Origin of the sequence: Lampropedia hyalina DSM 16112, assembly GCF_900129055.1 — a bacterium.
Taxonomy (GTDB): Bacteria; Pseudomonadota; Gammaproteobacteria; order Burkholderiales; family Burkholderiaceae_C; genus Lampropedia; species Lampropedia hyalina.
In genome coordinates, this window is the sequence record NZ_FQUZ01000003.1 from 1 (window position 1) to 57,357 (window position 57,357).

At 61.8% G+C, this 57,357-nt stretch carries 49 protein-coding genes (1 of these 49 only partly in view); 26 read left to right on the plus strand and 23 right to left on the minus strand.

Annotation, left to right across the window (positions count from 1 at the left end; genetic code table 11):
* The coding region (locus BUE21_RS01590) for an integrase core domain-containing protein (RefSeq protein WP_234971017.1) at window positions 1-344 on the plus strand (344 nt) is incomplete at its 5' end.
* Between the two features lie 12 nt (window positions 345-356).
* Here the strand turns inward: BUE21_RS01590 and BUE21_RS14315 are convergent.
* Window positions 357-638, minus strand: coding sequence for a hypothetical protein (locus BUE21_RS14315; RefSeq protein WP_143164367.1), 282 nt, complete (start codon window positions 636-638; stop codon window positions 357-359).
* Between the two features lie 63 nt (window positions 639-701).
* Window positions 702-1,517 carry a hypothetical protein gene (locus BUE21_RS01595; RefSeq protein WP_143164368.1) on the minus strand — a complete coding sequence of 272 codons (816 nt, stop codon included), beginning with the start codon at window positions 1,515-1,517 and terminating at the stop codon, window positions 702-704.
* Window positions 1,518-1,622: 105 nt separating this feature from the next.
* Between BUE21_RS01595 and BUE21_RS01600 the strand changes: the two genes are divergently transcribed.
* Window positions 1,623-1,949 carry a helix-turn-helix domain-containing protein gene (locus BUE21_RS01600; protein WP_073353922.1) on the plus strand — a complete coding sequence of 109 codons (327 nt, stop codon included), beginning with the start codon at window positions 1,623-1,625 and terminating at the stop codon, window positions 1,947-1,949.
* Between the two features lie 53 nt (window positions 1,950-2,002).
* Here BUE21_RS01600 and BUE21_RS01605 read toward each other — a convergent pair whose 3' ends face one another.
* The 6 genes from BUE21_RS01605 to BUE21_RS01630 all read right to left on the minus strand — a co-directional run bounded on the left by BUE21_RS01605 (window position 2,003) and on the right by BUE21_RS01630 (window position 9,006).
* Window positions 2,003-3,445, minus strand: a complete 1,443-nt coding sequence (locus BUE21_RS01605) for an NADPH cytochrome P450 oxidoreductase family protein (protein WP_073353926.1) — start codon at window positions 3,443-3,445, stop codon at window positions 2,003-2,005.
* Window positions 3,442-4,497 (minus strand): FAD:protein FMN transferase, encoded by a 1,056-nt coding sequence (locus BUE21_RS01610; protein ID WP_084522663.1) that lies wholly within the window; start codon window positions 4,495-4,497, stop codon window positions 3,442-3,444. Before BUE21_RS01610 ends, BUE21_RS01605 begins: the two co-directional genes overlap by 4 nt.
* Before the next feature lie 10 nt (window positions 4,498-4,507).
* Window positions 4,508-5,119: a PepSY-associated TM helix domain-containing protein gene (locus tag BUE21_RS01615; protein ID WP_234971018.1), complete on the minus strand. Its 612-nt coding sequence runs from the start codon at window positions 5,117-5,119 to the stop codon at window positions 4,508-4,510.
* Between the two features lie 11 nt (window positions 5,120-5,130).
* Window positions 5,131-5,739 (minus strand): DUF2271 domain-containing protein, encoded by a 609-nt coding sequence (locus tag BUE21_RS01620; protein ID WP_084522665.1) that lies wholly within the window; start codon window positions 5,737-5,739, stop codon window positions 5,131-5,133.
* A 295-nt stretch (window positions 5,740-6,034) separates the two neighbouring features.
* Window positions 6,035-6,610, minus strand: a complete 576-nt coding sequence (locus BUE21_RS01625) for an EF-hand domain-containing protein (protein WP_073353929.1) — start codon at window positions 6,608-6,610, stop codon at window positions 6,035-6,037.
* A 44-nt stretch (window positions 6,611-6,654) separates the two neighbouring features.
* On the minus strand, window positions 6,655-9,006 hold the full coding sequence (locus BUE21_RS01630) for a TonB-dependent hemoglobin/transferrin/lactoferrin family receptor (protein ID WP_073353931.1): 2,352 nt from the start codon (window positions 9,004-9,006) through the stop codon (window positions 6,655-6,657).
* Window positions 9,007-9,523: 517 nt separating this feature from the next.
* Between BUE21_RS01630 and BUE21_RS01635 the strand changes: the two genes are divergently transcribed.
* The 9 genes from BUE21_RS01635 to BUE21_RS01675 all read left to right on the plus strand — a co-directional run bounded on the left by BUE21_RS01635 (window position 9,524) and on the right by BUE21_RS01675 (window position 17,568).
* Window positions 9,524-10,552, plus strand: coding sequence for an amidohydrolase family protein (locus tag BUE21_RS01635; RefSeq protein WP_073353933.1), 1,029 nt, complete (start codon window positions 9,524-9,526; stop codon window positions 10,550-10,552).
* 41 nt (window positions 10,553-10,593) lie between these two features.
* Window positions 10,594-11,277, plus strand: a complete 684-nt coding sequence (ligK, locus tag BUE21_RS01640; RefSeq protein WP_073353936.1) for a 4-carboxy-4-hydroxy-2-oxoadipate aldolase/oxaloacetate decarboxylase — start codon at window positions 10,594-10,596, stop codon at window positions 11,275-11,277.
* A gap of 56 nt (window positions 11,278-11,333) precedes the next feature.
* Window positions 11,334-12,263 (plus strand): NAD(P)-dependent oxidoreductase, encoded by a 930-nt coding sequence (locus BUE21_RS01645; protein ID WP_073353938.1) that lies wholly within the window; start codon window positions 11,334-11,336, stop codon window positions 12,261-12,263.
* A gap of 15 nt (window positions 12,264-12,278) precedes the next feature.
* Window positions 12,279-13,211, plus strand: coding sequence for an amidohydrolase family protein (locus BUE21_RS01650; protein WP_073353941.1), 933 nt, complete (start codon window positions 12,279-12,281; stop codon window positions 13,209-13,211).
* Between the two features lie 27 nt (window positions 13,212-13,238).
* Window positions 13,239-13,688 carry a protocatechuate 4,5-dioxygenase subunit alpha gene (gene ligA, locus BUE21_RS01655; protein WP_073353943.1) on the plus strand — a complete coding sequence of 150 codons (450 nt, stop codon included), beginning with the start codon at window positions 13,239-13,241 and terminating at the stop codon, window positions 13,686-13,688.
* Window positions 13,689-13,692: 4 nt separating this feature from the next.
* Window positions 13,693-14,562: a class III extradiol dioxygenase subunit beta gene (locus BUE21_RS01660; RefSeq protein ID WP_073353945.1), complete on the plus strand. Its 870-nt coding sequence runs from the start codon at window positions 13,693-13,695 to the stop codon at window positions 14,560-14,562.
* Window positions 14,559-15,533: a Gfo/Idh/MocA family oxidoreductase gene (locus BUE21_RS01665; protein ID WP_073353948.1), complete on the plus strand. Its 975-nt coding sequence runs from the start codon at window positions 14,559-14,561 to the stop codon at window positions 15,531-15,533. The genes BUE21_RS01660 and BUE21_RS01665 overlap by 4 nt, the downstream gene beginning before the upstream one ends.
* A 77-nt stretch (window positions 15,534-15,610) precedes the next feature.
* The gene (locus BUE21_RS01670) at window positions 15,611-16,600 is read left to right on the plus strand and encodes an aldo/keto reductase (protein ID WP_073353951.1); all 990 of its coding nucleotides are present in this window, start codon (window positions 15,611-15,613) and stop codon (window positions 16,598-16,600) included.
* A 74-nt stretch (window positions 16,601-16,674) separates the two neighbouring features.
* Window positions 16,675-17,568: a dihydrodipicolinate synthase family protein gene (locus BUE21_RS01675; RefSeq protein ID WP_073353953.1), complete on the plus strand. Its 894-nt coding sequence runs from the start codon at window positions 16,675-16,677 to the stop codon at window positions 17,566-17,568.
* Between the two features lie 6 nt (window positions 17,569-17,574).
* On the opposite strand, the gene BUE21_RS01680 is transcribed toward BUE21_RS01675, so the two are convergent.
* Window positions 17,575-18,366: an IclR family transcriptional regulator domain-containing protein gene (locus BUE21_RS01680; protein WP_073353955.1), complete on the minus strand. Its 792-nt coding sequence runs from the start codon at window positions 18,364-18,366 to the stop codon at window positions 17,575-17,577.
* Window positions 18,367-18,505: 139 nt separating this feature from the next.
* On the opposite strand from BUE21_RS01680, the gene pobA reads away from it, so the two are divergent.
* Window positions 18,506-19,684, plus strand: a complete 1,179-nt coding sequence (gene pobA, locus BUE21_RS01685; protein ID WP_073353957.1) for a 4-hydroxybenzoate 3-monooxygenase — start codon at window positions 18,506-18,508, stop codon at window positions 19,682-19,684.
* Between the two features lie 36 nt (window positions 19,685-19,720).
* Here the strand turns inward: pobA and BUE21_RS01690 are convergent, their stop codons facing one another.
* Complete coding sequence (locus tag BUE21_RS01690) at window positions 19,721-20,653, minus strand: LysR family transcriptional regulator (protein WP_073353960.1); 933 nt, start codon at window positions 20,651-20,653, stop codon at window positions 19,721-19,723.
* A 161-nt stretch (window positions 20,654-20,814) separates the two neighbouring features.
* Between BUE21_RS01690 and BUE21_RS01695 the strand changes: the two genes are divergently transcribed.
* Window positions 20,815-21,936 carry a 4-oxalomesaconate tautomerase gene (locus BUE21_RS01695; protein ID WP_268767815.1) on the plus strand — a complete coding sequence of 374 codons (1,122 nt, stop codon included), beginning with the start codon at window positions 20,815-20,817 and terminating at the stop codon, window positions 21,934-21,936.
* A gap of 72 nt (window positions 21,937-22,008) precedes the next feature.
* The gene (locus tag BUE21_RS01700; protein ID WP_073353966.1) at window positions 22,009-23,349 is read left to right on the plus strand and encodes an MFS transporter; all 1,341 of its coding nucleotides are present in this window, start codon (window positions 22,009-22,011) and stop codon (window positions 23,347-23,349) included.
* Between the two features lie 47 nt (window positions 23,350-23,396).
* On the opposite strand, the gene BUE21_RS01705 is transcribed toward BUE21_RS01700, so the two are convergent.
* On the minus strand, window positions 23,397-23,861 hold the full coding sequence (locus tag BUE21_RS01705; RefSeq protein WP_073353968.1) for a MarR family winged helix-turn-helix transcriptional regulator: 465 nt from the start codon (window positions 23,859-23,861) through the stop codon (window positions 23,397-23,399).
* Window positions 23,862-24,078: 217 nt separating this feature from the next.
* Between BUE21_RS01705 and BUE21_RS01710 the strand changes: the two genes are divergently transcribed.
* The 5 genes from BUE21_RS01710 to BUE21_RS01730 all read left to right on the plus strand — a co-directional run bounded on the left by BUE21_RS01710 (window position 24,079) and on the right by BUE21_RS01730 (window position 31,069).
* Entirely contained in the window at window positions 24,079-24,909 is an 831-nt protein-coding gene (locus tag BUE21_RS01710; RefSeq protein WP_073353970.1) for a p-hydroxycinnamoyl CoA hydratase/lyase, read from the plus strand.
* A gap of 87 nt (window positions 24,910-24,996) precedes the next feature.
* Window positions 24,997-26,454, plus strand: coding sequence for an aldehyde dehydrogenase (locus tag BUE21_RS01715; RefSeq protein ID WP_073353972.1), 1,458 nt, complete (start codon window positions 24,997-24,999; stop codon window positions 26,452-26,454).
* A 34-nt stretch (window positions 26,455-26,488) separates the two neighbouring features.
* Window positions 26,489-28,279 (plus strand): acyl-CoA dehydrogenase, encoded by a 1,791-nt coding sequence (locus BUE21_RS01720; protein WP_073353975.1) that lies wholly within the window; start codon window positions 26,489-26,491, stop codon window positions 28,277-28,279.
* A 52-nt stretch (window positions 28,280-28,331) separates the two neighbouring features.
* Window positions 28,332-30,191, plus strand: a complete 1,860-nt coding sequence (locus BUE21_RS01725) for a feruloyl-CoA synthase (protein ID WP_073353978.1) — start codon at window positions 28,332-28,334, stop codon at window positions 30,189-30,191.
* Window positions 30,192-30,208: 17 nt separating this feature from the next.
* On the plus strand, window positions 30,209-31,069 hold the full coding sequence (locus tag BUE21_RS01730) for an amidohydrolase family protein (protein ID WP_073353981.1): 861 nt from the start codon (window positions 30,209-30,211) through the stop codon (window positions 31,067-31,069).
* Window positions 31,070-31,106: 37 nt separating this feature from the next.
* On the opposite strand, the gene BUE21_RS01735 is transcribed toward BUE21_RS01730, so the two are convergent.
* The 5 genes from BUE21_RS01735 to BUE21_RS01755 are packed head-to-tail and all read right to left on the minus strand — an operon-like array spanning window position 31,107 to window position 36,253.
* Entirely contained in the window at window positions 31,107-32,057 is a 951-nt protein-coding gene (locus BUE21_RS01735) for a TauD/TfdA dioxygenase family protein (RefSeq protein ID WP_073353984.1), read from the minus strand.
* Between the two features lie 27 nt (window positions 32,058-32,084).
* On the minus strand, window positions 32,085-33,443 hold the full coding sequence (locus BUE21_RS01740) for an LLM class flavin-dependent oxidoreductase (protein ID WP_073353986.1): 1,359 nt from the start codon (window positions 33,441-33,443) through the stop codon (window positions 32,085-32,087).
* Window positions 33,444-33,471: 28 nt separating this feature from the next.
* Complete coding sequence (locus BUE21_RS01745; RefSeq protein ID WP_084522669.1) at window positions 33,472-34,305, minus strand: ABC transporter permease; 834 nt, start codon at window positions 34,303-34,305, stop codon at window positions 33,472-33,474.
* A 48-nt stretch (window positions 34,306-34,353) separates the two neighbouring features.
* The gene (locus tag BUE21_RS01750) at window positions 34,354-35,205 is read right to left on the minus strand and encodes an ABC transporter ATP-binding protein (RefSeq protein ID WP_073353989.1); all 852 of its coding nucleotides are present in this window, start codon (window positions 35,203-35,205) and stop codon (window positions 34,354-34,356) included.
* Between the two features lie 25 nt (window positions 35,206-35,230).
* Window positions 35,231-36,253 (minus strand): ABC transporter substrate-binding protein, encoded by a 1,023-nt coding sequence (locus BUE21_RS01755; protein WP_073353992.1) that lies wholly within the window; start codon window positions 36,251-36,253, stop codon window positions 35,231-35,233.
* A 248-nt stretch (window positions 36,254-36,501) separates the two neighbouring features.
* Here BUE21_RS01755 and BUE21_RS01760 point away from each other — a divergent pair, with 248 nt between their 5' ends.
* Together BUE21_RS01760 and BUE21_RS01765 are read left to right on the plus strand one after the other, a co-directional pair.
* Complete coding sequence (locus BUE21_RS01760) at window positions 36,502-38,160, plus strand: FAD-dependent oxidoreductase (protein ID WP_084522671.1); 1,659 nt, start codon at window positions 36,502-36,504, stop codon at window positions 38,158-38,160.
* Window positions 38,157-38,492, plus strand: coding sequence for a 4Fe-4S dicluster domain-containing protein (locus BUE21_RS01765; protein ID WP_073353998.1), 336 nt, complete (start codon window positions 38,157-38,159; stop codon window positions 38,490-38,492). Before BUE21_RS01760 ends, BUE21_RS01765 begins: the two co-directional genes overlap by 4 nt.
* A gap of 15 nt (window positions 38,493-38,507) precedes the next feature.
* Here BUE21_RS01765 and BUE21_RS01770 read toward each other — a convergent pair whose 3' ends face one another.
* From BUE21_RS01770 to purN, 6 genes are all read right to left on the minus strand, one after another.
* On the minus strand, window positions 38,508-39,914 hold the full coding sequence (locus tag BUE21_RS01770; protein ID WP_073354001.1) for an aspartate ammonia-lyase: 1,407 nt from the start codon (window positions 39,912-39,914) through the stop codon (window positions 38,508-38,510).
* A 433-nt stretch (window positions 39,915-40,347) separates the two neighbouring features.
* The gene (locus BUE21_RS01775) at window positions 40,348-42,003 is read right to left on the minus strand and encodes a rhodanese-related sulfurtransferase (RefSeq protein WP_073354004.1); all 1,656 of its coding nucleotides are present in this window, start codon (window positions 42,001-42,003) and stop codon (window positions 40,348-40,350) included.
* Between the two features lie 200 nt (window positions 42,004-42,203).
* On the minus strand, window positions 42,204-42,833 hold the full coding sequence (locus BUE21_RS01780) for a cysteine dioxygenase family protein (protein ID WP_073354006.1): 630 nt from the start codon (window positions 42,831-42,833) through the stop codon (window positions 42,204-42,206).
* Between the two features lie 284 nt (window positions 42,834-43,117).
* Window positions 43,118-43,861 carry a 16S rRNA pseudouridine(516) synthase gene (locus BUE21_RS01785; protein ID WP_073354009.1) on the minus strand — a complete coding sequence of 248 codons (744 nt, stop codon included), beginning with the start codon at window positions 43,859-43,861 and terminating at the stop codon, window positions 43,118-43,120.
* Between the two features lie 22 nt (window positions 43,862-43,883).
* Window positions 43,884-45,248, minus strand: a complete 1,365-nt coding sequence (locus BUE21_RS01790) for an RsmB/NOP family class I SAM-dependent RNA methyltransferase (RefSeq protein WP_073354012.1) — start codon at window positions 45,246-45,248, stop codon at window positions 43,884-43,886.
* Window positions 45,245-45,868: a phosphoribosylglycinamide formyltransferase gene (gene purN, locus BUE21_RS01795; RefSeq protein ID WP_073354015.1), complete on the minus strand. Its 624-nt coding sequence runs from the start codon at window positions 45,866-45,868 to the stop codon at window positions 45,245-45,247. The genes BUE21_RS01790 and purN overlap by 4 nt, the downstream gene beginning before the upstream one ends.
* A gap of 175 nt (window positions 45,869-46,043) precedes the next feature.
* Between purN and BUE21_RS01800 the strand changes: the two genes are divergently transcribed.
* Window positions 46,044-47,246 (plus strand): sugar transporter, encoded by a 1,203-nt coding sequence (locus tag BUE21_RS01800; RefSeq protein WP_073354018.1) that lies wholly within the window; start codon window positions 46,044-46,046, stop codon window positions 47,244-47,246.
* A gap of 249 nt (window positions 47,247-47,495) precedes the next feature.
* Window positions 47,496-48,605, plus strand: a complete 1,110-nt coding sequence (locus BUE21_RS01805; RefSeq protein ID WP_143164369.1) for an endonuclease/exonuclease/phosphatase family protein — start codon at window positions 47,496-47,498, stop codon at window positions 48,603-48,605.
* Window positions 48,606-48,632: 27 nt separating this feature from the next.
* Here BUE21_RS01805 and BUE21_RS01810 read toward each other — a convergent pair whose 3' ends face one another.
* Window positions 48,633-49,808 (minus strand): acetyl-CoA C-acyltransferase, encoded by a 1,176-nt coding sequence (locus BUE21_RS01810; RefSeq protein WP_073354024.1) that lies wholly within the window; start codon window positions 49,806-49,808, stop codon window positions 48,633-48,635.
* A gap of 199 nt (window positions 49,809-50,007) precedes the next feature.
* On the opposite strand from BUE21_RS01810, the gene BUE21_RS01815 reads away from it, so the two are divergent.
* The 3 genes from BUE21_RS01815 to BUE21_RS01825 form a co-directional block, all read left to right on the plus strand.
* Window positions 50,008-51,945 carry a sensor histidine kinase gene (locus BUE21_RS01815; RefSeq protein WP_073354027.1) on the plus strand — a complete coding sequence of 646 codons (1,938 nt, stop codon included), beginning with the start codon at window positions 50,008-50,010 and terminating at the stop codon, window positions 51,943-51,945.
* Window positions 51,942-52,646 carry a response regulator transcription factor gene (locus tag BUE21_RS01820; RefSeq protein ID WP_073354028.1) on the plus strand — a complete coding sequence of 235 codons (705 nt, stop codon included), beginning with the start codon at window positions 51,942-51,944 and terminating at the stop codon, window positions 52,644-52,646. The genes BUE21_RS01815 and BUE21_RS01820 overlap by 4 nt, the downstream gene beginning before the upstream one ends.
* A 254-nt stretch (window positions 52,647-52,900) precedes the next feature.
* Window positions 52,901-57,357 carry the 5' portion of a DUF4214 domain-containing protein gene (locus BUE21_RS01825; RefSeq protein WP_073354030.1) on the plus strand. The gene runs 1,123 nt beyond the window's last position, so 4,457 of the gene's 5,580 nt are visible here — the first part of the coding sequence; its start codon is at window positions 52,901-52,903; its stop codon lies beyond the right edge, outside the window.

Below are 57,357 nucleotides of genomic sequence, written 5' to 3' on the forward strand. Positions count from 1 at the left end.
AGGGCAGCCAATACACCAGCTTGGCGTTTGGCCAGCGTTGCAAAGAAATGAAGGTAACGCCCTCCATGGGGACGGTGGGTGATGCCTACGACAACGCCATGGCTGAGAGCTTTTTTGCGAGTCTGGAATGTGAGTTGATTGACAGGAGAAGTTGGCCAACAAAGGCAGGAGCCAAGCGCGACATCTTTAGCTGGATCGAGGGCTGGTACAACCCGCACCGGCTGCATTCAGGCATCGGTTACCTGTCGCCTGTAGAGTTTGAAAAAAGGAGGAAAGGCAGCAAGAAATCTGTTTCCAAACCAACGCCAGAAATGGCCGATCCAGTGTTCTATACCCTCCGGTAATGTGGGGGAACTTCATATTGCCTTGAAAAGGTATTTGTCTATTTCCTGCTGTAAGGCAGCGGGTGGGATTTTGGGTGGATTATTGATGCAGATTAATCTGTTTTCACCCATGATGGGGCCATTCAGTCTGACCCGTTTTCCACCATCGCCCGTGGCAGCATCCAGAATATCCAGCAGCTCTTCACCTCCGCATCCGGCTATCGAGAGTGATAGCGGTATGGACAATGAAACGATGGTCAATCTTTGGGCCATGCGTATTTTTCGTTGCTGGCTTCTTTGTGTGTGGATATTCATTGCAGCTCCTTGTCTCTGAAAAATGTCAGTATTGAAACTTTTGAGTGAGCGGGTGGGTATCTTTCATGAATCCCAGCATTTGTCCAGCAAACTTGCAATGGTTCTGCTGTTCAGGCTACCCCAGCGATTGATGATGTAGACGCACACTGCCCCGTGGTGTATGCCCTCACATGAAAAATCCAGATTCAATGTATTGCTGTTCACTTTATCGATGCTGACCGAATTGCCGTAGCCATCGGTTTGATTGGCTGTGGTAGCGGCTTCTGCGGCGGCTTGATTGTGGGATTGCGCCTGGCCAAGCAACGCTTCAAAGGCCTGCTGTTTGTTGGAGGTATGCTGTTTGACCGTTGAGATGGATTCAGCGACCGAGGAAGACAGTATGAGTGAGCGGATAAGGTGTACTTCCGCAGCCGTGTAGGCAGGCAAATGTGGTGCTAAAAATGCCAGATCACCTTTGCAACTTGCCCCATGCAGCAGTTGGCTATTCAACGCAATTTCGGTGTCGGACGCAGCAATGTTGCTCTTGCTACTGTTGCCATGGCTGGTGGCACTGGAATGGGGTGAGACAGGGTCTGGCTTCGTCAGCAGACGCTGCATGTTTTGCATCTGGTATGTGTTGATAGAGCCGGGCTGTCCTTGCTGGCTGGCCACAGTCAGTACGTCCGACCACATTTGTGCCGATTCATCAACCTCCATGGTTCCGCCCAGGGTAACTATATCCGTGACGGCCCCAAGAAACACCCCCATCGTGCCAGTCCATACCCCAGAGAGGACATTGCCTTGGGAGAATTCCTCTCCTGCACTCTCCAGTGCCGACATGGTCGTGCAGCCACTGATGCAGACAGATAGCGTTGCTATTGATAAAACGAGTCTTCGCATGGTGCTTCTCATAGAGTGAATTCAATCGGATAAAAGCTAAGTAATCCTTAGCATATCGTAAATTCAAATCTAAGAGTATCTTGGCCTTTGCATGGAAGGCTGGATATGGACTTGCTGGCGAAGCGGCTCAAGGAAGCCCGTAAAGGGGCTGGTTTGTCGCAGGAAAAGCTGGGGGTGTTGGCGGGTATCGATGAAATGTCGGCCAGTGCGCGGATGAATCAGTACGAGCGTGGCAAGCATTCGCCCGATTTCGGCACGGTGCGCCGGATTGCTGCCGTATTGAATGTGCCCACCGCCTATTTCTATGCCGAAACAGACGATCTGGCAGATTTGCTGCTGAAGTTCCATCGACTCTCCAGCGGGGAGCGTGAGCAGCTCATGTCCTGCCTGGATGGGCTGGCGGGTGTTGTGTGCAAGGCAGAAGGCGGCTGAGAGTTTCTGATTGTTCCCACGCAGGAGCGTAGAAACGATCCAATACGCAATGCTCAATACACGTCGCGCAGGTAACGACCGGTGTCGGTGAGGGTTTGCAGTGTGCCGGGGCCGAGCAGGTTCTCCAGTGTGGTGTGTACGCCTTGGGCCATGGGCTGGCGTGAGCCGCAGAGGTACAGGGTGGCCTGCTGGTGCAGCAACAGTTCCTGCAATGGCTGGGCCAGGGGTGGGAGCAGTTCTTGCACATGACGCGCGCTGTGTGGCAGGGCATCGGGATCGCAGGAGTAGGCGCGTTCCAGCCGGTGCAGCACGCCCTGTTGCCGCCAGTGGTGCAGGCAGGCATCGAAGTGGGCATCGTGGCGGGGGCTGCGTTCGCCGTAGAGCAGCCACAGCGGGCCGATGGTCTGCCCTTGTGCGTGGCATGCGGCGCGGTGGCGTATCTGCGCCAGCAGTCCGGCCAGACCGGTGCCGCTGCCGATGAGGATGAGTGGCTTATCGATGGCAGGCGGGTGGAACAGTGGGTTGTGGCGCAGGTTCAGGTGCAGGGTTTGGCCGGGCTGGAGCTGGTGCAGCAGCCAGTGTGAGCCGATGCCGGGGCTGCCGTCGCTGCGCAGTTGCTGGCGCACCAGCAGTTCCAGATGGCCGCTGGCGGGCAGGGAGGCAATCGTGTAGTCGCGCCAGAGGCTGTGAGCGGCCCGATCGGCCGATGGAATTTCCAGCGTGGCCACATCTCCGGCCTGCCAGTGGGGCAGGGAATGCAGTGGCTCCAGCACGAGGCGGGCCAGGGGTGCACCGGGGCTGCCGGGGTTGAGAATCTGCCGCTGGGCCAGTCGCCAGGGCTGGGGCGTGGCTGCCTGCACCGGGGTGGCCGTGGCGGTGGATGCGGTATGGCCGGGGGCCATGAGCTGGTCGATGCAGGCTTGCCACTGGGCGAGTGCGTCGGGGTGGGCGTTGTCCAGTTCCATGCGCGGGGCATCGGGGTGTGCGCCGCTGCGTTGCAGCCAGTCATCGACGGCGCGGCCAAAGCCGCAGTAGCGGGCATAGCGGCTGTCGCCCAGGGCCAGCAGGCGATAGTGCAGGTGCGGCAGGCCGATGGCGGCATCGGGTGCGGCCATGCAGCGGCGGATGAAGGCGGCGGCGTTGTCGGGTGCGTCGCCTTCGCCGGTGGTGCTGATGAGGAACAGGGCATGGCGCACGCCTTGCAGGGTGCCGGCCTGTACCTGCCCGAGGGGCAGGCACTGGGGCTGCCAGCCCTGTGCGCTCAGTTGCCCGGCGTGTTGCTGGGCGAGTTGTGCCGCAAAACCGCTTTGGCTGGCGAAGGCGATCAGCAGCGCAGGGTGTGCATTGGCGGGGGCATCGGTGGCTTGAAGGTGACGGCGGGCATGGCGGCGTTGCCGCCACAGGGTGGCGGCCAGCAGCACCAGCCATGCCAGTAACAGCAGCAGTGCAGCCCACTGGCGCAGCGGGTCGGGGTGCAGGTGCTGCCACGGGTTCATGGTGTGTCGTCCAGCATGGCGGCCAGGCGCGGGCTGAGGTGTTCGTGCAAGGGCTGGTCGGGTGCGCCATTGGCGGGGCGCAGCAGCAGCCGGGCGGCGAGTTGCTGCTGGGTGGCGGTGTGCAGGGCCTGTGCCGGGTTGCGGCCTGCCAGTACGGTGAGAGCGGTGGCCCAGGCATCGGCCAGCATGGCACTGGGGTGCAGCACGCTGACAGCGGCCACGCCCTGCACGGGCTGGCCGTTGTGGCCATCGAGGGTGTGGGCGTAGCGTGTGCCCGCGTGTTCCAGGTAGCGGCGGGTGTCGCCAGAGGTGGCGATGGCCATGTCGCACAGGGCCACGAGCGAACGCGGGCCGGGATCGCCCGCAATGGCTTCCAGTTCCACCCACCAGGGCTGGCGGTCGGGCTTGAGGCCGACGGCCTTGGCTTCGCCACCGAGTTCGATGAGGTGACAGGTCACCCCTTCGCGGCACAGGCGCGACGAGATTTGATCGACGCACCAGCCTTTGGCTATGCCGTTGAGGTCGAGCAGCAGGCTGCCGGGTTGGGTGATGCAATGCCGCTGGGCATCGGTATGGCCTTGCAGCCGTTGCCAGCCGCTGGGGTGCAGGGCGGTGCGGATGTCTGCGGGCGTGGGCGGTGCAGCGGGTGCGCCGCGCGGGCCGAAGCCCCATAGTGCGGTGAGTGCGCCCAGCGTGCAATCGACCGCGCCATCGGTGGTGGCGGCCAGCGACAGGCTGTGTTGCAGCACGGCGAAGCCGTCCGGCGAGAAAGGCACGGCTTCGCCCGCGCGGGCGGTGTTGAAGCGGGTGATTTCGCTGTGTTCCGACCAGAGGCTGAAGCGGGCGACGGCACGCTCGGTTTCCTGCCGGATGCAGGCGCGCAGCCATTCGCTGCCCAGGTGGGCGGGGACGAAGGCGTGCAGGCTCCAGTCCGTGCCCAGGGCACTGCCTTGCAGGTGGTGCGGGTGCAATGGCAAGGGCGCGACCGGTGGTGTGCGCCACTGGCGGGCGAGTTCTTCCAGCGGAGGGATGAATACGCGGTTGGGGGCCATGGGCGGGTTTTCAGTGAATCAGCAGCAGTGCGATCAGCACCGGCATCAGCAGCCCCAGGCCGGTGATGGGCCAGGTGGAAGGACGGCCCTTGCCGTGCAGCCACAGCAGGGCCAGCCCGGTGAGCGAGAAGACGATGCAGGCAATGGCCAGCGCATCGACGAACCAGAACCAGACGCTGCCGGCGTTGCGCCCCTTGTGCAGGTCGTTGAGGTAGGCAATCGCGCCCCGGTGGGTTTGCTGGTAGTGGATGTCGCCGCTGTGGCGGTCGATGCTGAGCGAGGCATCCGCGCCCGGAGTGGCCAGGCGCAGGTAGATTTCGTCGGGGCTGAATTCGGCCAGTCGGTGGGCAATGTCCAGCGCAAGCTGCTGGCGCACCCAGCGCGGCAGCTCGCCGGTCAGCGGGGCTTCTCCATCGGTGGGCAGGTCGGTGAGCTGGGCTTGCAGTGCAGGCGGCAGTTGGCCTTGCCGCTCGCTGGTGGTGGGCGGGCTGGTGAACAGGCCTGCGTGTTGCAGGGTCAGACCGGTGGCGGCAAACAGCAAGATGCCGCTGAGGCTGAGTGCGGCAGATATCCAGTGCCAGGTGTGCAACTGGCGCAGCCAGAAGGCGCGGGTCGCGTTCACGGCGCGAAAGGTCAGGGCTGGATGCGCACGGTGATCTGGGCCAGTTCGCTCTGGCCATCGGCACTGGCGGTGGCGGCGGTGCTGGCCGTGCCTGCCCAGGTGAAGGGCACGCGCAGCAGTTCGCGCCCGCCGTGCTCCCGCGCCACTTCCACGGCAATGTGGTACTGGCCGTGGGCGAGCTGGCGCAGCGTGGCATGGTCTGCGGCCAGGTGCAGGGTGTGGGTGCCGGGTGCGCGGGTCGCGCCGCTGATGCCGTCGGCGGGCAACTCCAGGGTCTGCCCGGCCTTGCGCCACCAGGTGCGCAGGTCGCGCAGCCAGCCTTTGCCCAGGTTGTCGCGCAGGCGGGTGTCGTACCAGACGGCCAGTGTGCTGACCACCTGCTGGCCTTCGGCTTGTTCGATCCAGGCGGCGAGGTAGGGGCGGTAGTAGGTGGCAGTCTGAATCTCCGGCAGGGTGATGTCCACCGCCAGCGAGGCACTCTGCGCCGGAATCGCCCAGGCTGCCAGCGTGGCGGCAATGACGACGCTGGCGCGCTGGGTCACGCTGCTGCCACAAGGGGCATCGGGCTGGTGGCGGAGGGTGCGGGAGGCGGGGTCGGCTGGGGTGGAATCAGGGCACATGGCAGTGGGCCGGGTTGCGGCAGAAAAAGCAGAAGGGAGAAGGGCAGGGCAGAAGCGGGTGACTTGCGGCCCTGCCGGGAATCATGAGCAGGTTTTTAGAACGTGTTTACGATCGCAGGAACCTGCTGTCCAGTCCAGAAAAGTACCTGTCATTCCCGCGAATGCGGGAATCCAGTGGCAAGGTATCCCATTGAGAACCAAGGTGTTATTTGGATACGTCGTCACTGGATTCCGGGTCAAGCCCGGAATGACGGTGCTGTTGGTACGGCATCGCCATGAAATCGTAAACAGGTTCTTAGTTGGTCTTGCCGTCGTCAGCGTCGTTGCGGGCAGGGCGTTCGCGTGGTGGGTCGTCGCGCGAGATCACGCCGTCACCGTTGGTGTCGTGCTGGGCGAAGACACGTTCGCCCACGGCGCGGTCTTCTTCCAGTGTGTACTGGCCGTTGCGGTCACGGTCCACGATGGCGAAGCGCACGCTGGCCTGCTTGACGGCCTGGGTGTAGAAGTCGTCGGGTTCCTTGCCATCGTCGAAGTATTGCTGCTTCAGGCGGGTTTCGTATTCGGCCACATATTCGGCCTCGCTCAGCCAGCCATCGCCGTTGGTGTCGCCGCGCTGAAAGCGTTGCAGCCGCACGGCATCCATTTCTGCGCGGGTGACGGTGCCATCGCGGTTGGCATCGTAGCTGCCGATGGTGGCCGTCAGGCCGTGCCCACCGGCCGGACGTGGGGGCGTGCCGGTGGTGGCTGCGGCGGGTGCCGATGCGGCTGGCGTGGCGGCGGCAGTGGTGGGGTTGCTGGCGCAGGCGGCGCAGAGCAGGGCAGAGGCCGTGGCGGCCAGCAGCAGGGGAAGGCGCAGGGTGCTTGTTGTCATGGAATGAAACCGTGTGGGTTGATGAAAAAATCGTGAACAGGTTCTTAGAAATCCACTGACAGCGACACGGCATAGGTGCGTGGCGACTGGGTGGAGAGTTCGATCTGGCGGCGATCCTGTGCCGAGGATGGTTGCAGGCTGCGGGCACTGCTGTAGCTCCAGTAGCGTTTGTCGCCCAGGTTATAGATGCCGGCATTCAGGCGGGTGTGGCGGTTGATGCGCCAGTAGCCCGACAGGTCGAAACGGGCGAAGCCGGGCACGCGGAACTGCTCGACGCTGGAGTCGGTGATTTCCGCACCGGGGTTGTTGCTGAAGCTGTTGCGGTTGGTGGCCACGGCCTGCTTGCCCTGCACGAATGTGCCCGTCAGGCTCGCACCCCAGCGTTGGCCGGGGGCATCGTAGCCCAGGCCAACGATGGCCTTGCCCGGCTGCACGGTGTCCAGATCGACATCCTTGTCACCCGCGTAGTAGGACTTGGCCTGGCCCTTGCTGTAGCCCAGTGCCCAGGTGCTGTAGAAGCCCTGCGCGGCAGGCAGCCAGGTGCCGTGCTCCAGCCGCACCGCCAGTTCCAGCCCGTACACATGGGCCTTGTCGCGGTTGTCGGCCTGGTAGAGGATGTTCAGATTGTCCTGGATGTAGGTGAACATCTCCGGGTTGTTGGCACGGGTGAAGCGGGTGTAGGAAATGAAGTCCTTGTACTGCGAGTAGAACACCGAGCTGTTGAGCTGTACGCCGCTGGCCACGCGGCCCTTCAGGCCCAGGTCGAAGGTGTGGCTGGTTTCCTTTTTCAGGTCGCGCTTGCCCAGCAGTGCGTAGCTGCCACCGCCGCCGTTCCAGTAGCCGAAGATTTCGCTGTTGGTGGGCGCGCGGCCGCCGCGCTTCCACTGCGCATAGGCGGTCAGTTTGGGCTGGAGGTCGTAGAGCACAGCCAGGCTGGGGCTGACGATGGTGGTGCTGGGCGCGTTGCCGTACAGCTCGACCAGTTCTTCCTCGGTGATGCGGTCGTTGCCGAACTGGCCGGTGTTGCGAATCTGCGCATCCACGCGGTCCACCCGCAGGCCGGGCACGACGGCCAGCCGCTTGCCGCCGACGGCAAAGCCGATGGTGTCTTCCACGAACAGGCCCAGCCGGTCGGTGGTGGTGTCGGGGAAGGGCTGCTTGCCGGCAAACGCATCGTCCGAGGTGAACGGGTGCTCATTGCGGTTGCGCGAGGCATTCACGCCAAAGCGGATATGGTGGTTCTCGATGACCTTGGAGCCGCTGCTGGAGAAGCCAATCTGCCGGGTCTTGTCCTGCGAGTCGTAGTGGCGTGTGACATAGCCGCCGGTGGCCTGTACGGGTGAGTCCGTCACATCGTGCATGTCGCTGTTCTGGTAGTGCACGCGCGTGTCGAGCTGGTCGAGCCAGCCGTTGGCCGGACTCCAGACGTGGCCGAGCTGCACGGTGTTGCGTCGCGTTTGGCTGTCCTGCTGCGACAGCCCCACCATCTCGGTGGCCGCGCTGTTCCAGGTTTCGAACACCGAATCCACGTTGCGCCGGTACAGATCGGCGGTGACGCTGAACACATGCGCGGTGTTCAGCAGGTAGTTGGCCTTGAGCAGCAGGGCATCCGAGCTGCGGTCTTCCGGGTAGCTGGAGAGGTTCTGCGCGCTGTGGTTCTCGCCCTGGTGGCCGTCGCGGCGCGAATAGCTCACCAGTGCCTGCCAGGCCCCTGACTGGCCCGCCGCTGTGATGGCCTTGTGCCAGGAGTCGTCCGCGCCGTCATAGCCCAGCTTGGCCCCGGCATAGAACGGCTTGCTGGCCGAAACATAGTCCTGCGGCGACTTGGTGCCGAAGCTCACCGCCCCGCCGATGCCACCTGCCGAACGCCGTGCATTGGTCGTGCCGGACTGGATTTGCACCGTCGAATACAGCTCCGGGTCCATGAAGTCGCGGCCCATGCCGAACGTGCCGTCCTGTGCGCGGTTGGTCAGTGGGGCGCGGCTGGTGGCACTGGGCATCTCGATGCCGTCGATGTCCAGCCCGATGCGGTTGCCTTCCATGCCCCGGATGTTGTAGCCGGTCGTGCCACTGCGGTCATAGGCACTCGCACCGCGCGTAGCCCCCTGCACCGTGCCGGGGGCTTCCACCAGCGGCTGGTAGCGGATGATGTCGGCAATGTTCTTGCCGCCGGTTTTCTCCATGTCCTGCTGGGTGAGCGTGACGCTGGCTCCAGCCTCGGTTTCGGCTTCGGCCGTCACCTGCACGGCAGGCAAACTCTGGGGTTCGGTGGGAGTCTGCGCCACAGCGGCAGAGGCCAGCAGCCCCAGCACGGCTGCCGGAACGGCACGAATCAGTGAACGCGGTGGCAGGGACGGCGCAACAGGGTGGGGCAGGCCCAAGGCAGGGAAAGACATGACGGCAACCTTGTGAAAAAGAAAACACAAACCTGCTGGCTTTCTCCTTCACTGCGGCAGACGACGCGGCCGGAAGGGGGATGGCTGACTGGCGGTGTGGACAACGGAAAAAGAACCATGCTCCGATTGCTGCGCCTGCGCTGAACGCATCAGCATCACACAGGGGGACAGGGGCTGGAATGGCGTGCAATTATAAAGAATGATTGTTATTTGTCTTCATTGGTGAAATCGGTGTTTCTTCTGGTTGCAATCATGGCAATCCCCGCAAGCCCTCACGGTGGTTCTGTAAACACGTTCGGGGACAAAAAGCAGGGTACGGCTGTCCCGTGCGGGCAGGTTCGGAAATCATGAACAGGTTCCTGGCTAATATGGATATGCAAATTGTGCATATCTGCTAGTTCTGCTATCGCATTGATGATGGTATTGCCTGTCGATACCATGGCCCGCAGCACATGAAACCGGGCGCAGCCTGCCCGGTGTGCCTGTACCGAATGCTCTGCTGGAAAAAGGATTTGTCATGATTATCGATGTGCATGGTCACTACACCACTGCGCCTGCCGCGCTGGGCCAATGGCGCGACCGCCAGATTGCTGGCCTCAAAGACCCGTCACAGGCCCCCAAGGCCAGCGAGCTGCACATCAGCGATGACGACATTCGTGAAACCATCGAAAACAACCAGTTGCGCCTGATGCGCGAGCGCGGCTCCGACCTGACCATCTTCAGCCCGCGCGCCAGCTTCATGGCCCACCACATTGGCGACTTCAACACCTCTGCCACCTGGGCGGCCATCTGCAATGAGCTGTGCTACCGCGTCAGCCAGTTGTTCCCGGATCACTTCATTCCCGCCGCCATGCTGCCGCAATCGCCCGGCGTAGACCCCAAAACCTGCATCCCTGAGCTGGTCAAGTGCGTCGAGGAATACGGCAATGTGGCCATCAACCTGAACCCCGATCCATCCGGCGGCCACTGGACCAGCCCGCCACTGTCTGATCACCACTGGTACCCGCTCTACGAGAAGATGGTGGAGTACGACATCCCGGCCATGATTCACGTCAGCACCAGTTGCAATGCGTGCTTCCACACCACCGGCTCGCATTACCTGAATGCCGATACCACCGCCTTCATGCAATGCCTGACCAGCGACTTGTTCAAGGACTTTCCGACGCTGAAGTTCCTGATCCCGCATGGTGGCGGCGCGGTGCCTTATCACTGGGGGCGATTCCGGGGTCTGGCGCAAGAGCTGAAGAAGCCGCTGCTCGAAGAACACCTGCTGAACAACATCTTCTTCGACACCTGCGTGTACCACCAGCCCGGCATTGACCTGCTGACCAAGGTCATCCCGGTCAAGAACATCCTGTTTGCCAGCGAAATGATTGGCGCAGTACGCGGCATCGACCCACAAACCGGCCACTACTACGACGACACCAAACGCTACATCAGCGCGACCGAAAACCTGAACGACGAAGAACGCTTCCTGGTGTACGAAGGCAATGCCCGCCGCGTCTTCACGCGTCTGGACACGGCACTGAAGGCACGCGGCCTGTAAAGCTGCCGCACACCCCAACAACATCAAATCAGGAGACAGTCATGTACGAACTCGGCGTGGTCTATCGCAACATTCAGCGCACCAACAAGGAAGTAGCCGACCAACTGGCGCAATACGGTTCAGCCACCGTGCACGAGGCCATGGGCCGCGTGGGCCTGCTCAAGCCCTATATGCGCCCGATCTACCCAGGCGCACAGGTCAGCGGCACGGCCGTCACCGTGCTGCTGCAACCCGGCGACAACTGGATGATGCACGTTGCCGCAGAACAGATTCAACCGGGTGATGTCGTCGTGGCGGCCGTCACTGCCGACTGCACCGACGGTTACTTTGGCGACCTGCTCGCCACCAGCTTCCAGGCACGCGGCGCACGCGCACTCATCATCGATGCCGGTGTGCGGGATGTGCGGGTGCTCAAGGAAATGAACTTCCCTGTCTGGAGCAAGGCAATTTCCTCCAAGGGCACGATCAAGGCCACGCTTGGCTCCGTGAACATTCCGGTGGTCTGTGCAGGCATGTGGGTCACGCCCGGTGATGTGATCGTCGCCGACGACGATGGCGTGGTTTGCGTACCGCGCGACAAGGCCGAACAAACCCTGCAAGCAGCCGCCAAGCGCGAGAGCTTTGAAGGCGAAAAACGCGAAAAACTCGCCTCTGGCGTGCTCGGGCTGGACATGTACAAGATGCGCGAGCCACTGGAGAAAGCCGGTCTGCGCTATCTGGACTAAGAGCCACCGCAAACCTGCGCAGCCCCCACCATCACTCCATTCCACGGCAGATTGTCATGAGCAATATCCCAACCCGTGCCAGCGACTGGCACATTGGCCTGATCGGCTACGGCGAAGTCGGCCGCATTCTGGCCGAAGACCTGCGCGCACAAGGCATCACCGTCAGCGCGTATGACCGCAAGCAGGAAGGCCGCGATGCAGCCAGCCTGCAAGCACATGCCCACCAGCACGGCGTGAGCCTGAAAGGCAGCCATGCCGAAGTGGCACAGGTTGCTGATCTGGTCATCAGCGCAGTGACAGCCAGCCAGACCGTGGCCGTCGCACAGGCTGCTGCACCTGGCATTCAGCCAGATGCGTTCTTTCTGGATTTCAACTCAGCCTCGCCGGGAGCCAAACAACAGGCAGCGGCCCTGATCGACGCGGCCGGTGGCCGTTATGTGGAAGGCGCGGTCATGACCAGTGTGCCGCCCTACCGCATCAAGGTTCCGTTGCTGCTGGGCGGCCAGTCTGCGCCGCTGCTGCAACCGCAATTGCAGGCCTTGGGCTTTGATGCCAAGGTTGCCAGCGACAAACTGGGCGTGGCATCGGCCACCAAAATGTGCCGCAGCATCATGATCAAAGGGCTGGAAGCCATGGTCATCGAGAGCTTCACGGCCGCACGTCACTACGGCGTGGAAGATGCCGTGGTGGCCTCGCTGTACGAAACCTTCCCAGGCATCGATTGGGAGAAACAGGGTTCGTACTTCTTCCAGCGCGTGATCGAACATGGCCGCAGACGCAGTGAAGAAGTGCGTGAAGTGGCCCAGACCGTGCGCGAAGCCGGGCTGGAGCCATGGTCGGCCAGCGGCACGGCCGAACGCCAGGCCTGGGTGGCCGATCTGGCCGATGCCGGTTTGTTCGGCGAGAAAGGCAGCAGCAGCTTCGCCCGCAGTGCCGACTGGCGCACGGAAGCCGATCGCATCCTGCAAAACCAGCATACAAAATAATTCAGAGGAGACCCCATGAACAAACCCGTCAGCGGTGATTTCACCAAGACACCCGGCTGGCTGGACTGGTATGCCCAGCCATCACAACCCCGTTTCAAGCTGCCTGCGGGCGCAGTGGATGCACACTGCCACGTATTCGGCCCCGGTGCTGAGTTCCCCTACGCACCCGAGCGCAAATACACGCCCTGCGATGCCAGCAAGGCGCAGCTTTTTGCCCTGCGCGATCATCTGGGTTTCGACAAAAACGTGATTGTGCAGGCCACCTGCCACGGTGCCGACAACCGCGCACTGGTCGATGCACTCAAGGCTTCTGGCGGCAAAGCCAAGGGCGTGGCTACCGTGCGGCGCAGCATCTCGGATGCAGAAATTCAGGAACTGCACGATGCCGGTGTGCGTGGCGTGCGCTTCAACTTCGTCAAGCGGCTGGTGGACTTCACTCCCAAGGACGAACTGCTGGAGATCGCCAACCGCATCAAGGCCTGGGGCTGGCATGTAGTCATCTACTTTGAAGCCGTCGATCTGCCGGAGCTGTGGGACTTCTTCACCGCCCTGCCCACCACCGTGGTGGTCGATCACATGGGCCGACCCGATGTCCGCAAGCCCGTGGATGGCTCCGAGTTCGCGCTGTTTCTCGACTTCATGCGCCAGCACCCCAACGTCTGGAGCAAGGTCAGCTGCCCGGAACGCCTGAGTGTGAATGGCCCTCCTGCGCTCCATGGCGAACAGAATGCCTACCATGATGTGGTGCCGTTTGCCCGCCGCGTGGTGGAGCTGTTCCCCGACCGTGTACTGTGGGGCACCGACTGGCCGCACCCGAACCTGAAAAACCACATGCCGGACGACGGCTTGCTGGTGGACTTCATCCCCCACATTGCCCCGACTGCCGAATTACAACAAAAACTGCTGGTTGATAACCCCACGCGTCTTTACTGGTCCGACGAAAAATAAATCCAGGAACACCAAGGAGATAAACCGATGGGACTTGAAAAACCCTACACCGATGTACCCGGCACGATCATTTTCGATGCCGAGCAGTCACGCAAAGGTTACTGGCTCAACCAGTTCTGCATGTCGCTTCTGAAGGCGGAAAACCGTGCCCGCTTTCTGGCCAATGAACGCGCCTACCTGGACGAATGGGCCATGAGCGAAGAGCAAAAAGATGCCGTGATGGCGCGCGACCTGAATTGGTGCATGCGCACCGGTGGCAACATCTACTTCCTCGCCAAAATCGGTGCGACCGATGGCAGAAGCTTCCAGCAAATGGCTGGCAGCATGACCGGCATGACCGAAGAGGAATACCGCAACATGATGGTTGGTGGGGGGCGTTCAGTCGAAGGCAACCGCTACATCGGAGAAGACGGCGACGCGCAAGAGCATCACCAGCCACAAGGCCAGGCCGGCCGCACCGCAAGAGGAGAGGCATAACACCATGGCAAAAATCACCGCATCCGTTTACACCTCACACGTTCCTGCCATTGGTGCAGCCCTTGATCTGGGCAAGGACAAGGAGCCCTACTGGCAACCCGTGTTTGCGGGTTACGACTTCTCCAAACAATGGATCAAGGAAGAAAAACCCGACGTCATCTTCCTCGTTTACAACGACCATGCCACCGCCTTCAGCCTGGACCTGATCCCGACTTTTGCGATTGGCACAGGTGCGCAATACGCACCGGCAGACGAAGGCTGGGGGCCACGCCCGGTGCCAACCGTGCAAGGTCACCCGGAACTGGCCGCCCACATTGCACAAAGCGTGATTCAGGACGACTTCGACCTCACCATCGTGAACAGGATGGACGTGGATCACGGCCTGACCGTGCCGCTCTCGCTGATGTTCGGCAACCCGCCACAAAGCCACTTCGAGTGGCCGTGCTCGGTGATTCCATTTGCCGTGAACGTGGTGCAATATCCCGTGCCGAGTGGCAAACGCTGCTTCGAGCTGGGCAAGGCCATTCGCAAGGCCATCAACTCTTTCGACCAAGACCTGAACGTGCAAATCTGGGGCACAGGCGGCATGAGCCACCAGTTGCAGGGTGCGCGTGCGGGCCTTATCAACAGCGACTGGGACAATCGCTTCCTCGACCGCCTCATCAGCGACCCGGCCGGGCTGGCCGAAGTGCCACACATTGAGTATGTGCGCGAAGCTGGCTCGGAAGGCATTGAGCTGGTCATGTGGCTGATTGCCCGTGGTGCCATGGAAGACGTGGCAGGTGGAAAGCCTGCCAAGCCTGTGCACCGTTTCTTCCATGTACCGGCATCCAACACGGCTGTGGGCCATCTGATTCTGGAAAACCAATCATGAGCAACAAACCCATCAAAGTTGCGCTGGCCGGGGCCGGTGCATTCGGCATCAAACACCTCGACGGCATCAAGAACATCGATGGCGTGGAAGTGGTCGCGCTGGTAAGCCGCCAGCTTGAAGCCACCAAAGAAATCGCCAGCAAATATGGCATTGCCCACGCCACCACCGAACTGGATGACGTGCTGGCCATGCCGGAAGTGGATGCCGTGATTTTGTGTACACCCACCCAGATGCACGCCTCACAAACACTGGCCTGCCTGGAAGCGGGCAAGCACGTACAAGTGGAAATTCCACTGTGCGACAGCCTGGAAGAAGGCCAGCGCGTGGCCGCCAAGGCCAGGGAAACCGGCCTGGTTGCCATGTGTGGCCATACGCGCCGCTTCAACCCCAGCCATCAGTACGTCCACAACAAAGTGAAGGCTGGTGAATTCAACATCCAGCAAATGGATGTGCAGACTTACTTCTTCCGCCGCAGCAACATGAACGCGCTGGGTCAGCCGCGCTCCTGGACGGATCACCTGCTCTGGCACCATGCGGCCCACACCGTCGATCTGTTCGCTTACCAGGCTGGCAGCCCGATCGTGAAAGCCAATGCCATTCAGGGGCCGATTCACCCGGAACTGGGCATTGCCATGGACATGAGCATCCAGCTCCAGGCCGCCAATGGCGCGATCTGCACGCTCTCGCTGTCGTTCAACAACGATGGCCCGCTGGGCACGTTCTTCCGCTACATCGGTGATACTGCCACCTACATCGCCCGTTATGACGATCTGGTGCAATCGCGCAGCAAGGGCGGCGAAGAAGCCGTGGACGTGAGCCAGGTCGATGTTTCGATGAACGGCATCGAACTGCAAGACCGTGAGTTCTTTGCTGCCATCCGCGAAGGGCGCGAGCCAAACTCCAGCATTGCCCAGGTTCTGCCTTGCTACCAAGTGCTGCACGATCTGGAGCAACAGCTCAAGCAAGGCTAATCCAACACTGCGCCTGCCGCCCCGCTTTGGTTGCACCAGAGGCGGGGCTTTTTTTCACCATCACACCAATTACCACCATGAGCATCCAACGCAACATTGCTTCTCTCCGTGTCAGCCCCATCGGGCTGGGCTGCATGAACCTCAGCCATGCCTACGGCACGCCCCCCGATGCCAGGCAGGCCGAGGCCGTGTTGCTGGGTGCGCTGGATGCAGGGGTGGACTTCTTCGACACCGCTGCGCTGTATGGCTTCGGTGCCAATGAAACCCTGGTTGGCAAAGTGCTGGGGCCGCACCGCCAACGCTTCACACTGGCCAGCAAATGCGGCATGCAGGGCGTGGATGGCGTGCGCGTCATCGACGGCAGGCCCGCCACCCTCAAGGCCACCTGTGAAGCCAGCCTGCAACGGCTGAACACCGACGTAATCGACCTCTACTACCTGCATCGTTGGGACAAGAATGTTCCGATTGAAGACTCTGTGGGCGCGCTGGCGGGTCTGGTGCAAGAAGGCAAAATCCGCCACATCGGCCTGTCAGAAGTCTCGGCAGCCACACTGCGCCGCGCCCATGCCGTGCACCCGATTGCCGCCTTGCAAACGGAATACTCGCTGTGGACTCGCAACCCGGAAATCGCCGTACTGCAAGCCTGCCGCGACCTGGGTACAGCCTTTGTCGCCTTCAGCCCGCTTGGGCGCGGTTTTCTCACCGGCACACTGCGCGATGTCGGCACGCTGGCAGCCAAAGACATTCGCCGTGCCATGCCTCGCTTTGAGCCGGCCAACTATGCGGCCAACCTGCCATTGCTCAAACCCTTGCAGGCGTTGGCTGATAAGGCAGGCTGCACCCCAGCCCAACTCGCGCTGGCATGGCTGCTGGCGCAAGGCGAGCACATCATTGCCATCCCGGGTACGACCCAGCTCCATCATCTGCAGGAAGACCTGCACGCAGCCCACATTCAAATCGATGCGGATATTCTGCGCAGGGCGGGTGAGGCAATCAACCAGCACACCGTCACCGCACCCCGCTATGCCGCCGCCACGCAGACGGAAATCGATACCGAGGAGTTCTGAAACGTCACGTGGTCGGTGGGTGCGACAATCCGCCCTTTGGGCGACATGCCCTGTATGTGGTGGAGTGACAAACCATGTTTTCCGGATTGAGTGCGTTCGCGCTGACCCCTCTGAACGAAACCGGCATTGATGAGGCCGCATTCGTGCGCCTGATCGAACGCCTGGCTGCGGCAGGCGTGGATTCGATTGGCGTGCTGGGATCGACCGGCAACTACGCCTACCTCACGCAGGCCGAGCGTTTGCGCGTGGCGCAACTGGCCGTGCGCCATGCCGCAGGGGTTCCGGTGATCGTCGGCATCGGTGCGTTGCGCACCCGCGATGTGCTGGCACTGGCGCAGGATGCACAGACTGTTGGTGCCAGTGGCGTGCTGTTGGCCCCCATGTCCTACCAGAAGCTCTCGGCAGAAGAAGTGTTTGGCCTGTACGGGGCCGTCACCCAGTCCCTGACGGTGCCATTGTGCGTGTATGACAACCCCGGCACCACGCATTTTGAATTCAGCGACGAACTCCATGGCCGGATTGCCCAGCTTCCGAATGTCGCATCCATCAAGATTCCGGGTGTGCCCGGTGATCTGGAGACCGTGCGCCAGCGCGTCGAGCGATTGCGCGCGCTCATTCCTGCACAGGTGACGATTGGCATCAGCGGCGATGCCTTCGCAGCGACCGGCCTCCATGCCGGATGCGAGGCCTGGTACTCGGTCATGGGCGGGCTGTTCCCGGAACTGGCTGTGGCCATCACCCGTGCGGCCCGGCAGGGCCAGGTGGATGAAGTCGCACGGCTCTGTGCTCCGCTGGCCCCGTTGTGGACGCTGTTTCTGCAATACGGCAGTCTGCGCGTCATGGCCACTGCGGCAGAACTGGCCGGGCTGGTGCCTCATCCCTGCCTGCCTTTGCCGCTCAGGTCGTTGCAGGGTGAGGCACGCCAGCAACTCGGTGCCATTCTCGGCTCCACCGGGTTGCCCGTCTGATTGGGATTACAGCAACTGCCGCAACTCCAGTGCCTGTGCCTGCATCAGTGGCAGTACCTCTGCCTGCAATTGTGCGGGGGTGATGCGCCGGGCATCCACCACCACGTTCAACGCGGCCAGCGTCTGGCCGGGCATGTTGCGCAAGGGGATGGCCAGCGCGGCAATGCCCAGCTCGTGCTCCTGGTTGCTGATGCAGTAATCGTCCCGCTGCACCTGGGCGATTGTCTTTTTGAACAGGCTCGCCTCGGTGATGGTGTGGGTCGTCAGCCGGGTCAGTGGATGGGACTGTAGCCATTGCTTCAGGGCTTTCTTGCCCAGTGCGGCCAACAGCACCTTGCCGGTGGACGTGGCATGTGCGGGCAGACGGCTGCCCAGGCGCAGTCCATACGCAATCGGTTGCCGTCGCCCTTCCAGACGGATGGCACTGTGCGCCACGATCACCCCTTCACGGCCTTCCAGCACCACACAGGAAAACGACAGCCCGGTCTGGGCGGCAAGCGCATTGACCACCGGCTGCACACTGCGCGGCAGGCGGGCAGAGGCGAGGTAGCTGCCGGAAAAACGCAGCACCTTGGGCGTGAGCCAGTAGAACTGCCCATCCGTCTCCAGATAGCCCAGATGCGCCAGCGTCAGCAGGTGGCGGCGTGCCGCAGCCCGCGACAGGCCGGTCATTTCGGCGGCCAGCGTGGCATTGAGCCGCTGTCGTTGCGTGTCGAAAGTCTCCAGCACGGCCATGCCCTTGGCCATTCCGGCAATCAGGTCTGGGGCGGCAATGTCGATGTTCTGTCCTGTGGCCATGCTCTATGGGCGCATCATTGCGCGATGATTGGATAGATTGTGCGATTATCGCGCAATTTGGCGTGAAAGCCGTATCTCCGAAAAACCGGCCTGCGTACATTCAGGTTCGGAAAAACAACCATCATTCAAGGAGATACGAATGCGCACACAAGTGGCCATTATCGGAGCCGGCCCGGCCGGACTGCTGCTGGGACAATTGCTGCACACCTACGGCATCGACAACATCATTCTGGAGCAGCGCAGTGCCGACTATGTGCTCGGGCGCATCCGCGCCGGGGTGCTGGAGCAGGTATCGGTGGATTTGTTGCGGGAGTCGGGCGTGTCACAGCGTCTGGATGCGGAAGGGCTGGTGCACGAAGGCATTGAGCTGATGTTTTCAGGCCAGCGACACCGCCTGAATCTGGCGGAACTCACGGGCGGTCGTAAGGTGGTGGTCTATGGCCAGACCGAGGTCACGCGCGATCTGATGCAGGCGCGTGCCGATGCCGGACTGACCACGATTTACGATGCCAGCAACGTGACACTGCACGACTTTGACGGCACTGCCCCCCGTGTCCGCTGGAGCCAGAACGGCCAGCAGCACGAACTGGCATGCGATTTCATTGCCGGGTGCGATGGCTTCCATGGCGTCAGCCGCGCCAGTGTGCCTGCCAGTGCCATCCAGACTTTTGAAAAAATCTACCCGTTTGGCTGGCTCGGCATGTTGGCCGATGTTCCTCCCGCCGCACACGAGCTGATTTATGCGAACACCGAGCGGGGTTTTGTGTTGTGCAGCATGCGCAGCGAAACCCGCAGCCGCTACTACCTGCAAGTACCACTCAGCGACAAGGTGGAGAACTGGAGCGATGCGGCGTTCTGGGATGAATTGAAACGCCGCCTGGGCGAGGAAGTGGCCGCTCAGGTGGTGACCGGGCCGTCGCTGGAGAAAAGCATTGCTCCTTTGCGCAGCTTTGTGGCGGAACCACTGCGTTTTGGTCGGCTGTTTCTGGCCGGGGATGCTGCCCATATCGTGCCGCCCACGGGTGCCAAGGGGCTGAACCTGGCGGCTTCCGATGTGGGCTTCTTGTCGCGGGCCTTGCGCGAGTTCTACCAGGAGCGTTCCGAGGCGGGCATCACGCATTATTCGGCCCAGTGCCTGCGGCGCATCTGGAAGGCGGAACGCTTTTCGTGGTGGATGACCAGCCTGCTGCACCGCTTCGACGAGGCCGATGGCTTCAACGCCAGGATTCAGCAGTCCGAACTCGACTATGTGGTGCGCTCGCGTGCGGGAGCCACCGCCCTGGCCGAAAACTATGTGGGCCTGCCGATGGACTTCTGACGCGGTATAGACGCTGAAGGCGGTACAACCGCCTTGTCAGTGTCCCTGTGGGGCGATGGGCTGAGTCTTCGCCTCGATTTCTGCGGTCTGTTCCAGCAGCAGGCGGTGCAGTACCTCGCGCGTGTGTGCCATCAGCGAGGTTTCCATCTGGTTGTTGCGTTGTGCCAGCGAGAGCGTGCAGTGAATCTTCGGCTGCACAATGGCCCGCGCCGTCAATTGGCCATCGGCCACTGCTTCCAGAAATGCACTATCGGTCAGTACCGCATGGCCGTAGCCTGCCCGCAGCATGTCCAGAATGACTGGAATGCTGGAAACTGCCCAGGCCACATTCAGGCTGATGCCACTGAGCAGGGCCTGGGCTTCCAGCAGCTTGCGAAAAATCTGGTTGCTCTGGGGCATCAGCAACGGGTATTGCCCCAGTGTCTTGAACGGAACGTCGCCGTCGGGCATCTGCTGACTGGGGCCCACCAGAAACAGCCGCTCCTTGCGCACGGGCGTACTGGCGATGTTCGGATGCGCATGGGGGTTGTAGAGCAGGCACAAATCCACCCGGCCCGTCACCAGCCATTCGGTCATGTAAGTGGAAAACCCTTCCATCACCTCCAGGCTGGCATGGGGCAATGCCGTCTGAAAATACCGCACCAGCGGCAGCGTCAGCCGTTTGGCGATGCTGGGTGGCAGGCCAATGATGATGTGGCCCGAACGCTCCTTGGCCCGCTCGTTTAGATCATGGCGGGCGTTCTCCACCGACTCCATGATGTGGCGGCAGTGTTGCAACAGCCGTTTGCCCGCTTCGGTCGGCATCACCCCGCGCCCCGTGCGCACCAGCAACACGGTTTTCAGGCCCACTTCCAATGAACGAATCTGCCGGCTCAGAGCCGGTTGCGCGGTGTTCAGTACCAAGGCTGCCTTGCTGAAACTGCCCAGTTCGGCCACCGTGGCAAACACTTCCAGTTGCCGCAGATTCATGTCGTCTCCTTATATCAATATTGCATATCTGCTAGTTATGTTATCGCATTGATGAAGATTTGTGCCCATTCATAATAGAAAAACAAATATGTGCCATGCACGCTGCATGCCGCCATCTGGCCAGCGTGTTGCAGAGGCAAAAACCATTCAGGAGACAACTTGTGGCAAGACAGACAGCAATCCCCGCCATGCTGATGCGCGGGGGAACCTCCAAGGGGCCGTTCTTCCGGGCCAGCGACCTGCCCGAGGCCACCCCGCAGCGCGATGCCGTATTGCTGGCCGCGATGGGGTCGCCCGACAAACGCCAGATCGATGGCGTTGGCGGCGCACACCCCTTGACCAGCAAGGCAGGCATCGTTGGCCCGAGCGAGCGGCCCGGCATCGATCTGGAATTTCTGTTCGCGCAATTGCAGCCACTCAAAGACACGGTGGATACCACCCCGAATTGCGGCAATATGCTGGCGGCGGTGGTGCCGTTCGCACTGGAAATGGGGCTGGTGCAGGCACGCGGTGAGACCAGTACCTATCGGGTGCTGACCCTCAACACCGGCATGGCCGCCGATATCACGGTGCAGACCCCCGGCACAGAGATCGAATACGCAGGCGACTGCCGCATCGATGGCGTGCCCGGCACAGCGGCCCCGGTGCAGATCAACTTTCTCGACACGGCTGGCTCTGTCTGCAATGGCCTGCTGCCCACGGGCCAGGTATGTGACCGCATCACGGTTGAAAGCGAAGCATTCGCCCCCTTCACACTGGATGTGACCTGTATTGACAACGGCATGCCACTGGTCATCTTCCGGGCTGAAGACGTTGGCCGCACAGGCTATGAAACCGCCGAAGCCCTCAATGCCGACACTGAACTGAAGCAGCGCATTGAAGCACTGCGCCTGCAAATTGCACTGCGAATGGGCCTGGGCGATGTCTCTGCCAAGAACTACCCCAAGATGACGCTGGTGGCAGCACCGCGCCATGGTGGAGCCATCACCACCCGCAGCTTCATCCCCCATGTTTGCCACGATGCCATCGGCGTGCTGGCCGCCGTCACGGTGGGTACCGCCTGCGTGCTCAAAGGCTCGGTCTGTGAAGGGCTGGCCGTATTGCCTGAAGGCGCAGAGAAAAACCTGAGCGTGGAACACCCGAGCGGAGAGTTCACCGTCAGCCTGGCACTGGATGCCGACGATCCACAAAAAGTTCTCAAGGCCGCCTTGCTGCGAACAGCCCGCGCACTGATGCGCGGGGATGTGCTGGTGCCAGCCGCAGTACTGGCTGACCAGGCGTGATGCCGCTCTCGCAGAATTTCAAGATCACCTCAAGAGACTAACAAAACCACGAAAAGTGGGGAGACAAATGCCATGCAAAACGATCAGGCCATCGACATTCAGCACTTCATCGACAAGAGCAGGTTTTCTGGTTTTCAATGGACAATTTTCATTCTGAGCTTTCTTATTATTCTGATTGATGGCTTTGATACAGCTGCAATTGGTTATATCGCTCCCAGCCTGCTCAGCGAGTGGGATATTGCCCGACCACAATTGGCACCTGTGCTCAGTGCCGCATTGGCTGGTCTGGCAATCGGTGGGATTTTCATCGGCCCGATTGCCGATCGATTCGGTCGCAAGTACCTGTTGTGCCTCACGGTATTTTTGTTTGGAATCGCCACGTTAATTTCGGCTTTTTCCAGCAGCCTGACGGAACTGGTGGTATGGCGGTTCATCACGGGTCTGGGGCTGGGATCCGCCATGCCGCTGGCGGTGACGCTGTCCAATGAGTTTGCGCCGACCAGACGGCGTGCATTGCTGACCAGTGCCATGTTCACTGGTTTTCCGCTCGGAGCCGCATTGGGTGGCTTTCTGTCGGCATGGATGATTCCTCACTTTGGCTGGCGCAGTGTGTTGGTGCTGGGAGGCGTGGCTCCATTGGTACTGGTGGTTTTGATGCTGGTGCTGATGCCAGAGTCAGTGCGCTACATGGTCAAGCGCAATATGGCTCCCGAGCGCATCGTGGCCGTATTGAAGAAAATCTCCAGCAGTGTCGGCCATGCCACGCAGTTCATTCTGACGGAAACACAGCATGTTGCAGTGTCCGCCTCGGGTCAGGAAAAGCAGGGGATTGCATTGATTCTTTCGCGTTCCTACATTGTGGGGTCTACCATGATCTGGCTGACCTATGGCATGGGCATCGTCATCTTCTATGCGTTGATCAACTGGATGCCCATTCTGCTCAGGGATGCCGGACTCAATGCGCAGGATGCCGTGCTCATTACCTCGTTGTTTCCGCTGGGTGGCGTGGGAGCGATTGTCTTCGGCCTGCTGATGGACAGGTTCAATGCCAATCGCGTGATCATGCTGGGCTTCATTGCAACTGCCTTTTTCATTTATATGATTGGTCAGGTCGCCGATCACAAGATGTGGCTGGTATTGATGGTCTTTATTGGCGGAGCCATCATGAACACCAGCCAGTCCAGTCTGCCTGCTCTGGCTGCCAACTTCTATCCGACCGCCGGACGTGCCACTGGTGTGGCCTGGATGATGGCCATTGGTCGTATCGGTGCGGTCATTGCTCCATTCCTGGTAGCGGAGTTGCAACGCCGTGAATTCACCTTTGATCAGATTTTCACGGTGTTGGCTTTTCCGGGGTTGATTGCCGCATTGGCTCTGTTCATCAAGAACCGTGCCCACCCTGAAAGGAAATAAGAGCATGGCCGTTCATGATTGGCGACGGTTGGCATCGTGTGCGCCAGTCACGAAAGGCCACTGTCGATCAACATGGCTCCCAGTGTGTGAAGGCTTTGCCGCAGTCCGGTGTGCATGGCTTCCCGTTGGGGCTTGCCAAGCTCCCTGAGCATGGCGGTCTCCAGCGCAGCCACTGCGGCATGTGCCTGCTCCAGCAACGCATACCCGTTGTCGGTCAGGCTCAGGCGCACGATGCGTCCGTGTGTGGGATCAGGCTCGCGCTCCACCCAGCCTCTGCTGTGCATCTGCTTGATGATTTCATTGGCGGATTGGGGGGATATCAGGGCGCGTTCGGCAAGCTGGGCGTTGCTGATCTGGATCTGGGTTTCCAGAAATGACAAGGTGGTGTACTGGCTGACAGTCAGCCCAAGGGGGGACAGCACCTCACGCATGCGCCGGTTGAGAGCGTGATCCAGACGGCCAATCAGATAGCAGATTCCGCTGGGACGCTGGTTCGATTCTGGATGCGACATTGGGAAAGAGACAAGTGAAGTAAACGGGCGGAAATCCGGCCTTGCACAGGTGCGGCAGGATGGTTCAAAACGGCAGATTCTATGCCGTTGGTGTGGTTTTTCATACCACATGGCTATTTTCAGGAAATACGGGGAAATTACCTATTTTCTCAGTCTTGTTGTCCATTTAATATCTGTATATTGTCAGGTATCCTGATATTTTTCAAAGGAGAAAGAAATGTCGAAGTACGAAGATCGTTGGACGGTTGTCAAGGTGGAGTTGGAGGGGGGCATTGCCTGGGTGACGCTGAATCGCCCCGAAAAACGCAATGCCATGAGTCCGACCCTGAACCGCGAAATGATCGATGTTTTGCAAACACTGGAGCTGGACGGGGATGCCAAAGTGGTGGTTCTGACCGGTGCAGGGGATTCCTGGACAGCGGGCATGGATCTGAAGGAATACTTCCGCGAAACCGATGGAAAGCCTGAAATTTTCCAGGAACGTGCCCGGCGTGATGCCTGTGAATGGCAGTGGAAGCTACTGCGCATGTACAACAAACCCACCATTGCCATGGTCAATGGCTGGTGTTTTGGTGGTGGTTTTTCGCCGCTGGTGGCCTGTGACCTGGCGATTGCTGCGGATGAAGCGACGTTTGGTCTATCTGAAATCAACTGGGGCATTCCTCCAGGAAACCTGGTCAGCAAGGCCATGGCAGATACGGTCGGGCATCGTGAATCTCTCTACTACATCATGACCGGCGAGCCATTTGGTGGCCAGAAGGCTGCCCAGATGGGATTGGTGAACAAGAGCGTGCCACGCGAGCAATTGCGTGCCGAAGTGCAGGCATTGGCGGAAAAGCTGTTGCAAAAAAACCCTGTGGTGTTGCGTTACGCCAAGAACGGCTTCAAGCGTTGCCGCGAGCTGGATTGGGATCAGAACGAGGATTACCTGTACGCCAAGCTGGATCAGTGTATTGCCCGCGACCCGGAACAGGGACGCAAAGAAGGCATGAAGCAGTTCCTGGACGACAAGACCCTCAAGCCCGGCCTGCAAACCTACAAGCGTTGAAACAGCTTCCACCTCCTCCAGTCCACACCAACCTTGCTCTGGCCGGATGCCCTTCTGTGGCTTGAGGCCAGCACTTTCGAAGCAGATATGAACACTTCAGTCCAATTGCTGATTAATGGCACAGCCTGTCCCGCATCCAATGCAGCGACTTTCGAGCGTGTGAATCCTGTCACCGGTACGGTCGCCACCATTGCCGCAGCCGCGACACTGGAAGATGCCGACCGGGCCGTGGCCGCAGCGGCTGCGGCATTGCCCGCGTGGTCTGCCATGCTGCCGGGTGAACGCCGCAAGCTCTTGCTCAGGGCCGCCGATGTGATGGACAGCCATGCCAGCGATTTCATCCGCATTGGGGTGGGGGAGGTGGGTTCCAACCCGATCTGGTACGGCTTCAATGCCATGCTGGCTGCCAATATGCTGCGTGATGCGGCAGGATTGGTGACCCGGATCGGCGGCGAACTGATTCCGTCTGATGTACCCGGCAACATGGCCATGGCTGTGCGCCAGCCAGCCGGTGTGGTGTTGGGCATTGCGCCCTGGAATGCACCTGTCATTTTGGGTACGCGTGCCATTGCTGTACCGCTGGCCTGTGGCAATACCGTGGTACTCAAGGCATCGGAACTTTCGCCGGCATTGCACCGCTTGATCGGCCAGGTTTTCGAGGAAGCTGGTTTTCCGGCGGGGGTGGTGAACGTCATCACGAATGCTCCCAGCGATGCACCGGCATTGGTGGAGCGGCTGATTGCCAATCCGGCTGTCCGGCGCGTCAATTTCACCGGATCCACTGGAGTGGGCCGCATTATTGGCCAACTGGCTGCCAAGTATCTCAAGCCTGCGGTACTGGAGCTGGGAGGCAAGAACCCGATGGTCATTCTGGACGATGCCGACCTGGACGAGGCTGTGCAGGCCGCTGCCTTTGGTGCTTACTTCAATCAGGGCCAGATATGCATGTCCACAGACCGCATCATCGTTTCACGTTCGGTGGCTGACAGTCTGGTGGCCAAACTCACGGCCAAGGTCAGTCGGATGAAGGCAGGGACTCCGGGTGCTGAAGGTTGTGTACTCGGAGCCATGGTGAGCCCCGAGGCGGCTGCGCGCATCCAGCGTCTGGTTGCCGATGCCATCCACCATGGGGCCACTGTCACCACAGGGCCAGTGCAGGTCGATGGTGCCATTGTGCAGCCGGTGCTGGTGGACGGTCTGACCAAGGAGATGGAGCTGTATCGCGAAGAAGCCTTTGGCCCGGTTGTGACCGTGTTGCGAGCCGACAGCGACGAGGAAGCGATTGCACTGGCCAATGACAGTGAGTACGGCCTGTCTGCATCAGTCTTCAGCCGCGACTTTACCCGTGCCATGAATGTGGCCCGACGCATTGAATCCGGTATCTGCCATATCAACAGTTCCACCGTGCACGATGAAGCTCAAATGCCATTTGGCGGTGTGAAGTCTTCTGGTTATGGTCGGTTTGGTGGTCAGGCAGGTGTGGCCGAATTCACGGATTTGCGCTGGATCACGGTACAGAGTGGCCATCGCCACTATCCGGTCTGATTCAGCGGCATCGCACCCAGGAAAGATTTCTGCCATGGATCAATACGACGCACCGCTGCGCGATATGCGCTTCATTCTGGAAAAACTGGTCAATATCCAGTCTATTTCCGGCCTGCCCGGCTGTGAGGAGGCTGAGCCGGATCTGGTTTTCAATGTTCTGGAAGAGGCGGGAAAATTTGCAGCCCATGTGCTGGCACCGTTGAATCGCACCGGCGACCTGCAAGGATGCCGATTGGTCGATGGCAAAGTCATCGTGCCAGAGGGCTGGCAATCTGCCTGGAACCAATTCGTGGCAGCGGGCTGGCTCAGTCTGTCTCTGCCGCAGGAGTATGGCGGTCAGGGACTACCCAAGGCCTTGTGGGCACCTGTGTGGGAGATGTGGTTCTCTTCCAACCTGGCGTTCACCATGTTGCCGCAACTCACGCTGGGGCAAACCGAAGCACTGGAAGTTGCTGCCAGCGAGGCACTCAAGGCACTGTACCTGCCGCGCATTGTCAGCGGTGAATGGTCGTGCAACATGAGCCTGACCGAGCCACAGGCCGGCTCTGATCTGTCTGTCGTACGCACCCGTGCCGAAGATGTAGGCGATGGCAGCTATCGGCTGTTCGGACAGAAGATATTCATTTCCTATGGCGATCACGAACTGACCGAGAACATTGTTCATCTGGTGCTGGCCCGCCTGCCCGATGCGCCACCGGGCATCAAAGGCATCTCGCTGTTTCTGGTGCCCAAATTCCTGGTCAATGAAGATGGCAGTCTGGGTGCACGCAACGATGTGCATGCCGTGTCACTGGAACACAAAATGGGCATCCACGGTAGCCCGACTTGCACCATGGTCTATGGTGACCGGCAGGGCGCGACCGGGTACCTGGTGGGTGAACTCAACCGTGGCATCGAGTACATGTTCGTGATGATGAACGATGCCCGTTTTGGTGTCAGTGTGCATGGTGTGGCTCTGGCCGAACGCGCTTACCAGATGGCCCTGCGCTATGCCAGCGAGCGGGTGCAGGGCCGTAATGCTGTAACGGGTGAAGTGGGGCAGCCCATCATCGGCCATGCCGATATTCATCGCCAGTTGCTGTCCATGCGCACGCGCATCTTTGCCATGCGGACGCTGGTCTATACCGCATCCGGCTGGTTCGATCATGCCCGATGCAACCCGGACAGCCAAACGGCCGAACGCAGCCGCCGCTACATTGACTTGCTGATGCCGGTGCTCAAGGCATGGAATACCGAAATTGGCAATATCGTCTGCGACGATGCCATCCAGGTTTTCGGCGGCATGGGTTTTGTCGAGGAAACCGGCGTGGCCCAGCATTACCGGGATTCGCGCGTGACCCGCATTTACGAAGGCACTACCGGTATTCAGGCCAATGATCTGGTCGGGCGCAAGATTCTGCGTGAAGGAGGCACCACATTGCGCGAACTGCTGGATGACATCCGGGCAGACCTCGTCCGTTGCGCAGACTGGCCAGAGTTGCAGCCACATGCCCACACCTTGCAGACCAACATCGAGGCCATGGAGCAGGCCACCCATTTCATCCTTGAACATGGAAAAACCCGGCTGGATGTGGTTCAGGCGGCGGCCGTACCGTTTCTTCAGCTCAGCGGCTACGTCTGTGCCGGCTGGCGTGTCTTGCAGGCTGCTGCCGCTGCCCATGCTGCACTGGCAGAAGGCCAGCATGACAGCCGATACCTTCAGGGCATTCAGGGCATTGCGGATTGCTGGTTTGCCAGCTTCGCCCCACAGGTGCGTGCCCATGCCGATGTGGTGCTGGCTTCCGCCAGCATGGCCCGTGTCAGTGAAGCAGCCTTTCTGAACTGATCGATACCTGCCACGCGATTGCACCCATGCACAAAAAATACACGGAGACATCATGAGTATTGCCCACTTCAAACCCATTATTGAAAGCGACTATCGGCCTGTGGCCATTGGCACACCAGGCGCAGATATTCAGCGCGATGCCGATGGCATCTGGCATATCCGTCCACAGGAAGTGCTTCAATCCTATCCCGCACGCCTGACCGACCGCGTGGTGCAGGGAGCCAGAAACTTCCCTGAACGCACCCTGGTGGCTGAACGCGGGCTTGACGGGCAATGGGTCTGCATCAGCTATGCCGAAATGCTCACACGCATTCGCAGTATTGGGCAATGGCTGCTGGATCAGGGGCTGTCGGTACAGCGACCGCTGCTGGTGCTTCCCGGCAACAGTCTGGAGCATATCCAGCTCATGCTGGCTGCCATGTATGTGGGCATTCCCTATTCACCGGTATCACCTGCCTACTCCCTGGTGGCCACCGACTACGGCAAGCTGGCCCATATTGTCGGAATGGTCACCCCCGGAGCCGTCTATGTGGATGAGGCAGGGCCATTTGCTCCAGCCATTGCGGGGGCCATTGCCACCGATGTCACTGTCGTCGCTGGCAAAGGCCAACTACCGGGCCGCACCATTGTGCCATTCGGCGATCTGCTGGCCACTACCCCTGTATCCGCCGATGCCGCCAACGCTGAAGTAGGGCCAGACACGATTGCCAAGTTCCTGTTCACGTCTGGCTCCACCAAACTGCCCAAGGCCGTGGTGACCACGCAGAGAATGCTCTGCGCCAACCAGCAGATGCTGTTGCAGACTTTCCCGTTTCTGAAGGATGAACCGCCGGTGCTGATCGATTGGCTGCCATGGAATCATACGTTTGGTGGCAGCCACAACGTTGGCATCGCGCTCTACAACGGAGGAACCTACTACATTGATGACGGCCAGCCCACACCCAAGCGGTTCGCCCAGACGCTGCGCAATCTGCGGGAAATCTCACCCACCATGTACTTCAATGTGCCCAAGGCCTGGGAAGACCTGACCTTCGCGCTGGAGCAGGATCAGGAGTTGCGTGATCGCTTCTTCGAGCGCATCAAGGTTTTCTTCGTGGCTGGCGCAGCTCTGTCGCAAGCGGCCTGGGATCGGCTGGATCGGGTCACCGAATCGCACTGCGGACACCGCATCCGCATGATGGTCGGATTGGGCATGACAGAAACTTCACCATCCTGTCTTTTCTCCACAGGTGAGGTTATCGGGGCCGGTTATGTGGGTTTGCCCGCACCAGGGTGCGAAGTCAAGCTTGTGCCACTGGATGGCAAGCTGGAGGCGCGTATGCGTGGGCCGCATGTCATGCCGGGTTACTGGCGCAGCCCCGAACAGACGCGGGAGGCTTTCGACGAAGAAGGCTATTACCGTACCGGAGATGCCTTGCGCTTTGTCAATGAATACCATCTGGAGCATGGTCTGGTGTTCGATGGCCGAATCGCCGAGGATTTCAAGCTTTCATCGGGCACGTTTGTCAGCGTTGGGCCACTGCGAGCCAAGGTCATTACCCAGGGGGCACCCTATGTACAGGACGTGGTGGTTGCCGGAGCCAACCGCGATGACATTGGTTTGCTCATCTTCGGACGGGCCAATGAATGCCGCCAGTTGTCCGGACTGGACGAAGGGGCCGACCTGTTCTCCGTCGTGACGCACCCGGTTGTGCGCGAATTCTTCCAGGATTTGCTGATGCAGCTCAACCAGAGTGCCACCGGATCGGCCAATCGGATTGCCTGGATTCGCCTGCTGGAAACCCTGCCATCCATCGATCACCACGAAGTCACCGACAAAGGCTCCATCAACCAACGTGCCGTACTGACGCGCCGTTCTGATCTGGTCGAGGAGCTTTACACGAATCAGGATGACTTCATTATCCGAGCATAAGAAACGCGGAGCATCGAATGGACATCGACAAACTGGTTGCCATCGACATTCATACCCACGCGGAAGTCTCTTGCTGCCAGGCACATGACCCTTACGCAGAGGAGTTTGACCGCGCCGCCGACAGGTATTTCCATTCCGATCGCAGGCCCACCATCGCTGAAACTGTGGCCTACTACCGTGAACGCAATATTGGCCTGGTGATGTTCACCGTCGATTCGGAAACCCAGATTGGTCGTCATCGCATTCGCAATGAAGAAGTGGCCGACTTTGCCCAGGCCCACAGCGACATGATGATCGCCTTTGCCAGCATCGACCCGCACAAGGGAAGAATGGCTGCGCGTGAAGCACGCCGCTTGATCGAGGAGCATGGCGTGAGGGGCTTCAAGTTCCATCCCACGGTACAGGGCTTCGAGCCGTATGACCGATTTGCCTGGCCCATTTACGAGGTGATTGCCGAGTATGGCATGCCTGCCATCTTCCACACCGGCCACTCCGGCATTGGCAGTGGCATGCGCGCCGGTGGTGGGCTGCGCTTGCAGAACTCGAACCCCATGCTGCTGGAAGATGTGGCAATCGACTTCCCGGACATGCAGATTGTCATGGCCCACCCGAGTTGGCCCTGGCAGGACGAAGCCCTGTCACTGTGTCTGCACAAGCCCAATATGTGGATTGATCTATCGGGCTGGTCGCCAAGGTACTTTCTACCACAGTTGATTCAATACGCCAACACATTGCTGAAAGACCGCATGCTGTTTGGTTCTGACTTTCCCCTCATCACCCCGGATCGCTGGATGGCTGATTTTGGAAAGGCTGGTTTCAAACCTGAAGTGGCTCCGCTGATTCTCAAAGACAACGCCATTCGTTTGCTGAAGTTATAGCCTGCTGGGGGCAGCAACTCCTTGGACTCAGGTGGCATCAACTTCCAGCATGGCTTTCTTGAAGGTCAGCAATATTGGGAGCCTTCAGCGTCACGCTGCGGCGGCCGTCCACGGCGATGGCGGGGTTGCCTTCGATGGTGACGCGGCGTACCAGGCGGGGCTGGTGGCCGTAGTCGTTGATGGCGATGTGCTGGGTGGCGCGGTTGTCCCAGATGGCCACGTCATCCTTGCGCCATTGCCAGCGCACGGTGTTTTCCAGGCGGGTCACGCGCTGCTGGAACAAATGAAAAAGCTGCTGCGATTCGGTGCTGGAAAAGCCCTTGATGCGCCGGATGAAGTGCCCCAGCAGCAGGGCGCGCTGGCCGCTGACGGGGTGGACGTGTACCAGCGGATGTTCGGTTTCGTACACGGCGGAGACGAAGACTTCGCGGTGGTGCTTCAGCCGCTCTTCCTCGATGCCGTTGCGGTCTGCACCGTAATCGTAGTCGTTGCTGTGGACGGCCCAGAGCTGGTCGGCCAGTTGCTGGAGCGGGGCCGGCAGCCGGGCATAGGCGTTGGCGGTGTCGGCCCACACGGTGTCGCCGCCATACGCGGGTACGGTGACGGCGCGCAGGATGCCGATCTTGGGAAACGCGGCCACGAAGGTGACATCGGTGTGCCAGGAGTCGGCGCGGCCGCCGCCCTTGGAGGCATCCAGCTCGAAAATCTGTGTGCCTTCACGGGTGGGCACGGTGGGGTGGGCGACGATCTGGCCCAGGCGTGCACCGAAGGCCTGGTGCTGGGCATCGTCCAGATGCGACTGGTCGCGCAAGAACAGAACCTTGTATTGCACCAGTGCCTGCTCCAGTGCGGAGATGACCTCGTCGCTGAGCTGGGGCGAGAGGGTCAGTCCCTGGACGATGCCGCCCAGGGTGCCGTTGATGCGCAGTACCTCGAAGTGGCCGAAGGAGCGGTCCAGCGGGGAGTGGAAAGGGGGATTCTGGGTCATGGGGCGATTCCTGTTTTTTGGGTGAGGTCAGGCGACAGCTTGCGCGGGGGCTGTGTCTGCCAGCGGGCGGGGCGTGGGCAGACCGAGGTTTTCGCGCAGGGTGCGGCCTTCGTATTGGTGGCGGAACAGGTTTCGGCGGCGCAGCTCCGGCAGCACGGTATCGATGAAGTCGGTCAGGCCGCCGGGCAGGGTGGGGGGCATGATGTTGAAGCCGTCGGCCCCGCCTTCGCGGAAGTAGGCTTCGAGCTGGTCGGCAATGTCGGCGGGCGTGCCCACGACCTGCCAGTGTCCGCGCGCTCCAGCGGTCTTGCGGGCCAGCTCCAGAATGCTGAGGTTTTCGCGCCGGGCTAGTTCGATCAGCAGTTGCTGGCGGCTTTGCCCGCCATTGGACAGAGGCAGTGGCGGCAGCGGGCCATCGGGCGGGTAGCCGCTGAGGTCGAAGCCGCCGAGCATGTCGGACAGCAGCTTGATGCCCACCTGTGGATGAATGAGCTGTTGCAGGGCCTCGAACTTTTCCTGCGCTTCGGCACGGCTGGGAGCGACGACCGGGAAGATACCGGGCATGACCTTGATGTCGTCCGGGTGGCGGCCATAGGCGATGGCCTGCTCTTTCAACTGGCGGTAGAAGGCCTGTGCTTCGGGCAGGGTGCGCTGGGCGGTGAATACCACTTCGGCCGTGCGCGCGGCCAGGGCAATGCCGGGGCCGGAGGAGCCAGCCTGTACCACCACCGGATGCCCCTGCGGCGAGGGGGCGACGTGCAGCGGCCCCTTGACCTGGAAGTGCGCTCCCTGATGCCGGGGCACATGCAGTCTGGCCGGGTCGTAGTACTGGCCGCTGGCCTTGTCGTACACGAAGGCATCGGCCTCCCACGATTGCCAGAGTTTGCGCACCACATCGACGAATTCCTCGGCCCGTTCGTAACGGGCATCGTGCGCCAGATGCTGTGAGCCGCCGAAGTTGTCGGCTTCGGCCTGGGTGTTGGAGGTGACGAGGTTCCAGCCTGCCCGGCCATGGCTGATGAGGTCCAGCGAGGCGAACTTGCGTGCCAGGTTGAAGGGTTCGTTGAAGCTGGTGGAGGCGGTGCCGATCAGCCCGATGCGTTGCGTCACGGCCGCCAGTGCCGACAGCAGCGTGAGCGGCTCGAAGTAGGCCGAACGCGCCGAGCGTGCGCCGGTGCTTTCGGAGGTGTCGCCCACGGCCAGCACGTCGGCCAGGAATAAGGCATCGAACTGCGCGGCTTCGGCCTGCTGGGCGATGCGGGCGTAGGCGGCGAAGTCGCGGCCCAGGTCGGCCTGGGCATCGGGGTGTCGCCAGGCCGCGACGTGGTGGCCGGGGGACATCAGAAACGCGCCGAGTTTCAGCTGGCGTGGGGTGGCTTGGGGCATGGGGGTGTCTCCAGAAGGCAGAAGGAAATCAGGTGGCAGCGACTTTCCAGGCGGTGAAGTGTTTCTCCAGTGCTTGCAGGATGGCATTGAGCACGATGCCGATGAAGGTGATGGCGATGATGCCGAAGTACATGTCGGGAATCAGGAAGCTGTACTGCGCATAAATGATGAGGTAGCCCAGTCCGGCCTTGGCCCCAACCATTTCGGTGGCGATCAGCACCAGCATGGCGGACGCGCTGGCCAGCCGGATGCCCACGAAGATGGTGGGAATGGAAGCGGGCAGGATGACCTTGAGGAACAGTTGCTGGGGCGTGGCCCCCATCGTGCGGGCGGATTTGATGAGCAGCGGATCGACCTGCTGGACGGCGGAAATCGTGTTCAGCAGCAGCGGCCAGGAGCAGGAGTACACGACCATGCTGACCTTGGAGACTTCGCCAATGCCCAGCAGCAGGATGAACACCGGCAGCAGGGCCAGCGGCGCGGTGTTGCGCAGCAACTCGATCAGCGGGTTGAGAAACTCCCCCAGGCGGCCATACCAGCCAATGGCCAGCCCCAGCGGAATGGCGTACAGAATGGCAATGACCAGCCCACCCAGGGCACGCAGCAGGCTGACGCTGGTGTGTTCCCAGAGCTGGCCGTTGAGGGCCAGTGCCCAGCCAGCGGCCAGCACCTCGGTCAGCGGCGGCAGGAATACCGGGTCGGTCAGGCCCAGGCGCGGGGCCAGTTCCCACAGCAGGGCAAGGCCGACGATCAGCGCTGAACGCCAGGCCCACTGGCGCAGCCGGTGCAACAGGCGGGGCCAGAACAGCGGGGTGACAGGGGCATGGGTACGGGTGGCAGGCAGGGTGGCGGATTCGGACATGGGGCACTCCTGTGGTGCGGGCAAGGGGCAGGCTGCTGGACGATGGCTTCAGGCCGCCAGCCGTTGGCGTGCAGCCGGGGGGCGGGCGGCGGTGAGGTCGTCGTGCAGCAGGCTCCAGATTTCGTGGCGCAGTTCGCCGAACAGCGGCAGGGAACGCACGTCGGCGGTGTCGGTGCGCAGGGTCTCGGGAATGTCCACGATCTGCTTGATGCGTCCGGGCCGAGGACTCATGACGGCCACACGCTGGCCCAGCACCACGGCTTCGTCGATGCCGTGCGTGATGAAAATGATGGTCTTGCCGGTGCGCCGCCAGATGTCCACCAGTTCTTCCTGAAGGGTCTCACGGGTCTGCGCATCCAGCGCGGCAAACGGCTCATCCATCAGCAGCACCTGCGGGTCGTAGGCCAGGCTGCGGGCAATGGCCACGCGCTGCTTCATGCCACCAGACAATTCGTGTGGGTAGCGGCTGGCGAAGGCCGACAGCCCCACCAGTGCCAGATAGTGCCGGGCCTGCTCGTGGCGTTCGCGCCGGGGCACGCCCGCCACTTCCAGGCCAAAGGCGACGTTGTCGAGTGCGGTGCGCCACGGAAACAGGGCGTACTGCTGGAACACCACGCCCCGGTCGCGTGCCGGGCCGCTGATGGGCTGGCCGTTCAGCAGCACACGCCCCTGGGTGGGCGGGGCCAGTCCGGCCAGCAAATCCAGCAGGGTGGATTTGCCGCAACCGCTGGGGCCGACCAGCACGAGGAATTCGCCCGCCGGGATGTCCAGATTCACATCGTTCACGGCGACGAAACGCTGGCCAGGGCCGCCGTCGTCGGCGCGAACCAGAAACTCCTTGCTGACGTGCTCGAAGCGGATGCCGGCGGTGCCGGTGGCCTGATGGCGGTGCGTGCCCATGCGGTGTGCTTCCTTTCTGCCCCGTTTAGCGGGCGGTGCTGGCGTAGGGGTTGAAGGCGTTGGTGTAGAGGCTGGAAGGCTGAATCTGGCCTTCCTTCAGCAGGCCATCCTTGACCAGCCAGTCGATCCAGATCTGGAATTCCTTGTCGGAAATCAGTCCGCCCTCACCGGCCACGCCAGTGCTTTTCCAGTAGGGAATGGCATCGGCACTTTCGGCGCGTTTGCGTTGTTCGATGATGCGGGTGAAGCGTGCGCGCACTTCATCGGGCGGGCTGTTGCGTGCCCATTCGATGGCTCGCGACAGGGCCGATACCAGGTGCCGGGTGGTGTTGGGATTCTTCTCGATGAAGTCGTTGCGCACCACCAGAGTTCCGGCGGTGAAGTTGCCGAACAGGTCGCGGTCGGTGAACAGCGGGTGGATGCCACCGCGCTCCAGTGCCTTGTCGCGCAGCACGCCGCCCAGTTGCGCCACATCCACGTTGCCGTTGCGAAGCCCCTGCTCGGCGGTGACGGGCGGGGTGACGATGAGCGAGACTTTCTTGGCATCGGCCTCGCTGATCTGGTTGCGTTCCAGATACTCGCGCACCATGAACTCATGGTGTGCCCCCAGGGTATTGACGGCGACTTTCTTGCCCGGCAAATCCCTGGCAGCGGTAATCGGGCTGTCGTCCTTGACGTAGTAGCCCGTCCAGGTGTGGTCGTCCACGCCGTAGTAGCCGATCACTGCCGTCACCGGGGCTTTCTTGGCCAGCAGCTTGACCACCGCGCCATTGAAGGCTCCGCCAATGTCGGTGTCGCGCGTCACCACGGCCTGAATGTCCTGCGGGCCGCTGATGGTGTTGCCTACCCATTTGGGCTTGAGCGGCGCGAGGTAGCCCAGATCATCTGCCAGTTCGATCCAGATGACCTGCCCGGCCCAGCCCTGATAGCGGATTTCCTGTTGTTCCAGCTTGGCAGGAGCTTGCTGGGCGGCAGCGGGGGCAACGGCATACAGGCTGGCAACGCACAGCAGGGCGGCGGTGGCGAGGCGTCGGAAAGGGGTTTTCATGGTGGCGATAATCAATGAATGGGAAAAATTCTGTGGAATGTTTTTTTGATTATGTTTTGGGTGCAATCGCAGTGTCAAAGAATGAAATATTCTTTGTTTATGCGGTGCTTTGGATTATTTGTTTATGCCTTCATAAATAAATAAACAAAATATATTTGTGAATGAAATGGTATTTTTTGAATAATCCAGTTGGCAAGTTTTTGAGTGCCAAATTGATTATTCCTAAATAAACCTCCCACGCATCCACCATGGCTTTATCGTCTTTTGCTGCTCCGCGCCGTTTGCCCGGCATCCAGAATGTGCTCGAAGCCGATGTGCTGGTCATTGGCGGTGGCCCAGCCGGGGCATGGGCGGCCATTGCCGCTGCGGCCCAGGGGGTGCGTGTGGTGCTGGCTGAAAAAGGCTTCTTCGGCACGTCCGGGGCCACCGCGCCGTCGGGAACCGGGGTCTGGCATGTGCCACAGGAGCAGCGTGAGGCGGCCAAGCAGGCGCGTTTCGTGCCCGGCGGCATGCTGGCCGAGCAGGAGTGGATGGATCGGGTACTGGAACAGACCTGGCACAACACCGAGCAACTGGCCGACTGGGGCTACCCGTATCCGCGCGACAGTCTGGGTGCGCTGCATTGCAATTCGTTGCAAGGCCCGGACTACATGCGGCTGCTGCGCAAGCAGGCGCGGCAGGCCGGGGTGCGCATTCTCGACCAGCACCCGGCACTGGAGCTGCTGGTGGACGAGGCCGGGCGGGTGGCCGGTGCGCAGGGCGTGAGTCGGGGCACCGACCAGGCCTGGACGCTGCACGCAGGCGCGGTGGTGATGGCCAGTGGCGGTTGCGCCTTCCTGAGCCGTGCACTGGGCTGCAATGTGCTCACCGGCGACGGCTACCTGATGGCCGCCGAGGCGGGCGCGGAACTCTCGGGCATGGAGTTTTCCAACGCCTACGGGCTGGGGCCGGCGTTCTCGTCCGTCACCAAATCCCTGTTCTACAACTGGGCGACGTTTTACGACCGCCATGGGGTGGCGATTGACGGGGCTGGTTCTGCGCATGGGCGCGGCATCATTGCCCGCACCCTCCAGAGCCAGCCTGTGTACGCCTGTCTGGACAAGGCCGATGCACAGATTCAGGCATGGATGCGGCTGGCGCAGCCCAATTTCTTCCTGCCGTTCGACCGCATGGGCATCGACCCGTTCACCGGGCATTTTCCGGTGACATTGCGGCTGGAAGGCACGGTGCGCGGTACGGGTGGTCTGCATGTGGTGGATGGCGATTGCGCCACCAATGTGCCGGGGCTGTATGCCGCAGGCGATGCCGCCACGCGGGAGCTGATTTGCGGCGGCTTTACCGGCGGCGGCAGCCACAACGCGGCCTGGGCCATGTCATCGGGCTTCTGGGCCGGAGCCGCAGCGGCGGATTTCAGCCGTCGGCTGCGCAGCCAGGCCACGCGCCAGCGTTTTGCCGCAGGCCGCGCCGGGCTGGACGGAGACGGCCATCAGCCAGCCCCGCACGATCCGCAGGTGCTGATCGAGGCGGTGCAGGCCGAGGTGTTCCCGTATGCCCACAACTGGAGCCGCCAGGCCGCCACGCTGGAGCCGTCGCTGCAACGGCTGGACGCGCTCTGGGGGCAGTGGCGCAATGCGCGTGCCCCCGATCGTGCCCAGGCACTGCGCACCCGCGAAGCCGTCGCCATGCTGGCCACGGCCCGCTGGATGTACCGCAGTGCCCTGTACCGCAAGGAGTCGCGCGGCATGGCACGCCGCAGCGATTACCCGGCTCTGGATGCTGGCTGGCATTGCCGCGTCATCTCCAGCGGGCTGGACGAGATTGGCCTGCGCCGCCAGCCGGTGGTCACGACTGCAACCGTTGTGCCAGCCGCCCCGGCACAAACCTTGCCGCAGAAGGTGGCGGCATGATCGAAGTCATCGACCCCAGCCGTTGCACCGGCTGCAATATCTGCGTCACCGTCTGCCCCACGCGGGTGTTCGAGCGGGTGGCCGATGCACTGCCCATCATCGCCCGGCAGGACGATTGCCAGACCTGCTTCATGTGTGAGCTGTATTGCCCGGTCGATGCGCTGTACGTCGCGCCACTGGCCGAAGCCGTGCAGTATGCCGATGCGGACGGTGCCCAGGCACCGGCGGCCGCGCTGCTGGGCAGCTATCGTGCGGCACTGGGCTGGCAGAAGGGCCAGCAGTCCACCGCCAGCACGGATGCCAGTTTCGAGCTGCTGGGGCGGGCGCGTTGAGGGTTTTGAGGTGTTTTATTCCGGCTGGATGGGGGCAGTGAGCACTTCGGGGCGCAGCACGCGGTCGAGGGCGTGCTGATCCATCAGTCCTTTTTCCAGCACCAGTTCGGCGACAGTGCGGCCACTGCGCAGGGCTTCGCGGGCAGCCCAGGTGGCGTTTTCGTAGCCGATGTAGGGGTTTAGCGCAGTGGCCAGCCCGGCGGAGGTGCGCACCCGTTCGGCCAGCAGTTCGCGGTTGGCGGTGATGCCGCGCACGCAGTTTTCGGCCAGCGTGCGGCAACCGGCTTCCAGGTGCTCGATGCTTTTGAACAGCGAGTGGCCGATGATGGGTTCAAAGGCGTTGAGCTGGAGCTGTCCGGCTTCGGATGCCATTGTGATGGTGATGTCGTTGCCGATGACCTCGAAGGCGATCTGGTTCACCACTTCCGGGATGATGGGGTTGATCTTGCCGGGCATGATCGAGGAGCCAGCGGCGCGCTCGGGCAGGTTGATTTCGCCAAAACCGGCTTGCGGGCCGGAAGAGAGCAGGCGCAGGTCGTTGCAGATTTTCGAGAGCTTGCCCGCAATGCGCTTGAGCACGCCCGAGAGCTGCACGAAGGAGCCGGTGTCCTGGGTGGCCTCAATGAGGTTTTCTGCGGCGGTCAGCGGCACGCCGGAGAGGTCGGCGAGGAATTCCGTGACCATCTTGGCGTAGCGGCTGTCGGTGTTGATGCCGGTGCCGATGGCGGTCGCGCCCAGGTTGATTTCCTGAATCAGCGTGATGGCTTCGCGCAGGCGTTTGCTGTCTTCGGCCAGCATGACGGCGTAGGTGGAGAATTCCTGCCCCAGCGTCATGGGCACGGCATCCTGCAACTGGGTGCGGCCGATCTTGAGCACATCAGAGAATTCGGCGGACTTGGCGGCAAAGTCGGCGCGCAGGATGTCCAGTGCGTCCAGCAGGCCCTGGATGGCGAACACCACGGCCAGTTTCAGCGCGGTGGGGTACACGTCGTTGGTGCTCTGGCTCATATTGACGTGGTTGAGCGGGTGCAGCTCCTGGTAGTGGCCCTTGGGCCAGCCGAGCTTTTCCAGCGCGAGGTTGGCGATGACCTCGTTGGCGTTCATGTTGGTGGAGGTGCCGGCTCCGCCCTGAATCACGTCCACCACGAACTGGCCGTGCAGGCGGCCATTGGCCACATCCATGCAGGCTTCCTCGATGGCGCGGTAGCGGGCTTCATCCAGTTGCCCCAGCCGGTGGTTGGCGCGTGCGGCCGCCTGTTTCACCAGTGCGAGTGCCCGCACCAGTTCCGGGTAGGAGCCGATGCTTTGGCCGGTGATCGGGTAGTTCTCCAGTGCCCGCAGGGTGTGGATGCCCCAGTAAACGTTGCTGGGAATTTCGCGTTCGCCCAGCAGGTCGTGCTCCAGGCGGGTGGGTCGGTTCATGGTGGCTCCTTGATCGGAATGCAGACGAAGACAAGGGCATGTCCTGTGTCTGCCTGGGGAAGGTCTGTAAAACTCTGGTGGTAAGCCCGCGCCCGCCAATGGGATGCGGGCGGCGCAATGGGTTTTGCAGACCTTCCCCAGGGCAGCGAGGACACGCCCTGATGAAGCCTTTGAGTGTAATACGTCTGGCGGCACACGAGGAACTTCATGCACCAAAATTGTGCATTGCAGCCTTGGAACGTGTCTACGATTTCATGGCGATGTCGTACAAGCAGCACCGTCATCGCGGGCTTGACCCGCAATCCAGTGACGACGTATCCAAATAACACCTTGGTTCTCCATGGGATACCTTGCTACTGGATTCCCGCTTTCGCGGGAATGACGGGTGCTTTTCTTGATTGAACAGTATTGTCCTGAAATCCTGAACATGTTCTTATGCGTCGCTGTTCAGCACCCGGAATTGGTGGGTGCCGTCGCGGCCCAGTTGCTCCACCAGCCCGAATTCCCAGTCCAGATAGGCCTGCATGGCTTCGCGTGGGGCCGTGGTGCCTTCGTAGGGGCGGCGGTAGCGGTCGATCAGTGGGGAGGCCAGTCGGGTTTCACCCGCTTCGGTGGGCAGGCCGCGCTTGGCCCACGCCTGGGTTCCACCTTCCAGCACCTGGATGGGCAACTGCGTCCACTGCCTTGCGTCTGCGGCGGCAAAGTGCGCCAGCAGGCTGGAGCCGCAGGTGAACACCAGTTGCCGGGGTGGGGTGGCCCGCTGGTGCAGGGTGTGCAGAATGTGTGGCAACTGGGCGCGAATCGCAAAATACGCCCCCGGAATGTGGCCACTGCTGTAGTTCCTGCCGGTGCTGAAGTCCAGCACCACCAGCGCGTCGGCCTCGCCTGCCTCGGCCAGTTGCTGCTGCCGGGCATGGAGCGCGTCCGGGGCAATGGTGGGGGCGGTGGCCGGTGTGGCCGGGCGCGGGGTGGCAGGGGTGCCGCGTTCGTGGTGGTCGGCAGCGGTCACGCCTTCGAGTACATGCACTTCCCAGCCCATTTGCGCCAGCCACGAGGCAGTCATGTCGGCACGCACCTGCAACAGGTCCGCCAGCACGATGCGCGCGCCGCGCACCGGCACGCTGTGGTCGGTTTCCTGTACCAGTTGGCCACCAGGGGCGTTGGTGAAGCCGGGCAGGTGGCCGCTGGCGTATTCCTCGGGCGTGCGCACGTCCAGCCAGTAGGTGGTGCGTGCAGGCTCGCTCAGGCTGGGCAGATGCGCGTAGTCGATGCGGCGCACCCCGGCGGCATCGGCCACGCGCCGGGCATCGGCCTGCGCGGTCTGCAACTGGGCGGCATCGACTGCGCCAAAGCGGCGGTCGGCTCCGTGCTCCAGTGTCTGCCCAGCCAGCGTCCAGCCAATCGTGCCGTTGCGCAGGGCGGCCACTGGATTGGGCAGGCCGGCGTTCACCAGCGATTGCGTGCCGATGATGCTGCGGGTGCGTCCGGCGCAATTGACGATGATGCGGGTTTCCGGGCGCGGAGCCAGCGCACGGGCGCGCAACACCAGCTCTGCCCCCGGCACGCTGGTGGAGCCGGGGATGTTCATGGTCTGGTATTCGTCGAACCGCCGTGCGTCCAGCACCACCACATCGTCCTGCCGCGCCAGCAGTTGCTGCACTTCCTCGGCGGGCAGGGAAGGGGTGTGGCTGTGGGCTTCCACCAGCTCACCGAATGCCTTGCTGGGCACGTTCACGTCGCGGAAGATTTCGCCGCCCGCGTCGCGCCAGCCTTGCAGGCCACCATCCAGCACAAACACCTGGGTGTAGCCCAGCGCGGTGAAGACATCGGCGGCGCGTTCGGCCAGATCGCCATGTTCGTCGTGTCCGTACAGCACGATGAGGGTGTCGCGGCGCGGAATGCGTGCCCATGCCTGAAGCTCCAGCCGCGACAGCGGGAAGTTGCTGGCCCACAGCGGGTGCTCCTGGGCGTAGGGGTCTTCTTCGCGCACATCGATCAGCGCGGTTTCGGCACGGTCGAGCAGCCGCTGGCGCACGCTGCGGGCATCGAGACGGGGATGGCGGGAGGGGGTGGAGGACGGTGCGGACATGGGCAATGATGGATTCGGGAAATTGAAAAAACAGGGTTAGGGCGAATGGCACTTACTTAAGCCTGTTTCCCGTCATTCCGGGCTTGACCCGGCAATCCAGTGACAAAGCAAGCCAAGAGAAAAGAATGTGTTTTTTCTCCATGTCGTCACTGGATTGCGGCCTTCGCCGCAATGACGGCGTTAAGTAAGCGGCATTCGGGTTAGTGCGTGTCATCCCAGATGTTGGGCACCCAATGGTTGCTGTAGCCGGAGATGAAGGGCACGACCGTGCCATCCTCCCGGTACACCGAACGCCGTACCGCGCCAATGTTCGCGCCATAGACGTGGATGCTGATGGAGGTGCGGTCCGCAAACGCATTGCTGACCTGGTGGATGTCGCCCACGGTGGGCGAGACGGCTTCCACCTGGCCCGGCTCCAGCCGCACCGGCTCGCCAGCGGGGATGAAGGAGCCATCGGCAGCACGCTGGAAGTTCTGCGAATATTCGGCCCCGCGCAACATGCCGATCAGCCCCCAGACGGTGTGATCGTGAATCGGGGTGCGCTGGCCCGGCCCCCAGACGAAGCTGACCACCGAGAACCGCCCGCCCGAATCGGCATGGAGCAGGAATTGCCGGTAGTGCTGTGGGTGGGGTTGCGCCAGCGCGTCGGGCAGCCAGCCATCCTGTGCCACCAGTTCGGCCAGCAGGGTTTGGCCCTGGGCCAGAATCTGCGCTTCGTCGCCGGTGTCATCCAGCAGTCGGGAGAGTTGCTGGACGAACTGGCGCAACGGGGCCAGATCGGCGGGAACCAGCGTGGGCAGGGGAGACGTGGGCGGGGCAGGATGGCTCATGGGGATAGGGTCAGTGACAGGCAACGGCGCAAAGCATACGCGCCAATCCACCCCCCGCAGCAGACATCTTTCTGCTTTGCATATTGCCCGCAGGCATGAAGCCTGCCGTCAGAAAGTCATTAAGGAACCGCTGAATAATTCCTCCCGGCCGCCGCATCCCCCTCTCGGGCGGTCTGCTGCGTTGGCTTTTGGGGTCAATAGCACCACTATTGACCCCAAAAACCGCCTTGCAGCCCATCCCGACAGGGCGCGCGGCGACTCGGACGGAATCAATCAGCGTCTCCTTAACCCAGCAGTGCCCGCTCTTGCGCGTTGAGCCATCGCCACTGTCCCGGCGGCAGGTCGGCGGGCAGGTGCAGTGCACCAATCTGGCTGCGGTGCAACTGTTCCACGCGGTTGCCCACGGCGGCAATCATGCGCTTGACCTGGTGGTATTTGCCGCTGGTGATGGCCATTTCCAGATGGTGGCTGTCGTGCAACTGGCAGTGGCTGGCCTGCACCGGCTTGGGGTCGTCCTCCAGTACCACGCCTTGCAGCAGGCGGGCGATCTGTTCCGGCGTGACCGGGTGGCGTGCCTGAATCTGATAGACCTTGGCCAGTTGCTTGCGGGGCGAACTCATGCGGTGGATGAATGTGCCGTCGTCCGAGAGCAGCAGCAGCCCGGTGGTGTCCTGGTCCAGTCGTCCCACCGCCTGCACGCCGGGCTTGCCGCCCTTGACCGGGCGGTTGCGCAGTGCGTCGGGCAGCAGCGTATAGACGCTGGGCCAGGCCGAGGGTTTTTGCGAGCATTCGATGCCCGCCGGTTTGTGCAGCATCAAATAGGCCTTGGCCTGAAACAGCCATGCTTTGCCCTGCACCGAGAACCACAGTTCGCCGGGGCCATCGGTGTCGAAATCGGCGGCGGTGTCGGTGATGGTCTGCCAGATGCCATCGGCGGTTTGCACCTGCACCAGTCCGCGCTGAATCAGCCCGGCACAGACGCGGCGCATGCCGATGCCCTGCGAATAGAGAATGTCTTCCAGAATCATGGTGGTGTGTGGGGCAATGGGGTCAGGCGGGTTTCTGCCACGCAGCGGCAAAGAAGCCATCTGTGCCGTGCTGGTGGGGCAGCAACTGAAGCTGGTGGGGGGCTGTGGGGTTGGCCAGCAGGCCGCTGATCTTGTGCTTGTGCCAGATTGGCTCCAGCGGCAGGGGCTGGAATGCGCCCGGCTGTGCGCGTTGTGCCTGTTCCCAGCCGTCGGCAATCGCCTGGTTTTCGGCGTGCAGCAGGCTACAGGTGGCGTACACCAGCACCCCGCCGGGCTTGAGCAGGCGGGCGGCACTGGCGAGCACACGCTGCTGGGTGTTTTGCAACGCGGCCAGGCCCGCTTCGGTCTGTCGCCAGGCCAGATCGGGGTGGCGGCGCAGCGTGCCCATGCCGGAGCAGGGCGCATCAACCAGCACCCGATCGACCTTGCCCCACAGCCGTTGCAGGCGGGCATCGTCCTCGTGGCTCAGGGCCATGCTGTGGACATGGTTCAGCCCACTGCGCAGCAGGCGCGGCTTGAGGGCTTGCAGGCGGCTGGCGGAGATGTCCAGCGCGTACAGCCGCCCGGTGTTGCGCATCATGGCCCCCAGGGCCAGCGTCTTGCCGCCCGCACCGGCGCAGAAGTCCACCACGGTTTCGTTGCGGCGGGCATCGGTGAGCAGGCACAGCAGTTGCGAGCCTTCGTCCTGCACCTCGATCAGCCCTTCGGTGAAGGCTGGAGTCTGGTGCAGTCGGGGCTTGCCTTGCAGGCGCAGACCCCAGGGGGAATATGGCGTGGGCTGGCTCTCCAGCCCGTGTTCCAGCAGTTGCTGCTGGGCGACGGCACGCTTGCCTTGCAGGGCATTGACGCGCACATCCAGCGGTGCAGGCTGTTGCAGGGCGGCGGTCAGCTCCTGGAATGCCGCGTCGCCATACTGCTGTTGCAGGCGGCTGGCGAGCCAGTCCGGCAGGTTGTGGCGGGTGCTGTCTGGCCATTGCTGGCAGGGCAGGCCAGCCAGTGCCTGGGCGATGCTCTCCAGCCAGGGCTGGTCGTCCGCGCTGGCCAGTTGCCGCGCCTGTGCCAGCGTGTGGTGCAGTGCGTCGGCAGGGTGGGTGCTGGCGGGTGCGCTGGCTGCACTGGCCGTCCACACCAGCCCCAGCAGAGCCAGGCGGTGGTGGAACTGCGCCGTGCTGGTGTGTGGCGGCTGGGCCTGCGCCAGCGCGAATTCCAGCAGCCGCTTGCGCCGCAGCATACCGAACACGGTGTCGGAGAGCAGGGCGCGGTCGCGCGATCCCAGACGGCGGTTTTCCTGGAAATACTGCGCCAGCACCGCCTCGGCAGGCTGCTGGAACGCCCAGATGGCCGCCAGTGCCTCGCGGGTGGCCGTCAGCAGAAACAGCGCGCTCATGCAGATGCCGTTTCGGTGGGGGCGGATGCCTGCACTGCCGCCAGTTGCGGCAGCACCTGCCGGATGGCGCGGGGGTAGAGAATGTGCTCCTGGGTCAGCACCCGCGCGGCCAGCGTGTCGGCATCGTCACCGGCCAGCACCGGTACCACGGCCTGGTCGATGATGGGGCCGCCATCCAGCTCCTGCGTGACCCAGTGGACGCTGGTTCCGGCGAACTTGCAGCCCGCATCCAGCGCGCGCTGGTGGGTGTGCAGGCCGGGGAAGGCGGGCAGCAGTGAGGGGTGAATGTTCACCATGCGGCCAGCAAAATGCGCCACGAAGCCGGGCGTGAGCACGCGCATGAAGCCCGCCAGCACCACCAGCGCGGGGGCGAAGGCATCCACCTGCTGCGCCAGCGCGGCATCGAAAGCCTCGCGGCTGGGAAACTGCTTGTGATCGACCACCGCCGTGGCAATGCCCTGTGCATTGGCCCATTGCAGTCCCTTGGCATCGGGGCGGTTGCTGATGACCGCAGCCACCCTCGCCCCGAAGGCCGCTTCCCAGTCCTCCTGCCGCGCCTGCTGCACGATGGCCGACATATTGGAGCCGGTTCCAGAAATAAGAATGACGATGTTTTTCATGCGGCGTATTGTCGCATGGCGTGCTGGCGGGGGCGGCGCGCTCTATCAGAGGGCCATGCAATCGGTGCGACAGGCGGCACGAAACCATCATGCGTTTCCGTGCATTGGCACGTTGCGGCCTTGCTGTCGCGGGCAGGAGCACAATGCCGTCTGCATTGCAAGAATCACTTTCCCCATGACTTCTCCTTCTCCCGCATCCGACGATGCCCATTCCTGGTTCGGCGTGATCGCCCTGTCGCTGGCCGCCTTCATTTTCAACACCACCGAATTCGTGCCCGTGGGCCTGCTGTCCGACATTGGCGAGAGCTTTGCCATGCGCAGCGAACACGTCGGGCTGATGCTGACGATTTATGCCTGGGTGGTGTCCCTGACCTCCCTGCCGCTGATGCTGGCGACCCGCATGGTGGAGCGGCGCACGCTGCTGGTATGGGTGTTCGTGGTGTTCATTGCCAGCCACGCGCTGGCGGCCTTCGCCCCGAGCTTCACGGTGCTGGTGCTGGCGCGGCTGGGCGTGGCCGGTGCCCATGCGGTGTTCTGGTCGATCACCGCCGCGCTGGCAGTGCGCATTGCGCCGCCGGGGCGCAAGGGGCAGGCCCTGGGCATGCTGGCCACCGGCACTTCGCTGGCCATGGTGCTGGGCATTCCGCTGGGGCGCATGGTGGGCGAGCAACTGGGCTGGCGCATGACCTTTTTGCTGATCGGTCTGGTGGCTGTGCTGGTCTTGCTGGTGCTGGTGCGCCTGCTGCCGCACCTGCCCAGCCGCAACAGCGGTTCGCTGGCCAGCCTGCCGGTGCTGTTGCGCCGCCCGGCCCTGATGGGCATGTACGCCTTGATCGTGCTGGGCGTGACGGCCCACTTCACCGCCTACAGCTATGTGGAGCCGTTCGCGGTGCGGATTGCGCAACTGGACGGGCAGGCCGTCACGGTCGCGCTGCTGGTGCTGGGGGCGGCGGGCCTGCTGGGCAGTGTGCTGTTTGGCTGGCAGGGGCTGCGCCGTCCGGCGGCGTTTCTGCTGACCGCGCTGGCGGTGCTGGCCCTGTGCCTGCTGTTGCTGCAAACGGCGGCGCACAGCCAGGCCGGGCTGTTCGGGCTGATGGTCGTCTGGGGCACGGTGTTCATGTGCTTCGGGCTGGCCGTGCAGTCGCGCGTGCTGGGGCTGGCTTCCGATGCGTCCGATGTGGCCATGTCCCTGTTTTCCGGGCTGTTCAACGTCGGCATCGGAGCCGGTGCCTTGCTGGGCAGCCAGATCAGCCTGCATCTGGGCGTGCAGTATGTGGGCTGGGGCGGTGGCCTGATTGCCGTGCTGGCCTGCCTGACGGCGGCCACGGTGCTGGTGCGCTACCGTGCCGGCTTTGCGCAGGGGCAGTTGTCGGGTTGAGGGGCAGTGTGCCCAGTGGCGGGATGCGGGCGGCACAACGGGTTTTGCAGACCTTCCCTAATGCGAATGGCACTTACCTAAGCCTGTTTCCCGTCATTCCGGGCTTGACCCGGAATCCAGTGACAAAGACAACCAAGAGAAACGAACGTGTTTTTTCTTTATGTCGTCACTGGATTGCGGCCTTCGCCGGAATGACGGCGTTAAGTTAAGTAAGCGGCATTCTCCCTAATGGCATCACAATACGATCCCATGCAAGCCACTCTCTGCATCCTGACCATCCTGCTGGCCGTGCTCACCCTGCTGCCCCTGTCACGGGCGCGGGTCTGGTGGGTGCGCATCTGGGATTTTCCGCGTTCCCAACTGGCCGTGTTGCTGGGACTGTTGTGGCTGGCGCAGGCCATCTGGCTGGATTTTTCCAGCGCAGGCGCGTGGCTGCTGGTGGCCGTGGCCGGGGCGTGTCTGGCCTACCAGATGTGGTGGATTCTGCCCTACACCCGGCTGTGGCGGCATGAGGTGCGCTGGGCCGATGCAGAGGATGTCGGGCCGCGCTTGCGCCTGCTGGCCGCCAATGTGCTCACCCCCAACCGCAACGCACCGGCACTGCTGGAACTGGTGGCGCAGCACCGTCCGCAGGTGCTGGTGACGCTGGAAACCGATGCCTGGTGGCAGCAGCAATTGCAGCCGCTGGAGCGCGACTATCCGTATCGCGTGGCCTGCCCGCTGGACAACCTTTATGGCATACACCTGTATTCGCAACTGCCGCTGGACGACGTGGACATCCGCTTCCTGGTGGAAGACGATGTGCCCTCCATCCATGCCAGCGTGCTGTTGCAGCCTGGCGAAGGCAGCCGCCCCGAAGTGCGCGTGCGGATGCACTTTCTGCACCCGGCTCCGCCCAGCCCAACGGAAAACGACGAATCCACCGAGCGCGATGTGGAGCTGGTGATGGTCGCCAAAAGCCTGGAAGGCGAGACTGGCCCAGTCGTGGTGGCGGGCGACCTCAACGATGTGGCCTGGTCGCCCACCACGCGGCTGTTTCGCAAGATCAGCGGCCTGCTGGATCCGCGCGTGGGGCGCGGCATGGTCAATACCTTCCACGCCCGGTTCTGGCCCGCCCGCTGGCCACTCGACCATGTATTCCACAGCGACCACTTTGAACTCATCCAGATGCGCCGCCTGCCATCGTTCGGCTCCGACCACTTCCCCGTCATGATCGAATTGCAGTACCACCCCAGCAACCCGCACCAGCAGGAAGGCTTGCAGGCCAATGCCCAGGACCGTGAGGAAGTGGCCGAACTGCTGGACGAGCAGAACGCATCGCCCAGCGATGTACCCGAACCCACGGCACAGCAGCGTTGATGGCGAAGAATCCCAGCGTGCTTACCTCTACAGCACCTCGAACACCGCCGCCGCGCCCATGCCGCCGCCTACGCACAAAGTGACCAGCACCCGCTTTGCGCCCCGGCGTTGGCCTTCCAGCAGGGCGTGGCCGGTGAGGCGTTGGCCGGACATGCCATAGGGGTGGCCCAGCGCGATGGCTCCGCCATTGACGTTGAGGCACTCGGGCGAGATGCCGAGCCGGTCGCGGCAGTAAATGACCTGTGCGGCAAAGGCTTCGTTGAGTTCCCACAGGTCGATGTCGTCGGTTTGCAGGCCGAGTTGCCGCAGTACCTTGGGCACGGCAACCACTGGCCCCACGCCCATTTCGTCCGGCTCGCAACCGGCCACGGCCATGCCCAGAAAACGCCCGATGGGGGTCAGGCTGTGGCGGCTGGCATGGCGTTCGTCGGCCAGCACGCAGGCTCCTGCGCCATCGGAAAACTGGCTGGCATTGCCTGCCGCAATGCGTCCGCCGGGGCGGGCCGGGGGCAGGGTGGCCAACTGGGGGGCCGTGGTACCGGGGCGGATGCCTTCGTCGTGTGAGACGGTGACTTCGCGGGTGCGGATGCCGTGCTCTGCATCGGCCACGCCTGCCGTGACGGTGATGGGGGCGATTTCCGCCGCCAGACGGCCTTGCGCTTGCGCGGCGGCGGCTTTCTGCTGGCTTTGCGCGCCGTAGGCATCCATGCTGTCGCGGTCGATGCCGTAACGCTGTGCCAGGATTTCGGCGGTTTCCAGCATCGGCAGGTAGATGGCGGGCTTGCGCTGTAGCAGCTCGGGGTCGGTGAGCATGTGCGGGTTCAGCTTGCCCTGCACGCAGGAGATGCTTTCCACGCCGCCTGCCACATACACGGGGGCTTCCCCGGCGATGATGCGCTGGGCGGCCAGCGCGATGCTTTGCAGCCCGGAGGCACAGAAGCGGTTGAGCGTCAGGCCCGGCACCGAGACGGGCAGCCCGGCACGCAGGGCGATCTGCCGGGCGATATTGCCGCCGGTCGCACCTTCGGGCAGGGCGCAGCCCATGAGCACATCGTCGATGCTGGCCGGGTCGATGCCCGCGCGTTCGATGGCGTGTTGTACCGCATGTGCCCCCAGGCTGGCTCCGTGGCTGAGGTTGAAGGAGCCGCGCCAGCTTCTGGCCAGCGGGGTGCGGGCAGTGGAGAGAATGAGGGCCGAAGTCATGGGCGTTCTCCTTCAAAAAAGCGGCCAGAATGGGGCCATATTGCCTGCTCCGGGCGGGCATGGCAACCGATCGTGCAGGTGGCTATGGGTATCTACTTATATCGTTTCGGAGAGTAGTGATATTTATGAGACTGGTGCTCTCCCCTGCTTTTGTTGCATAGTCCGGCAGGCTCATATTGTCTGGAATCCCGTGCTCCCCATGTTTCGTTTTTTCTTTTGCTGCTGCCTGTTGCTGGCCGGTTGTGCGTCTGCTGTATCCGCGCAGGCTGCCAAGCCTGTTTCACTGGGCCTCGATATGCCATTCTGGCTGCACGAAAACCCGGATGGCGCACTGTCGCTGGAGGAGCTTATTGCACTGCCCGAATCGGCGGGGAGCCTGCAACACACGCCGCTGGCGCGTGGCTACAGCGACTCGGCTTTCTGGATGCGCGTCCACCTGCCCGCCGAGCTGTTTGCGGGCGAAGAGCGTTGGCTGCAATTCAGCCCCAGTGTGATTGACCATTTGCGAGTCCACTACCGCCCCGTGGGCAGCGAGGCATGGCAGGTGCGCGAAGCGGGCGATCACTGGAAGGGCGAGCGGGGTGATTTGCGCTACCGCTTCCCGCTGCTGCGCCTGCCCGCACCGCCTCCCGAGGGCTACGAGATGGTTCTGCGTGTCCAGAGCACCAGTACCGTACTGATGGATGTGGGGCTGTGGGAGCCGGGTGCCTTGCTGGAGCGTGCCACGCGGCAGACCGCAATCTGGAGTTTTTATTTCGGCATGATGCTGCTGACGGGCATGTATGCCCTGTTGCAGGCATTGGTGCTGAAGAAAACATTGTTCTGGCCCGTCTTCGCGCTGATGATGACCCTGATGCTGCTTTCGGCGTGTGTGCAGGGCTTTGTCGCGTGGTTCATGCCAGCCACCGACCGCATCAACCTGCAAAGCTACCTCACCAGCATCACGAACCTGCAAAGCTATGGGATGCTGGTCTGGATGGGCATCGAAACCCTGAAGCTGCGCCAGCATATGCCACGCATGTACCGCCTGCTGCTGGCCATCGTTGTGCTGGTGCAGTTGAATATGCTCAGCATTCCGCTGGGCTACTTCGGGCAGGCCGCTTCCTTCCAGTTCCTGATGCTGGGCTTCACGGCCCCTTTGATCGCGGCTTTCTCCGTTCACCTGTGGCGGCAGGGCCACCACCGCTGGCCCGTGCTGCTGGTAGGCATGGGGCCGATGTTCTGTCTGGTATTCAGCGTGCCGCTGCTGCTGATTACCACCGGGGTGATTCCCTACAGTGCAGAAACCTATGCCATCAGCAATTACGCGCTCATGAGCAATATGGTGCTGGTACTGCTGTTTGCCATGTGGAACGGACACGAAGAAAACCGCATCATGCTGGAGCAGCAGCAAGTCGTGCGCGAGCTGAACATCGAGCGCGAAGCCGGCTTTCACCAGCGGCAGTTCATCGGCATGGTCTCCCATGAATTCCGCACTCCGCTGTCCGTCATTTCTGCCACCTTGCAGAACCTGCACCTGTCGCCCGCCGATGCCATGCAGCAAAAACGATTCGGGCGCATCCAGCGAGCCACCGAACGCCTGATTCAACTCACCGACAACTGCCTGGCCGATGCCCGCCTCTCGGCCCATGCCCTGCACCTGGAGCAGGGCGATACCGACCTGCGGGAGCTGGTGCGCAACGCCATCGTGCCGGTCGATATTTCCGGCCACCATGAACTGCAAATGCGCTGGCAGGGGCAGACCGTCACCATCGAAACCCTGCCCAGCCTGCCCCTTCGGGCCGATGCCGCGCTGCTGGGCATCGCCCTCTCCAACCTGCTGGACAACGCCGTCAAGCACACCGAGCAGGGCTGCATACGCGTGGATATTTCTGCCGATGCACAGCACTACCACATCCAGATCCAGGATCAGGGTGACGGTGTGCCTGTGCATGAGGTCGAACACATTTTTGAACGCTACCGGCGTGCAGAAGGCACGGCCGCGCAACAACGCTCCGGCACAGGCCTGGGGCTGTATGTGGCCCGGCAGATTCTGCTGGCACACGGCGGCCAGCTTCAGTTGCTGCGCAACACCAGACAAGGCTGCTGCTTCGAGCTGCTCCTGCCCCTGAATCCAATCCATCCATCGACACCATGAATACATCAGCCAAACCCCATCTTGCCCTCATCGAAGACAACGAAGACCTGCGTGAAGAACTGGTTTTCTTCCTGCAAGCCAGTGGCTACTCCTGCTGGGGGTGCGCCTCTGCCGAAACCTTCTGGAAAAACCTGCACACCCGGCAGGTAGACATTGTGCTGATCGACCTGGGCTTGCCCGGTGAAGACGGCTTCGAGGTGGTGGACTACCTGAACCGGCTCCCTGGAGTGGGGCGGATCATCATCACCGCCCGTGGCACGCCACAAGACCGGTTGCGCTGCCTGCAACTGGGAGCCGACCTGTACCTCGTCAAGCCCATCAACTTCGCGGAACTGCGCCAGCAACTCGACGCGCTGTGGGATCGCATGGCCGTCGCCCGCATGGAACAGGAAACCTCCATGCAGGCAGGAGAGTGGCGGCTGGATGCCGTGCAATCCTGCCTGACATCACCCAACGGACAGGTGCTCAAGGTCAGCCGCAAGGAATGCGACCTGCTGGCCACGCTGCTGCGGGATGCCGGCCAGATACACACCCGCGAAAGCCTGCACGACGCACTGTTCGGAACGCAGGACGAAGCCGATCTGCACCGCATCGACGTCATCCTCAGCCGTTTGCGCAAGAAGGCCCGCAACCAGCAAATGCTCTTGCCATTGCGCAGTGTCTTTGGCAAGGGCATCGTGTTTCTGCTCCATGGGCAATGATGTGCCAGGGCAATCGCTTCTGGCCATGCCGAAGCTGACTGGCCGCACCATTGTGGTGGCATCTTCTAAATGATGCTTATCGACCACAAATTACGCCATGTCGTACAAAAAATAACACAAAAGCCAATTGATTCCGAGAGTTGAGATATTTTCGAGACTGGCGAAAAATCCCTGCTTTGCCTACATTCAGCGCGGAACCGCATTCATTGGCAATCCTGCCACCCATTCATCCAGCCTTTGCAAGGAACCGCGACATGGCATTCACTCTGGACTACATCCTCGACAGCGTCGGCAGCAGCCGGGGCCGCCTGAACACCACCGACACCACCGACGACACCCGCCTGACCCTGGTAGGGTTGGGCCGGCCCGGAGCCGAGGTGTTCGTATTCAATGGCGAAGCCGAACTGGGCTACGCCATCGTGGGCGCAGATGGTTTCTGGGTGCTGCATACCGGCTGGCTGGACAACGGCTCCACCTACGACTTCAGTGCCCGCAGCGAGGGAGCAACAGCCGAACAAAGTTTCCAGATCACCATCGATGCCCCTTGGGCACTGGCTCCAGAGACCCCCTCGTATCAGGCATCTGCCTCAGTGGGCAATGTGCAAAACGCTGGTGCCTTCGCGGCAATCAAGAAAGACGGCTCTGTGGTGGCCTGGGGTCATCCAGATACTGGAGGTTCGACCGAAGGTGTGGCTGGCCTTGACAGTGATGTGGTGCAGATATTTACCAATCATGCGGCCTTCGCCGCGCTGAAAGCCGATGGCTCAGTCGTGGCATGGGGAAACCCAGAAGCAGGAGGTTCAATGGAAGGCGTGCAAGACCTCCTTCAAAGTGGAGTCAAGCACGTATTTTCCAATAGTTATGCGTTTGCTGCCCTGAAGGATGATGGCTCGGTGGTGGCCTGGGGTCATCCAGCGTATGGAGGATCGACCGAAGGTGTGGCAGGTCTCGGCAGTGGTGTGGTGCAAGTGTTCTCGAGTGATACTGCATTTGCTGCACTGAAGGACGATGGCTCGGTGGTGGCCTGGGGTGATCCAGAAAAAGGGGGATCGACCGGGGATGTGGATGGTCTCCTCCAAGGCAATGTGAGGCAGGTGTTCTCCAATCAATTTGGTTTTGCCGCCTTGAAAGAGGATGGCTCGGTGGTGGTGTGGGCAGATGGAAATGATGCCAGTCTGGCCGCAGGCCCTGATGACAATGTGGTGCAGGTTTTTTCTGGTGCGTATATTTTTTCCTTCCTGAAGGCTGACGGCTCTGTGCAATCCGTCTATCCCGATCTGTCTTTTGAAGATCGTTGGAATTGGGACGGTAATGCGGTACAGGTGTTCCTTGGTTCAACTGATCCTGTCTACTTGAAGCCAGATGGCTCGCTGGTGCCTGATGTGCAAGGGCTGGATGGTGTTGTGCAGGTACTGTTCACTGTGGACAGCTCCTTCGCAGCATTGAATGCAGATGGCTCGGTGACCACAGGGAAAAATTTGAATGGCGACATCTCGATCACGTATTTGCCGGACCTCACCAGCGGTGTGAAACAGGTTTTTTCCAATGGTTATGCGTTCGCTGCATTGAAGGAAAATGGCTCGGTGGTGGCCTGGGGCAATCCAGAATATGGCGGTGTCATCTCCTCAGAAATCCAGGACCTTCTGGACGGCGGCGTGGTGCAAGTGTTCAATAACCAGGGCGCATTTGCTGCACTGAAAGACGACGGCTCGGTGGTGGCCTGGGGAGGTTCATGGGTTGGTGGTGAAGTTTCCCCGGAAATCCAAGCTCTTCTGGGCAATGATGTGGTGAGCCTGGCTGATGCCTTCGGTGACTTCAGGCTTTCCCTCAACGAAGCCCCGACCATCGACGGCGTCCCCGCTGTCTCCCAGTATGTGAACGTGGGAGAGGCGAGCGCGCTGGCCGACATCACCGTGGCCGATGCCGATGAGGACGATGTTCTGACCGTCACCATCAAGGTGCTCGACCCCGAAGGGCTGGGCTATGCCCAGGGCACGCTGGGCGGAGTGCCCGATGCCGACTTGCAGGCCGATGGCCTCCAGATCACCGGCACGGCCAGTGAAATCAACACCGCGCTGCAAAGCCTGAGCTTGCAGGCGCAGGGCGCAGGCCAGGGCTGGCTGGAAGTCAGCGTTCACGACGGCAAGGCCACCACCACCAGCCACTATGCGTTCACCGCAGTCGCTCCAGCAGGCAACACCGCCCCCAGCTTTGCCCCGCCCGGAGGCAGCGGCACGTTCAAGGTGGATTTTGGGGACGGTCGTCACGATCAGGCCCGCAGCGTAGTGTTGCAGCCCGACGGCAAGATTGTGGTGGCTGGCAGTTCCGGTTTTTTTGGCATCACCGATAGCTATGACTTTGCTCTGATGCGCCTGAACGCCGATGGTACGCTGGACACAGAATTTGGCACTGGCGGCAAGCATCTGATTGATTTTGGAGAGAATGGCAAAGACGATGAAGGGCGCAGTGTGGTGTTGCAGCCTGACGGCAAGCTTGTGGTGGCAGGCCATGCGCGTGTAGATGGAGACACGCATTTCGGTGTGCTCCGCCTGAATCCGGATGGCACACTGGATACTGATTTCGGTACGAATGGTGCGCAATGGGTTGGTTTTTCCTCCAGCCAAAAAGCCACAGGCCACAGCGCGGTGTTGCAGCCTGACGGCAAAATTCTGGTTGCAGGGAGTGTGTTGAATGCGTGGTCTGATGAAGTCGATTTCGGTGTGATACGCCTTCATAGCGATGGCACACTGGATACCAGTTTTGGCGACAGCGGTCGAGTTGAGGTATTTTTTGATGCAGGCGGTTGGGAGGATGACATACCGTACAGCATGATTGTGCAGTCCGATGGCAAGATTTTGGTAGTTGGCGTAAGCGACACCCATAGCGGTCAAGATTTCAGCTTAGTGCGCCTGAATCCCGATGGTTCACGAGATGAAGACTTTGGTGAAGATGGCAAATTACTGGTAGACGTAAGTGGCTTTCATGATGCCGCCTACAGTGTGGTGGTACGGCCCGACGGCAAGATTATTGTGGCCGGAACAAGCTGGGAACATGGTGAGGGAGACCATACCTTCACCTTGTTGCGCCTGAATGCCGATGGTTCGCGGGACACCGGCTTTGGCGACAATGGCCAGCATTTGCTGCAAGTGAGTGGCATCGGAGACAGCGCATACAGCGTGACTCTACAGCCCGATGGCAAGATTCTGGCTGCGGGGAGTGGTTGGGGTGGCTTTGCCTTGGTTCGCCTGACTGCCGATGGCGAGCTGGATGCCGAGTTCGGTGACGGTGGCAGGAAACTGGTGGATGCGGGCTGGGTCGAGCAAATTGGATACAGCGTGGTGGTACAGCCGGATGGCAAGATTGTGCTGGCGGGCAATAGTTGGAACTGGATCGACAGCACAGACTTCAGCATCATCCGCCTGAACCCGGATGGCAGCCTGGACAGCAGCTTCAACCCGCCCGCGACTGCGGCGGCCAGCACCCTGGAAGGCAGCACAGCCAGCTTCACCGAAGACGGCGATGCCGTGTTGCTGGACGACGATGTGGCCATCTTCGATGCCGAACTGGCCGCGCAGGGCCACTACGCAGGCTCCAGCATCACCTTGCAGCGCGAGGGCATGCCCCACCCGGACGACACATTCGCAGCCAGTGGCGCACTCAGCCTGAACGGGGGCAAGGTCAGCGTGAATGGCACCGAGATCGGCAACTCCGGCCAGGAGGCAGGCCTGCTGACCTTGACCTTCAACGCCCATGCCACCCAGGAGCTGGTCAATCAGGCCCTGCAACTGCTGACCTACAGCAACGGCAGCGACTCGCCGCCCGCCTCGGTTACCATTGTCTGGACCTTCCACGATGGCGATGCCAGCAACCCCCAGAGCACCAGCGGCACCACCACCGTGGGCATCACCAACGTCAATGACGAACCCACGGGTGCAGTGCTCATCAGCGGCCAGGCCCAGCAGGGCGAAACCCTCCAGGCCAGCAACAACCTGCAAGACCTCGACGGGCTGGACCCCAGCCAGATCATCTACCAGTGGCTGCGCGATGGCAAAGCCATCGACAAGGCCACGGGTGCGAGCTACACGCTCACGCAGGCCGATGTGAACAAGAGCATCAGCGTCCAGGCCAGCTATGTGGACGAACAGGGCACGGCGGAAAGCGTCACGTCCGAAGCCACGCAGGCCGTGGAAAACGTCAATGACCTGCCCACCGGCAAACCCGCCATCAGCGGCCAGGCCACCCAGTACCAGACCCTGAGCGTCAGCAGCGGCGACCTGCAAGACCTCGACGGACTCGACCCGAGCCAGCTCGTGTACCAATGGCTGCGCGATGGCAAAGCCATCGACAAGGCCACGGGCGCGACCTACACGCTCACCCAGGCCGATGTGGGCAAGGCCATCAGCGTGCAGGCCAGCTACACGGACGGCTTTGGGGCCAAGGAAAGCGTCACCTCCAACCCCACCGCCAAGGTCGCCAACGTCAATGACCTGCCCGAAGGTGGTGTCACCATCGGCGGCCAGGCCAAGCAGGGCGAAACCCTCCAGGCCCACAACAACCTGCAAGACCTTGACGGACTCGACCCGAGCAAAATCATCTACCAGTGGCTGCGCGACGGTCAGCCCATCGACAAGGCCACGGGCGCGAGCTACACGCTCACCCAGGCCGATGTGAACAAGACCATCCGGCTCAAGGCCAGTTATACCGATGGGCA

Coding starts and splice junctions, on each gene's coding strand:
- BUE21_RS14315 (WP_143164367.1), bottom strand. CDS start 638: ATGAATATCCACACACAAAGAAGCCAGCAACGAAAAATACGCATGGCC.
- BUE21_RS01595 (WP_143164368.1), bottom strand. CDS start 1,517: ATGCGAAGACTCGTTTTATCAATAGCAACGCTATCTGTCTGCATCAGT.
- BUE21_RS01600 (WP_073353922.1), top strand. CDS start 1,623: ATGGACTTGCTGGCGAAGCGGCTCAAGGAAGCCCGTAAAGGGGCTGGT.
- BUE21_RS01605 (WP_073353926.1), bottom strand. CDS start 3,445: ATGAACCCGTGGCAGCACCTGCACCCCGACCCGCTGCGCCAGTGGGCT.
- BUE21_RS01610 (WP_084522663.1), bottom strand. CDS start 4,497: ATGGCCCCCAACCGCGTATTCATCCCTCCGCTGGAAGAACTCGCCCGC.
- BUE21_RS01620 (WP_084522665.1), bottom strand. CDS start 5,739: ATGTGCCCTGATTCCACCCCAGCCGACCCCGCCTCCCGCACCCTCCGC.
- BUE21_RS01625 (WP_073353929.1), bottom strand. CDS start 6,610: ATGACAACAAGCACCCTGCGCCTTCCCCTGCTGCTGGCCGCCACGGCC.
- BUE21_RS01630 (WP_073353931.1), bottom strand. CDS start 9,006: ATGTCTTTCCCTGCCTTGGGCCTGCCCCACCCTGTTGCGCCGTCCCTG.
- BUE21_RS01635 (WP_073353933.1), top strand. CDS start 9,524: ATGATTATCGATGTGCATGGTCACTACACCACTGCGCCTGCCGCGCTG.
- ligK (WP_073353936.1), top strand. CDS start 10,594: ATGTACGAACTCGGCGTGGTCTATCGCAACATTCAGCGCACCAACAAG.
- BUE21_RS01645 (WP_073353938.1), top strand. CDS start 11,334: ATGAGCAATATCCCAACCCGTGCCAGCGACTGGCACATTGGCCTGATC.
- BUE21_RS01650 (WP_073353941.1), top strand. CDS start 12,279: ATGAACAAACCCGTCAGCGGTGATTTCACCAAGACACCCGGCTGGCTG.
- ligA (WP_073353943.1), top strand. CDS start 13,239: ATGGGACTTGAAAAACCCTACACCGATGTACCCGGCACGATCATTTTC.
- BUE21_RS01660 (WP_073353945.1), top strand. CDS start 13,693: ATGGCAAAAATCACCGCATCCGTTTACACCTCACACGTTCCTGCCATT.
- BUE21_RS01665 (WP_073353948.1), top strand. CDS start 14,559: ATGAGCAACAAACCCATCAAAGTTGCGCTGGCCGGGGCCGGTGCATTC.
- BUE21_RS01670 (WP_073353951.1), top strand. CDS start 15,611: ATGAGCATCCAACGCAACATTGCTTCTCTCCGTGTCAGCCCCATCGGG.
- BUE21_RS01675 (WP_073353953.1), top strand. CDS start 16,675: ATGTTTTCCGGATTGAGTGCGTTCGCGCTGACCCCTCTGAACGAAACC.
- BUE21_RS01680 (WP_073353955.1), bottom strand. CDS start 18,366: ATGGCCACAGGACAGAACATCGACATTGCCGCCCCAGACCTGATTGCC.
- pobA (WP_073353957.1), top strand. CDS start 18,506: ATGCGCACACAAGTGGCCATTATCGGAGCCGGCCCGGCCGGACTGCTG.
- BUE21_RS01690 (WP_073353960.1), bottom strand. CDS start 20,653: ATGAATCTGCGGCAACTGGAAGTGTTTGCCACGGTGGCCGAACTGGGC.
- BUE21_RS01700 (WP_073353966.1), top strand. CDS start 22,009: ATGCAAAACGATCAGGCCATCGACATTCAGCACTTCATCGACAAGAGC.
- BUE21_RS01705 (WP_073353968.1), bottom strand. CDS start 23,861: ATGTCGCATCCAGAATCGAACCAGCGTCCCAGCGGAATCTGCTATCTG.
- BUE21_RS01710 (WP_073353970.1), top strand. CDS start 24,079: ATGTCGAAGTACGAAGATCGTTGGACGGTTGTCAAGGTGGAGTTGGAG.
- BUE21_RS01715 (WP_073353972.1), top strand. CDS start 24,997: ATGAACACTTCAGTCCAATTGCTGATTAATGGCACAGCCTGTCCCGCA.
- BUE21_RS01720 (WP_073353975.1), top strand. CDS start 26,489: ATGGATCAATACGACGCACCGCTGCGCGATATGCGCTTCATTCTGGAA.
- BUE21_RS01725 (WP_073353978.1), top strand. CDS start 28,332: ATGAGTATTGCCCACTTCAAACCCATTATTGAAAGCGACTATCGGCCT.
- BUE21_RS01730 (WP_073353981.1), top strand. CDS start 30,209: ATGGACATCGACAAACTGGTTGCCATCGACATTCATACCCACGCGGAA.
- BUE21_RS01735 (WP_073353984.1), bottom strand. CDS start 32,057: ATGACCCAGAATCCCCCTTTCCACTCCCCGCTGGACCGCTCCTTCGGC.
- BUE21_RS01740 (WP_073353986.1), bottom strand. CDS start 33,443: ATGCCCCAAGCCACCCCACGCCAGCTGAAACTCGGCGCGTTTCTGATG.
- BUE21_RS01745 (WP_084522669.1), bottom strand. CDS start 34,305: ATGTCCGAATCCGCCACCCTGCCTGCCACCCGTACCCATGCCCCTGTC.
- BUE21_RS01750 (WP_073353989.1), bottom strand. CDS start 35,205: ATGGGCACGCACCGCCATCAGGCCACCGGCACCGCCGGCATCCGCTTC.
- BUE21_RS01755 (WP_073353992.1), bottom strand. CDS start 36,253: ATGAAAACCCCTTTCCGACGCCTCGCCACCGCCGCCCTGCTGTGCGTT.
- BUE21_RS01760 (WP_084522671.1), top strand. CDS start 36,502: ATGGCTTTATCGTCTTTTGCTGCTCCGCGCCGTTTGCCCGGCATCCAG.
- BUE21_RS01765 (WP_073353998.1), top strand. CDS start 38,157: ATGATCGAAGTCATCGACCCCAGCCGTTGCACCGGCTGCAATATCTGC.
- BUE21_RS01770 (WP_073354001.1), bottom strand. CDS start 39,914: ATGAACCGACCCACCCGCCTGGAGCACGACCTGCTGGGCGAACGCGAA.
- BUE21_RS01775 (WP_073354004.1), bottom strand. CDS start 42,003: ATGTCCGCACCGTCCTCCACCCCCTCCCGCCATCCCCGTCTCGATGCC.
- BUE21_RS01780 (WP_073354006.1), bottom strand. CDS start 42,833: ATGAGCCATCCTGCCCCGCCCACGTCTCCCCTGCCCACGCTGGTTCCC.
- BUE21_RS01785 (WP_073354009.1), bottom strand. CDS start 43,861: ATGATTCTGGAAGACATTCTCTATTCGCAGGGCATCGGCATGCGCCGC.
- BUE21_RS01790 (WP_073354012.1), bottom strand. CDS start 45,248: ATGAGCGCGCTGTTTCTGCTGACGGCCACCCGCGAGGCACTGGCGGCC.
- purN (WP_073354015.1), bottom strand. CDS start 45,868: ATGAAAAACATCGTCATTCTTATTTCTGGAACCGGCTCCAATATGTCG.
- BUE21_RS01800 (WP_073354018.1), top strand. CDS start 46,044: ATGACTTCTCCTTCTCCCGCATCCGACGATGCCCATTCCTGGTTCGGC.
- BUE21_RS01805 (WP_143164369.1), top strand. CDS start 47,496: ATGCAAGCCACTCTCTGCATCCTGACCATCCTGCTGGCCGTGCTCACC.
- BUE21_RS01810 (WP_073354024.1), bottom strand. CDS start 49,808: ATGACTTCGGCCCTCATTCTCTCCACTGCCCGCACCCCGCTGGCCAGA.
- BUE21_RS01815 (WP_073354027.1), top strand. CDS start 50,008: ATGTTTCGTTTTTTCTTTTGCTGCTGCCTGTTGCTGGCCGGTTGTGCG.
- BUE21_RS01820 (WP_073354028.1), top strand. CDS start 51,942: ATGAATACATCAGCCAAACCCCATCTTGCCCTCATCGAAGACAACGAA.